The 57671-nt window shown below is 67.5% G+C and carries 43 protein-coding genes, 2 pseudogenes and 1 CRISPR repeat array (2 of these 46 cut by a window edge); of the genes and pseudogenes, 29 read left to right on the top strand and 16 right to left on the bottom strand.

Annotated elements, in window-relative coordinates:
* The 8 genes and pseudogenes from O7628_RS32440 to O7628_RS32405 form a co-directional block, all read left to right on the top strand.
* Window positions 1–1300, top strand: the final stretch of a protein-coding gene (locus O7628_RS32440) for a lantibiotic dehydratase (protein ID WP_278136141.1). It extends 1817 nt beyond the left edge of the window; 1300 of the gene's 3117 nt are visible here — the last part of the coding sequence; its start codon lies off the left edge, out of view; its stop codon occupies window positions 1298–1300.
* Entirely contained in the window at window positions 1297–2466 is a 1170-nt protein-coding gene (locus O7628_RS32435; protein ID WP_278136140.1) for a lanthionine synthetase C family protein, read from the top strand. The genes O7628_RS32440 and O7628_RS32435 overlap by 4 nt, the downstream gene beginning before the upstream one ends.
* Window positions 2448–3410 carry a thiopeptide-type bacteriocin biosynthesis protein gene (locus O7628_RS32430; RefSeq protein ID WP_278136139.1) on the top strand — a complete coding sequence of 321 codons (963 nt, stop codon included), beginning with the start codon at window positions 2448–2450 and terminating at the stop codon, window positions 3408–3410. The genes O7628_RS32435 and O7628_RS32430 overlap by 19 nt, the downstream gene beginning before the upstream one ends.
* A 2-nt stretch (window positions 3411–3412) precedes the next feature.
* Window positions 3413–4555: a hypothetical protein gene (locus O7628_RS32425; protein WP_278136138.1), complete on the top strand. Its 1143-nt coding sequence runs from the start codon at window positions 3413–3415 to the stop codon at window positions 4553–4555.
* A gap of 86 nt (window positions 4556–4641) precedes the next feature.
* Window positions 4642–5631 carry a transcriptional regulator gene (locus O7628_RS32420; RefSeq protein ID WP_278136137.1) on the top strand — a complete coding sequence of 330 codons (990 nt, stop codon included), beginning with the start codon at window positions 4642–4644 and terminating at the stop codon, window positions 5629–5631.
* A 2-nt stretch (window positions 5632–5633) separates the two neighbouring features.
* Window positions 5634–5924, top strand: a pseudogene (locus O7628_RS32415) (SDR family NAD(P)-dependent oxidoreductase); the annotation flags it as partial.
* A 1-nt stretch (window position 5925) separates the two neighbouring features.
* Window positions 5926–6993 carry a hypothetical protein gene (locus O7628_RS32410; protein ID WP_278136136.1) on the top strand — a complete coding sequence of 356 codons (1068 nt, stop codon included), beginning with the start codon at window positions 5926–5928 and terminating at the stop codon, window positions 6991–6993.
* Between the two features lie 575 nt (window positions 6994–7568).
* Window positions 7569–9608: a TOPRIM nucleotidyl transferase/hydrolase domain-containing protein gene (locus O7628_RS32405; RefSeq protein ID WP_278136135.1), complete on the top strand. Its 2040-nt coding sequence runs from the start codon at window positions 7569–7571 to the stop codon at window positions 9606–9608.
* Between the two features lie 94 nt (window positions 9609–9702).
* On the opposite strand, the gene O7628_RS32400 is transcribed toward O7628_RS32405, so the two are convergent.
* Window positions 9703–9831, bottom strand: coding sequence for a hypothetical protein (locus O7628_RS32400; RefSeq protein WP_278136134.1), 129 nt, complete (start codon window positions 9829–9831; stop codon window positions 9703–9705).
* 433 nt (window positions 9832–10264) lie between these two features.
* On the opposite strand from O7628_RS32400, the gene O7628_RS32395 reads away from it, so the two are divergent.
* Window positions 10265–10906 (top strand): hypothetical protein, encoded by a 642-nt coding sequence (locus O7628_RS32395; RefSeq protein WP_278136133.1) that lies wholly within the window; start codon window positions 10265–10267, stop codon window positions 10904–10906.
* A gap of 30 nt (window positions 10907–10936) precedes the next feature.
* Here O7628_RS32395 and O7628_RS32390 read toward each other — a convergent pair whose 3' ends face one another.
* Both O7628_RS32390 and O7628_RS32385 read right to left on the bottom strand, forming a co-directional pair.
* Window positions 10937–12142: a DUF4238 domain-containing protein gene (locus tag O7628_RS32390; protein WP_278136132.1), complete on the bottom strand. Its 1206-nt coding sequence runs from the start codon at window positions 12140–12142 to the stop codon at window positions 10937–10939.
* 31 nt (window positions 12143–12173) lie between these two features.
* Complete coding sequence (locus O7628_RS32385; RefSeq protein ID WP_278136131.1) at window positions 12174–13547, bottom strand: serine/threonine-protein kinase; 1374 nt, start codon at window positions 13545–13547, stop codon at window positions 12174–12176.
* Between the two features lie 104 nt (window positions 13548–13651).
* On the opposite strand from O7628_RS32385, the gene O7628_RS32380 reads away from it, so the two are divergent.
* The 5 genes from O7628_RS32380 to O7628_RS32360 all read left to right on the top strand — a co-directional run bounded on the left by O7628_RS32380 (window position 13652) and on the right by O7628_RS32360 (window position 17778).
* The gene (locus tag O7628_RS32380) at window positions 13652–13963 is read left to right on the top strand and encodes a transposase (RefSeq protein WP_278124533.1); all 312 of its coding nucleotides are present in this window, start codon (window positions 13652–13654) and stop codon (window positions 13961–13963) included.
* Window positions 13960–14886, top strand: a complete 927-nt coding sequence (locus O7628_RS32375) for an IS3 family transposase (protein WP_278127518.1) — start codon at window positions 13960–13962, stop codon at window positions 14884–14886. The genes O7628_RS32380 and O7628_RS32375 overlap by 4 nt, the downstream gene beginning before the upstream one ends.
* 373 nt (window positions 14887–15259) lie before the next feature.
* The gene (locus O7628_RS32370) at window positions 15260–15676 is read left to right on the top strand and encodes a transposase (RefSeq protein ID WP_278136130.1); all 417 of its coding nucleotides are present in this window, start codon (window positions 15260–15262) and stop codon (window positions 15674–15676) included.
* Window positions 15673–16599 (top strand): IS3 family transposase, encoded by a 927-nt coding sequence (locus O7628_RS32365; RefSeq protein ID WP_278136129.1) that lies wholly within the window; start codon window positions 15673–15675, stop codon window positions 16597–16599. Before O7628_RS32370 ends, O7628_RS32365 begins: the two co-directional genes overlap by 4 nt.
* A 66-nt stretch (window positions 16600–16665) precedes the next feature.
* Window positions 16666–17778, top strand: a complete 1113-nt coding sequence (locus tag O7628_RS32360) for a DUF4238 domain-containing protein (RefSeq protein WP_347405226.1) — start codon at window positions 16666–16668, stop codon at window positions 17776–17778.
* A 486-nt stretch (window positions 17779–18264) separates the two neighbouring features.
* Here the strand turns inward: O7628_RS32360 and O7628_RS32355 are convergent, their stop codons facing one another.
* From O7628_RS32355 to cas6, 4 genes are all read right to left on the bottom strand, one after another.
* Window positions 18265–19953 carry a hypothetical protein gene (locus tag O7628_RS32355; RefSeq protein ID WP_278136128.1) on the bottom strand — a complete coding sequence of 563 codons (1689 nt, stop codon included), beginning with the start codon at window positions 19951–19953 and terminating at the stop codon, window positions 18265–18267.
* Between the two features lie 1053 nt (window positions 19954–21006).
* A CRISPR array of direct repeats spans window positions 21007–21483; the repeat unit is 37 nt; unit sequence GTTTCCATACGCCCTTCGGCGTGACGTGGTTCAGGAC.
* Window positions 21484–21684: 201 nt separating this feature from the next.
* Complete coding sequence (cas2, locus tag O7628_RS32350) at window positions 21685–21966, bottom strand: CRISPR-associated endonuclease Cas2 (RefSeq protein ID WP_278136127.1); 282 nt, start codon at window positions 21964–21966, stop codon at window positions 21685–21687.
* A 6-nt stretch (window positions 21967–21972) separates the two neighbouring features.
* Window positions 21973–23847 carry a CRISPR-associated endonuclease Cas1 gene (gene cas1, locus O7628_RS32345; protein WP_278136126.1) on the bottom strand — a complete coding sequence of 625 codons (1875 nt, stop codon included), beginning with the start codon at window positions 23845–23847 and terminating at the stop codon, window positions 21973–21975.
* Complete coding sequence (cas6, locus tag O7628_RS32340) at window positions 23844–24569, bottom strand: CRISPR system precrRNA processing endoribonuclease RAMP protein Cas6 (protein ID WP_278136125.1); 726 nt, start codon at window positions 24567–24569, stop codon at window positions 23844–23846. The genes cas1 and cas6 overlap by 4 nt, the downstream gene beginning before the upstream one ends.
* A 312-nt stretch (window positions 24570–24881) precedes the next feature.
* Between cas6 and O7628_RS32335 the strand changes: the two genes are divergently transcribed.
* The 7 genes from O7628_RS32335 to O7628_RS32305 all read left to right on the top strand — a co-directional run bounded on the left by O7628_RS32335 (window position 24882) and on the right by O7628_RS32305 (window position 33488).
* Window positions 24882–27323, top strand: a complete 2442-nt coding sequence (locus O7628_RS32335; RefSeq protein WP_278136124.1) for a TIGR03986 family CRISPR-associated RAMP protein — start codon at window positions 24882–24884, stop codon at window positions 27321–27323.
* Between the two features lie 8 nt (window positions 27324–27331).
* The gene (locus O7628_RS32330; RefSeq protein WP_278136123.1) at window positions 27332–28750 is read left to right on the top strand and encodes a hypothetical protein; all 1419 of its coding nucleotides are present in this window, start codon (window positions 27332–27334) and stop codon (window positions 28748–28750) included.
* Complete coding sequence (locus tag O7628_RS32325) at window positions 28747–29319, top strand: RAMP superfamily CRISPR-associated protein (RefSeq protein WP_278136122.1); 573 nt, start codon at window positions 28747–28749, stop codon at window positions 29317–29319. Before O7628_RS32330 ends, O7628_RS32325 begins: the two co-directional genes overlap by 4 nt.
* Entirely contained in the window at window positions 29316–30641 is a 1326-nt protein-coding gene (locus O7628_RS32320; protein WP_278136121.1) for an RAMP superfamily CRISPR-associated protein, read from the top strand. The genes O7628_RS32325 and O7628_RS32320 overlap by 4 nt, the downstream gene beginning before the upstream one ends.
* Complete coding sequence (locus O7628_RS32315; RefSeq protein ID WP_278136120.1) at window positions 30638–31897, top strand: RAMP superfamily CRISPR-associated protein; 1260 nt, start codon at window positions 30638–30640, stop codon at window positions 31895–31897. The genes O7628_RS32320 and O7628_RS32315 overlap by 4 nt, the downstream gene beginning before the upstream one ends.
* On the top strand, window positions 31894–32340 hold the full coding sequence (locus O7628_RS32310) for a hypothetical protein (protein ID WP_278136119.1): 447 nt from the start codon (window positions 31894–31896) through the stop codon (window positions 32338–32340). Before O7628_RS32315 ends, O7628_RS32310 begins: the two co-directional genes overlap by 4 nt.
* Before the next feature lie 83 nt (window positions 32341–32423).
* Window positions 32424–33488 (top strand): hypothetical protein, encoded by a 1065-nt coding sequence (locus O7628_RS32305; RefSeq protein ID WP_278136118.1) that lies wholly within the window; start codon window positions 32424–32426, stop codon window positions 33486–33488.
* 758 nt (window positions 33489–34246) lie between these two features.
* Here O7628_RS32305 and O7628_RS32300 read toward each other — a convergent pair.
* The gene (locus O7628_RS32300) at window positions 34247–36049 is read right to left on the bottom strand and encodes a recombinase family protein (RefSeq protein ID WP_278136117.1); all 1803 of its coding nucleotides are present in this window, start codon (window positions 36047–36049) and stop codon (window positions 34247–34249) included.
* 754 nt (window positions 36050–36803) lie between these two features.
* On the opposite strand from O7628_RS32300, the gene O7628_RS32295 reads away from it, so the two are divergent.
* Together O7628_RS32295 and O7628_RS32290 are read left to right on the top strand one after the other, a co-directional pair.
* On the top strand, window positions 36804–37148 hold the full coding sequence (locus tag O7628_RS32295; RefSeq protein ID WP_278136116.1) for a hypothetical protein: 345 nt from the start codon (window positions 36804–36806) through the stop codon (window positions 37146–37148).
* Window positions 37149–37197: 49 nt separating this feature from the next.
* Window positions 37198–38154, top strand: a complete 957-nt coding sequence (locus tag O7628_RS32290) for a DDE-type integrase/transposase/recombinase (RefSeq protein WP_278136115.1) — start codon at window positions 37198–37200, stop codon at window positions 38152–38154.
* Here the strand turns inward: O7628_RS32290 and O7628_RS32285 are convergent.
* Window positions 38146–39138 (bottom strand): DUF6880 family protein, encoded by a 993-nt coding sequence (locus tag O7628_RS32285; RefSeq protein ID WP_278136114.1) that lies wholly within the window; start codon window positions 39136–39138, stop codon window positions 38146–38148. The genes O7628_RS32290 and O7628_RS32285 overlap by 9 nt on opposite strands.
* A gap of 420 nt (window positions 39139–39558) precedes the next feature.
* Here O7628_RS32285 and O7628_RS32280 point away from each other — a divergent pair, with 420 nt between their 5' ends.
* On the top strand, window positions 39559–40845 hold the full coding sequence (locus tag O7628_RS32280; RefSeq protein ID WP_278136113.1) for a hypothetical protein: 1287 nt from the start codon (window positions 39559–39561) through the stop codon (window positions 40843–40845).
* Window positions 40846–40938: 93 nt separating this feature from the next.
* Here the strand turns inward: O7628_RS32280 and O7628_RS32275 are convergent, their stop codons facing one another.
* A complete protein-coding gene (locus O7628_RS32275; protein ID WP_278136454.1) occupies window positions 40939–41649 on the bottom strand; it encodes an aminotransferase class V-fold PLP-dependent enzyme in 711 nt (236 codons plus the stop codon).
* A 306-nt stretch (window positions 41650–41955) separates the two neighbouring features.
* Between O7628_RS32275 and O7628_RS32270 the strand changes: the two genes are divergently transcribed.
* Window positions 41956–43101, top strand: a complete 1146-nt coding sequence (locus O7628_RS32270) for an exonuclease SbcCD subunit D (protein WP_278136112.1) — start codon at window positions 41956–41958, stop codon at window positions 43099–43101.
* A gap of 5 nt (window positions 43102–43106) precedes the next feature.
* Window positions 43107–46148 (top strand): SMC family ATPase, encoded by a 3042-nt coding sequence (locus O7628_RS32265; RefSeq protein ID WP_278136111.1) that lies wholly within the window; start codon window positions 43107–43109, stop codon window positions 46146–46148.
* Window positions 46149–46353: 205 nt separating this feature from the next.
* Here the strand turns inward: O7628_RS32265 and O7628_RS32260 are convergent, their stop codons facing one another.
* The 3 genes from O7628_RS32260 to O7628_RS32250 all read right to left on the bottom strand — a co-directional run bounded on the left by O7628_RS32260 (window position 46354) and on the right by O7628_RS32250 (window position 47883).
* Window positions 46354–46656 (bottom strand): hypothetical protein, encoded by a 303-nt coding sequence (locus O7628_RS32260; protein WP_278136110.1) that lies wholly within the window; start codon window positions 46654–46656, stop codon window positions 46354–46356.
* Between the two features lie 209 nt (window positions 46657–46865).
* The gene (locus O7628_RS32255) at window positions 46866–47420 is read right to left on the bottom strand and encodes an AAA family ATPase (protein WP_278136109.1); all 555 of its coding nucleotides are present in this window, start codon (window positions 47418–47420) and stop codon (window positions 46866–46868) included.
* Window positions 47421–47481: 61 nt separating this feature from the next.
* Window positions 47482–47883 carry a hypothetical protein gene (locus O7628_RS32250; RefSeq protein ID WP_278136108.1) on the bottom strand — a complete coding sequence of 134 codons (402 nt, stop codon included), beginning with the start codon at window positions 47881–47883 and terminating at the stop codon, window positions 47482–47484.
* Window positions 47884–48016: 133 nt separating this feature from the next.
* On the opposite strand from O7628_RS32250, the gene O7628_RS32245 reads away from it, so the two are divergent.
* A complete protein-coding gene (locus O7628_RS32245) occupies window positions 48017–48850 on the top strand; it encodes an IS5 family transposase (RefSeq protein WP_278127551.1) in 834 nt (277 codons plus the stop codon).
* Window positions 48847–49266, top strand: a complete 420-nt coding sequence (locus O7628_RS32240) for a hypothetical protein (protein ID WP_278127552.1) — start codon at window positions 48847–48849, stop codon at window positions 49264–49266. Before O7628_RS32245 ends, O7628_RS32240 begins: the two co-directional genes overlap by 4 nt.
* A gap of 39 nt (window positions 49267–49305) precedes the next feature.
* On the opposite strand, the pseudogene O7628_RS32235 reads toward O7628_RS32240, so the two are convergent.
* Window positions 49306–49688 (bottom strand): annotated as a pseudogene (locus O7628_RS32235) (IS21 family transposase); the annotation flags it as partial.
* Between the two features lie 160 nt (window positions 49689–49848).
* Here O7628_RS32235 and O7628_RS32230 point away from each other — a divergent pair.
* Complete coding sequence (locus tag O7628_RS32230) at window positions 49849–50877, top strand: restriction endonuclease (protein ID WP_278136107.1); 1029 nt, start codon at window positions 49849–49851, stop codon at window positions 50875–50877.
* A 1417-nt stretch (window positions 50878–52294) separates the two neighbouring features.
* On the opposite strand, the gene O7628_RS32225 is transcribed toward O7628_RS32230, so the two are convergent.
* Both O7628_RS32225 and O7628_RS32220 read right to left on the bottom strand, forming a co-directional pair.
* Window positions 52295–52555, bottom strand: coding sequence for a hypothetical protein (locus O7628_RS32225; protein WP_278136106.1), 261 nt, complete (start codon window positions 52553–52555; stop codon window positions 52295–52297).
* Window positions 52552–57671: the 3' portion of an RHS repeat-associated core domain-containing protein gene (locus tag O7628_RS32220; protein WP_278136105.1), read on the bottom strand. The gene runs 1849 nt beyond the window's last position; 5120 of the gene's 6969 nt are visible here — the last part of the coding sequence; the start codon falls outside the window, past its right edge — the gene reads right to left on this strand; its stop codon occupies window positions 52552–52554. Before O7628_RS32220 ends, O7628_RS32225 begins: the two co-directional genes overlap by 4 nt.

Below are 57671 nucleotides of genomic sequence, written 5' to 3'. Positions count from 1 at the left end.
CGCCGAGGTCGCCGACGCCCGCAGCGTCGTCTTCGGTCCGCTCGACCACGGCGCAGCCGCGCGCAACCTGCCCTACCTTCCCCGTATCCGGTACGGCCGCATCATCCTGAGCCCGGCGCGCTGGCTGCTCGCCGGAGCCGATCTCGCCTCCGTCGACCCGCGAGGCGACGAGCCGGCTGCGGGCCGGTGGGAAACGTCCCTCGCCGCCTGGCGGCAGCAGTGGCGCGTACCGGACCGGGTGGTGGCCTGCCACGGCGAGCTTCGCCTGCCCCTCGACCTCAGCCGACCGCTCGACCGTGCCCTCCTGCGAGCCCGGCTGACCCGTGCCGGTCGGCTCGAGCTACGAGAAGACGCCCCGCCCGACGGTTACGGATGGACCGCAGGCAGACCTGCGGAGTTCCTCACCTCGATGACCCTGACCACGGCCCCGAAGCGCACGCCGCCGGTCACCGCCCCACCCGGCGACACCTTCCGGCCCGGAGCGTCCACCATCGTCCACGCCCGGCTGGTCGGCAACCCGGCCCGCACCGACCAGCTGCTCACCACGCACCTACCGAAGCTGGTCGACAACCTCATCCGCCTCGGTCTGCGACGCTGGTGGTTCAGGCGGCACCGCGACACCATCCGTGTCGAGGCCGACCAGCACCTGTCCCTGTTCCTCCGGTTCAGCGAACCAGGCGCGTACGGACCCGCCGCCGCGATCCTGGCGGAGTTCGCCGACGGGTTGGCGGCTCAGAGTCTGCCCGCCGAACTCGTCCTCGCCGCCTATCACCAGCATCCCGCCCGCTACGGCCACGGCCCCGCCCTCCTCGCCGCCGAGAAGGTCTTCGCCGCCGACACCGCCGCCGCCATCGCGCAACTACGCACCGCCGACCTGGCCGGCATCCCGGCGCAGGCGCTCGCCGCCGCGTCGATGGCGCGACTCGCCGCAGCCTTCGCCTCGCGCCCCCACCCGGGCTATCGGGCGCTGCTGGCTTGCCTCCGCGAAGCCACCGAACCAGCCGAGCGCACGCTCACCGACCTGGCCCGTCGCCTGGCCGACCCCGCCGGCGACCATCAGAGCCTGCGAGCTCTGCCCGGTGGGGACGCCGTCGCGGACACCTGGCAGATCCGCGATCTCGCGGTGCGCGCATACCACGACTGCCTGCTGCCACAGCGTGACCCCGGGAGCGTGCTGCGGACCCTGCTGCACGAGCACCACATGCGTGCGGTCGGCGTCGATCCCGACTTCGAGCGCAGGACCAATCACGCCGCGCGAGCAGCGGCGATGCGCTGCCTGGCACAGGCAGGTCCGCGATGACGGCCACCGCCGGGCCCACCGGCACCCCCGTTTCCGGAGCGGGCCGACAGTCCCTCGCGACCGGCGCCGTCGGCCCCGCGCTCCTGGCCATCGAACGTGCCCTGAACGGTGCGGGGGACTGGACCACCGCACACCACCTCGTCACCCGAGCCACGAGCAGCCCCATCGACGCCGGAAGGCACACCGGCCTCTACCACGGCGCACCCGCCGTCCTCTTCCTGCTCAACGCGGCGACCGCCGACGGCCGCGACCGTTACGCCGCCGCGCGTCAGAGCCTCACCCGCCACGTGCGGCGGCTCGTCCGCCAGCGGCTGACCGCAGCGGACGACCGCCTCCGACGTGGCCAGCCCAGCACGTTCGCCGAGTACGACATCTTCTACGGCCTCGTCGGCACCGGAGCCCTGCTGCTCCGCCACCTGCCCGACGCCGACGAACTCGGCGACCTCCTGACGTACATCACGCGACTGACCCGATCCTGCACCCACGACGGACAGCGACTACCCGGCTGGTGGGTCGGCCACGACCCCGACCCGACCCTGCCCACCCCCGGAGGCCACGCCAACTTCGGGATGGCCCACGGCGCAGCCGGCCTGCTCTCCCTGCTCGCCCTCGCCGACAGGGCGGGCCACCGGGTTCGCGGCCAGACGGAGGCGATCGAGCGCCTGTGCGCCTGGTTCGACCGCTGGCGGCAGGACGACGTCGCCCAGGGATCGTGGTGGCCCCAGTGGCTCACCCGCGACCAACTCCGCACCGGCCGTCCCACCCAGGCGGGGCCGGGCAGGCCCTCGTGGTGCTACGGCACTCCCGGGATCGCCCGTGCCCTCCAACTCGCCGCCATCGCCACGAACCATGCCGCCCGGCAGGCCGACGCCGAGGCCGTACTCGCGGCCTGCCTGAACGACCAGCAACTCGACCGGCTCACCGAACCCGGGGTCTGCCACGGTCTGGCCGGCCTCCACCACACCGTGCTCCGGGCCGCCGCCGACGCGAAGACCCCGGACATCGCCGCGCGGCTGCCCGCCCTCACCGAACGCCTCACCCGCCACGAACCCGACCCGGACGACGGCTTCCTGACCGGTCGCACCGGCCACCTCCTCGCGATGGAGACCGCCCGCGCCGCCGCGCCACCCAGGACCAGGTGGGACGCATGTCTGCTGATCGTCTGACCACCGGAGCGCCCGCCGCGGTCGTCGCCCTCGTCGAAGCCGTCCTCGGCGGGGCCGCGCTGGAGACGACAGCCGCAGCCGCCGGTATCGCCCCGGACGAGCTCGACACCGCCGTCCAGACGTACCGGGCCGGGGGTATCGCCGCCCTGGAGATCCGCCACGACAACGCCTGGTTCCAGGCGCGCGTCCGGCCGATCGACTGGGCCACCGCCGAGGCCGTTTTCCGCACACGGATCGGCCCACAGCTCGACCGGCTCGGTGATAACCGAGCATCCTGGTGGTTCCTACGCAAACACCCGAGCTGGCGGATCAGGATCCGTACGACCGACCATGGCGCAGTCGGTGCGCTCCTCGACGACCTCGCCGCCGTAGGAGTGATCGCGGGCTGGGACCCGGGCATCTACGAGCCCGAGACGGCCGCGTTCGGCGGGCTGTCCGCCACCGGGATCGTGCACGAACTGTTCTGCGCTGACAGTCGCGGCGTCCTCGCCTACGCCGGGCACGACCAACCACCGATCGGCCGTCGCGAACTGTCGCTACTGCTGCTGCGGACGCTCCAGCACCACGCCGGCCTGGACTGGTTCGAAGCCGCAGACGTCTTCGACCGGGTAGCCCAGATGCGTCCCGCACCTGCGGCCACCGAGTCGTCACGCGTCGCGGACCTCGCCGCGCGGATGCGACCCCTGCTCGCGCTTCCGGACGAGGCCCGCACGGCACTGTTCGCCCCCGACGGACCGCTCACCGACGCCTGCGACTGGGAAACAGCATTCGCGGACGCTGGCCGCAAGCTCGGCCTGGCTGCCGCCAGCGGACGCCTCGGCCGGGGCATCCGGGCGATCCTCGCCCAGATTGTGATCTTCCACTGGAACCGGCTCGCCCTGCCCGCCCACGCGCAGGGCATCCTCGCCCATGCGGCGACCACCGCCATCCTGCCCGGGAGCTGATCGTGCACCACGACACCGTCGCCGCCGCAGCGCGCCGCTTCCCGCTCCTCGGCCGCCCCCGCCCCGACTGCCCAGCCCTGCCCCTACGCATGAAGGAGATCACGGACGCGGCGAACGCCGCACTACGGAAACCCGGTCACGGCATGGCCGACGCGGCGCACGTACTCAACAAGGCCGCCCTCATCGCCAGCGACGCCGGACTGCCGGACCTCGCCCGACGAATCTGCTGGCAGCACATCGACGCCTACCTTCGACTAGCGCGTCCTCTCACCGTCCTGGAAGCCCGTTACATGCTCGAACCCGTCTTCAACCTGGCCCGCCTGCAGATCCGCGCAGAACAAGGCGCGCCGGCGCTGCGACTCATGGAGGCCATGCATGAAGCGGTCACCCGACACATCGACCTGGTTGTCGGCGACCGCACCCTGCCCACCGCCAACCTCGTCGGTGATCGCGCCGAACGACGCATGCTCCGCCAGTGGGTCTGGCTTCAACTCATCGGCGAAGGCACGCGCGTGCTGGCCTTGGACGGACGATGGGACGAGGCAGCCGAGCACGCGCGAAGTCACAACGGCATCGGTGCTCACCTGATGGAGGGCCGGCAGGCCGTCATCATCGCAGCGTGCCTTCAGGGCGACCCCGAGTACGGCCGTAGGGTCCTTACGGAAAGCGCGCTCACCCAACCGTGGGAGCAACAGGTCGCCGCCTGCCTCAGCCTCATGTGTGCAACGCCGGCCCGCCCCGCCAAGCCCCAGCACCTCACCGTGCTGACGGAGCGGCTCGCCCTTCCCATCACGGCACCGAACTACGCGTCCTACCGTGCGCGGCTCGGACTCGCGGGCGCCATCCTGGCCAACGCGACCCAGCCCGAACTGGCGACCCGACTTCTGCACCACACCGCGCGACAGGCCATCGACACCGCCGACGGTTACGCCGCCCACGACATCCTCGGCTTCCGCGAACCCCTGCAAGGCATCACCGCCGACCAGCACGCGGCCCTGCGCCGCATCGCCACCACGGCGGGCCTCGGGCTCGGTGAACTACCGGAGGAAGCGGTACGCCACCTCACCACCGCAGCAGATATGGCAGTGCAGGCGCTCGCGGCACCAGCAGCGGCTGCGCCGGCAGCGGGGCTGGGTAGAGCTTGAGGCAGATGCCGCGCTACGCCCCTCCGCGCTGGCCGATTTGGACGCGCCGGTGTGGGACGAGACCGACGCGAACCTGCGTCGGTAAGATGAAGATTGCGGGTGTGCCCCTGGCTGGCATCGCCGAAGGGTGGCTGACCATCGAACCCCAGGAGCTCGTCGCCGTCCTACGAGGCGGCCAGGTCACCGCCGACCTGGTCGAACGGATGGAAGAGGGCGTTCCGCGACTACGCTTCCTGGAGGCGACCCGAGGCGGTGACCAAGCCCGGACCCTCATCCACGCCGAACTCGGCATGGTGGTGGACGTCCTCGACCGATCCGCCTACACGGCTGTGATAGGTCAGCGACTGTACGCCTTGGCGGCAGAACTCGGCCGGATGGCCGGCTGGGCATCGTTCGACGCTGGCCTGCACGCAGCGGCGCAGCACTACTGGCTCGCCGCACTACACGCCGCACACGCCGCCGCCGACCAACTGCTGGGAGCCAACATCCTCAAATCGATGAGCCTGCAGTGCTACGACTTCGGCCGCCCCCGAGAGGCGCTGGAGCTGGCGCGAAGCGCCCACGAGGGCGCTAAAGGGGTGACCCCACGCGCCGCCGCGATGCTGGCGCTACGGGAGGCCAGGGCTCACGCAGCGATCGGCGACAGCACGGCATGCGAACGCCTTCTCAAACAAGCCGACGCCGAGTTTGATCGCGTAACGTCGACCGATACAGAGCCCGCCTTCCTCGGATACTTCGACGAATCCGAGTTCAACGCCCAGGTCGGAACCTGCTACCTGGATCTGGGGCGAACGAAAGAAGCCGACGCGTACCTCAGTCATGCGCTGCGGGTGGTCCCAGCCACCAAGGTCCGCGACCGGGCCACGTACGTGATACGCCGCGCGTCGACGCAGACACAACTCGGAGAGGCCGACCACGCCGCGTCGCTCGTCGCGGAGGCGATACCGCTGATCCGTGAGGCGCCATCGGAACGGAACCTGCGTCGCGTCGTTCGAGCACGACAACGGCTCCCGTTCACCAAGACCGACCCGCGCGCTCGCGCACTCGACGACCAGCTCGTCACCCTGGGGGCCTGATCATGGTTGATGGCACCAAGGTAGCTGTGGTGACCGGCGCCAACCGTGGGCTCGGCGCAGCCATCGCCCGCAAGCTGGCCGAGCAAGGCTTGCACGTGGTGCTCGCTGGCCGAAACGAGTATTCCGTCGACCGTGTGGTGTCCGACCTGGCGAAGGCGGGGTTATCCGTCAGCGGCCACCAACTCGACGTCAACGACCCGGCCAGCGTGGCGCGTGCCTTCGCCGACACCGCAAAGCGACACGGCCGGCTGGATGTGCTAGTGAACAACGCTGGCATTGCAATCGATCGCGGCCATGTTGGTTGCCAACAAGTTCCAGACGGGGTTCGACCAGCCGTTGCTCTCGGCGATGTACGTCGACAAGAAGCTCTCCGGGGTCACCGCCGTGCAGACGCTGTCCCGGCTCAACCGCACCCACCGCACTGCCGGCGGGGAGCAGAAGCGCAAGACGTTCGTCATCGACTTCGTGAACAAGCCCGAGGACATCCGGGCGGCGTTCGAGCCGTACTTCACCAACGCCACGCTGGAGACCGAGACCGACCCGTACATCGTCGTCCACCTGGCCAACAAGCTTGCCCAGGCCGGGATCTACACGCCAGAGCAGGTCCGCGAGGTCGCCGAACTATGGGTCACCCGCAAGGGCAACAACGCCCTCTCGGCAGCGATGAGCCCGGCCAAGAACGACTTCGCCCGCCGCTACGCGGCGGCGATCGAGGCCGACGACAAGGTCACCCTCAACACCCTCGAGCTGTTCCGCAAGGACGTCTCCACCTACGTCCGGCTCTACGACTTCATGAGCCAGATCGTCGACTACGGCGACCCGTACATGGAGATGCTGTCGATCTTCCTGCGGCTCCTGGAGAAGCTCATCGCAGAGGCATCCTGGGCTGCGGAGGTTGATCTTTCCGACGTGGTCCTAGTCGGGGTCAAGCACACCAAGGCGACCGCGGTCGACATCTCGCTGACCGGTGACGGGCAGCTCAAGGGCATCGGCGCTGCCGGCACCGGCACCCGGAAGGAGCCCAAGTACGTCGCTCTACAGGTGGTCATCGACAAGATGAATGACCTCTTCGGGGCCGAGTCGTTCTCCGCGTCCCAGGTCCGCGAGTTCGTGCAGGGACTGGTGCAGCGGCTGCTCGCCTACCCGGGCCTGGTCAATCAGGCCCGGGTGAACTCGAAGCGGCAGTTTATGGAGTCGCAGGACTTCCAAGCGGCGGTTACCGAGGCGGTCGTCGACAACCAGGAGGCCCACAACACCATGGCCGACTACTTCTTCAGCGATGGCCCAAACATCAACGCTGTCATCATGGCGCTCGCGGACGCCTTCTACGAAGCAGCGATCGATCAGCGCACCGACATGTGAGCAGGCCGGTCCCGGCGGATTTCACCGACGCCCAATACGTCGACAGGCGGCGGCTGATCGGCCAGCACGACAGCGGCATGCGCGAGAATCGTGGCGGCGACGACCGGGCACGACAGATCGTGGTCCCGGGCCGCCTGCACGACAACGCGGCCCCCGCCGGCGACCGCAGCCGGCCCGCTACCACGCGGTCAACCTCTTACCTGCTGGAACCTGCGCGACCGCGATTACGACATAAAGCGGCTGTTCGAACACATGCGCGTTCGCGGTATGAGGACCGGCCTGTCGCGGCGACCGTCTCGACGTCGCTGCCCTCGCACCGCTGGCCGTGTTTGCTTGCGACCTACAGCTGTGACCTTGATGCCGTCTGCAGCGGCCTGATCCTGCCCCACGGCCCAGGCCGACTGCTCCACAGTGGTCTAGGCCCTCACCTGGCCTTCTCAATCAGAAGATAAGCCGCTATTTGTGCATAATCGACCAAGTCAGCCTTTCGATATCTGCAGCCCCGGCGAGGCGTTGCGGATAGTGAGCGAGCTAATGGTTTGCTGGATGTCATGCGTTTGTCTCACATTGCGGCTGTGGACCTCCTCTCGTTCGCTGAGCTAAGTCTCGAGGTGGCGGACGGGTTGTCGGTGGTCGTCGGTCCGAACGGCAGCGGCAAGACGAATCTGGGGCGTGTGGTGCGGCTTGCTGGGGCGGCCGTACGAGCGGCTGCTTCCGGCGACTTCGCCACATTGGAGCGGGAGTGGTCTCTTGCTGGCCGGTACGGAAGCTCTCGGTTCGAGGCGCGGGTGAAACTCACTTTCGATCGGGAAGAAGAAGTTTCGGTTATTGAGGACTGGGCTCGAGGAGCCTTCCTCACATCCTTCCAAATTCAGAATGCGCAGACCCTGGCTCGGCTTGACGGCCTATTCCCTGATAGCCTTCGGGCGGGCGAGTTGCTCGCACAGGGTCAACTGATCATTCGCCGTGACGACCGGCGAAGTCAACCTTGGATCGTGTGCTGGCAGACCGAAGATCCGGTTGCCCACGTCGATCTAGGGCAGGGACATGTCCTTACATCCGGCTCGGTCGCCGATGAGATCGGATGGGTGTCTTCGCGGAAAAGGCCCTACGAAATCCTGCTTTCTGCGGACGGCAGTCCTGTTCCCGACCTCACCACCCAGGCGACACTACCGAATTGGGAGGAGCCGTACACGCAAGCCTTGGCCTCGTTCGCTTTCGCCGATCTCGGCAATTCCGATGGTTCGGTCGAACTGGTCGCACGCCGCAGCACCAACGATCCTGAACTTCCTTCGCTGCGCCGGCTGATGGATCGGTTCCCGGCCTTCCGCGAGACATCTCAGGGCTGCATTCATTTCGCACAGGTCCTCGACTACCTGATCTCGTCGGCGCTCGTCGTCACCGACAATCGACGCGTTCCCGTGAAAACGATCATCGAGCCTGCGAAGATCAACACCATGCAGAGCATGGAGGACGGCAGTGGCCTGGCCATTGAGTTGCTTCGCCTCAAGACCGGCGACGCTGCGGAGCGAACGCGTTTTCGCGCCGTGCAGGACGTGTTCCAAGAGATTACTGACCAGCGGCTTGACGTACGTCAGCAGGCGTCTGGCCCTGAGACACACGAGTTACTCGTCACCCCCGTTGTGGTCGACATCGACCCCGGTACCAACTGGGACGTGGACCTGCCGCTCCACCTGGCCGGCGCTGGCGTGGAAGAAAGTGCATGGTTGGCGGTCCTCCTGACTGGTGATCAGCACACGCTTGTGCTCGACGAGCCGGCCAGCAACGTAAGCGCCGTCGCGCAACGCCGCCTGTTGCAAGTCCTGCTGGAGCGCCGACGTGACAATCAGACGATCATGATCACGCATAGCGCCGATCTTGTGCCGGTCAATAGCGCGTCCGACCTCGCCATCATCACGCGACTGACCCGCCAGCATAGAGTCACCAAGGTTCACCAACCGCGGCTCGATCAGCGTCAGTTCGACGATCTGAAAGAGCTTTTGCGGCACTCCCAACTACGGGCACTTTTGTTCGCCACAGGTGTGGTGCTCGTCGAGGGCCCTACCGAGGTCGACGCCTTCGAGACCTGGCTGGCCCGCGTCGACAAGCTGGGACTGCCCACGCCGGAGTCGTCGCACGTCGTGTTTCTGAGCGTGGGTGGCGACGAACGGTTCGTCAAATACTCACAGCTCATGGAGGTCCTGGGGGTCCCGTACGCCATCGTTGCCGACGGCCCAGCGTTTACCCCGGGTAAAGCCCTAGCCAGGCTGCCCGTCCCCGCACCTGCCCCTGTCGACCCGACTAACGAATCCTTCGTAGAGGCCGCGAATCGGTGGGCACCGTATCGCGTACGGACGCTCGCCACAGAATTCGGCACAGGCGACCGCAAGGGGTACGGCGAAATCGAAGTTTTCTTTCAGGCAGTGGACGCACCCGTCTGGGCGGAGTTGAGTTCGGGCGCGGGGCGGAAAGACAAACCTCTTCTAGGATATCGATTCGCCAACCGCACGGCGGTCCCCGCCCGAGTCGTTGAGTTATGGAAGCTTCTGCAACATGACCTCGGCCTGGTCTCCGGCGAATCCGATGGGCGGAATTCCGGAATGGTCACGCCGTGATCTGGGCTAGCACTGTGGCGTCGATCGTTGCGCGGCTTATGCTTTCAACCCGTCGGCCACGCCGACCAGGTTGTGCGGACCTCGGTGCAGTAAGTCAGGGCCACCGGCGCGGTTCGACGACCTGACGCACGTCATCGCGCACCATGCCGGCGTCCCACTTCGCCCGGTAGAACAACCCTTTGTGTTGCGTCCGGCCCGAGGCGTGTCCGGCCTGCTCGGTCACCTGCCAGCATGTCCTGATCTGAAGCTCCGCGAGTGGGCCTGCGCCATCGCTGAGAGGGCATCACCCAAGCATAAGACTCGCAGACGCTAGTTGGGTGGCGACTGACATGACCGTTCGGGGCCAGCCTTCGGCCCGTTCGGGCAGCATGGCGTCGGTAGAAAAGGCAGTCGCCGGCGCCAAGGCTGAGACGACCGCGACACGATCGAAGAACTATGGGGCGACTGAACCCACCGACGCCGCTCCGCGTGTTGCCCCCGAGGTGCTCGGGGCGGTGCGATCGGACCCGCGCGGAGCGGGAAGGGGCAACCTATCCGAGATGATCAACATCCGGAGCGGGCGTAGTTGCTATGGGTCCCGTCCTCAGCTGGCCTGCGCCCCGGCACGCTACTGCAACTGCGTTGTGTCAGCTCAGAACGTCGGCCACGATGCGACTGTGACCGAACTTTTCTCGTCCACTCCTCCCGCCGAGTGGGGCGGTACGGCGGCAATCGGCGGCCCAGATGAGCATGACGCGGATCTTGCGACTGCCTTCCGGGAAGCCGGCGAAATCCTCACTGCCTATTGGCGAAAGAACCAGGCCGACGACACGCTCGCTATCGCCGTGCTGTACAACTATCGGCACGCCTTGGAGCTCATGTTGAAGACCGCCATCCGCCTGATGGTCGAGAGTTGGAGGTTCGAACTCGATCCTGCCGAGCCGGAACCGGTTTGGCTGGTGGAGGCCGAGCGCCGCGCCGGAAGCAGCCATTGCCTCGGGGAACTGGCCGGCCACGTGGGGCGGCTCGCTGCGGACTTCCGGATGCCGTTGCGGCCTGCTGACCGCGACGTTCTCCGTGCCCTGCATGACCTGGACCCAGATGGACAGGGCCTGCGCTATACCGCCACCCGTGACCGAACACGGCAGCGTGCGTTTCGGCCGGACGTCGTCTACGTCAACGTGGTGGAGTTCGCGGCTCGGGCTGGCGGGGCCTTCGAGGGGGTCGAGGACATCGTCGCGCGGCTCGTGGAGATCCAGGACGTGCAGCAATGGATCGGTCCCGAACGCCTTCTCCCCCCGCAGGGCAGCCGCCCTTGAGTATCTGCCTTGGTTGTCAATCTGCTCTGGTTATGGGGCGACTTGTGGATGCAACGATGGCCTGCTCGTAGGCACTCTTCGGCCGGGAATCGGCCAGGGTAGATCATTGATCGAAAAGCTGCGTGCGTGATCACGGGGTCCTGTCGCCCGCGCCAGCGAAGCCAGCGTGGCTTCATCGACACCGTGAAAGAAGCCCTGCTCGTGGACGAAGTCGTCGCCGACCGTCGGGTCAGGCCCATCCGTGCGTGGTTCTGGCAGATGCATGCCATTGAGCAGGTCGTCATCGGGGTGCTGGTACAGGTAGCGCCTGGCGCCGAGAGCCGTCTCCTGGTTCACGGTGTTGGCGAGCTGCGTGGTGCCGGGGACCGTCGCGTCGGGCATGTCTCGCAATGGCGCCGGAATGCTGGCACGTGGTCGTGCAAGCATGGCCATGTGGCGGTTGAGGGGCAGGAGGAAGGCGTCCGCCGTGGCGATGCCGACGCCTCGCCATGCTGGGTAATCCGACCGTACAAGCAGGGATACCGGCTCGTCCGAGGTCAGTAGGGCTCGGCGCTTGAATCGAATGACGCTCCACTGGGCGTCGTTCAAATAGGCCGTCATGGGATCGACCAGCGATATCAACAGCTGCAAGTGCTCGTGGGCAGACGGGATGAGCTCAGGGCCTCCCGGTTTCGTCAGGTCACGCCATTCCCAGTCGAGCTCGTCGTCGGTGACGACTCGACGCTCTGCCTTCTGGATCACCTGGCGCAGCGCTTCCTTGCCCGACACGCCCACGAGCAGCCTGATCATCGTCGCGTTGTGCGCATTCTGGTTGTAGCGGATGCCCTCAGTTCGGAGGTGTTGGAGCGCTATCCAGGCCGCCACGGCATGTCGCAATTGTCCCGTAAGGGGCCACGTGCCGGTGCTGGCGGCTTGAAACGCTGCCGCCGCCGAGGTTTCTAGCTCGGCGAACGCGCGTTCGAATGCGTCGGATTTCGTACCGTCTGGCAGGATGATGGTGTAGAAGTCCTTGTTGACGGTGGCATCGGCAGTGGCGAGTGTTGCTTCGTGGGTGCCGGGCAGGGTGGTTCGCCGGATCTGCCGGGCGTCGGTCGCGAAGCCCTTCAGGTAGAACTGCGACACAACGTGCTGCCTGCGGACGCGTTTGGCCACGCCACCCCCGTTCATGTGATTGCATTGCATTACGGCGAAGGTCTTGATGTGCTGTGGTTGCACCTGTCCGATCTTCCCCAGCATCTGGGATGGGATACGCGAGAGCCGGCAGCCGTTAGTGCTGGCGCCAGCTTCCTTGGGGACTACGCTCCGGCACTATCGTGGGGTGATCTAGTTGGCCTTGTGCCGCTGCGGCGAACCATCCGGCCCATCGATCGATGAACTCGTGAAGATCGTCAACTGTGATCGCAGTGAACGGCCAGGCGACCTGATACTCCGCCATTCCGTTCCAGACTGCCTTGGCTGCTGCTTCACCGGGAAACTCCGCAAAAGGGACAAGGCTCGTGCTCTTGGGCGTCATCGGGCTGATCATGAACGCCGTCTCGTACCATCCGAAGCGGCCTCTTTCCTGCGCGTCGCAGTACCACAACGCATGGCCACGGCCGCCGTACCCTCGCGAATTGGTCGGAATCGTCACCCCGAGAGCGCCGTGAGCGATAACATCAAACGCCGGAGGTTGCCATCCACCCCACGGATCGATGGAGGTCTGAGCGGGCGGCGCAAACTTGAGCTCCGCATTGTTTAGGACCAGTGTCCATCGTCCATCGTGGGATTCCTTCAGCCGGGCGCTCGGTGCAGCTTCCATCACAGCTTCTCGGAGTGATGCGCCGATTCGTGTGACCAAGCGGATGGCGACTTCCGCCAATGCTGCTCGCTCCTCGGCAGCGGATCGAGCGGCTGACGCCGCGCTGTGAGATGCTCCCTGTCGTGCGACCTCATGGCGGTTTGCCTCGTGGAGGGCGGCGAGTCCGCTTCCTTTGACATTCGCGCTGACTTTTTGCAGCCGTGCAAGGACGTTGGCTGGCGTCGGCCGGGCCCCCTGTGGCTTGAACAAACACTCCTCGACAAGGGACGCAAGCGGCACTGCATGGCCTGAAAGCTGCGGAGGAACCGCATGCAGGTGCTGCTCCCGAAGTTCGTGCTCGTAACGCCCACCGAAAGGAACCTGTCCGGTGAGCAACTCGAAGGCCAGCACGCCGAGCGCGTACACGTCTGTTGCAGAGGTGGCGCGCTCGCCGCGCCATTGCTCTGGAGCGGCGTAGAGGGGAGTCTTTGCGAACTTCCGGGTGTCCGGCGCGGTCGTCGCATCCGCATACCGGGAGATACCGAAGTCGGCGATGCACCAGCGGCCGTCGAGCAGGAGGACGTTCGCCGGCTTCAGGTCTCGGTGCACCACGCGGCCGTCCAGCTTCGCCAGGGCAGAAGCGATGTCTGTGAGCACGGAGACGGCCTCATGCGCCGGGAGCCCGCCGTCGTGGTCCTCGAGATGCGCAAGCAGCGACTTCTCGGCACGCGGCATGACCAGAACCAGATCGTCTACCGTTTCGCCACTTTCGATGACCGGCACTACGTTCGGTACACCGTCAAGGTCTGTGGCGAGGAGGAGTTCTCGGTCGGCCCCAGGGTCTCGTGGAACGAGCTTCACCACCGCGTCTGGGTAGTCGGTCGAACTTGCCTCGAAGACTCGTGAGCTACCCCCGTTTTCATGGAGCTTCGTAATCATGGTCTGATGGCCGTGGGGAGGAAGTTTCTGTGGCGGCACCGAAGAAGTACCCCGATGAGCTGCGTCAGCGCGCTGTGCGTTTGTACCGCGAGTCGGACCCGAAGCCGGTGATCCGGCGCCTGGCTGAGCAGCTTGGTGTGCATCACGAGGCGTTGCGGAACTGGATCCGGCAGGCCGAGGCCGACGCGGGCGAGCGCGACGATCGGCCCAGCAGCGACATGCTGGCCGAGAACCGCCGGCTGCTGAAGGAGAACGCGGAGCTACGCCGGGCGAATGAGATCTTGAAGGCCGCGAGCGCGTATTTCGCGGCGGAGCTCGACCCGACCCGGCGACGGTCATGAGGTTCGTCCATGAACATCGTGACCAGTTCGCGGTCGCGCTCCTACTACGGGTCCTCAACATCGGCGCCTCGACGTACTACGCGTGGGTGAAGCAGGCCGAGCAGCCCTGCGACCGCGACGTGGTCGACCTGGGCCTGCTGTCGAACATCTACGAGATCTGGGAGACATCGGGGCGCACCTACGGCGCGGACCGGGTCCACCGGCAGCTACGCCGTGACGGTATCCGCGTGGGCCGCAAGCGCGTCGAGCGGTTGATGGCCGGCCAGGGTTGGCAGGGGGCGTTCCTGCGTCGAGGCTGGCGTGGCGGCTCGACGCGGCAGGATCCCCGGCACACGCCGGCGCCGGATCTGGTCAACCGGCAGTTCACCGCCGACGGGCCGAACCGGCTGTGGGTCGCCGACGCTACGCGCATCCCCTGCGGTCAGGGCGTGTTCTGGCTGGCCGCGGTCCGCGACGTGTTCTCCCGCCGGATCGTCGGGTGGAAGACCTCCGACCGCTGCGACACCGACCTGATCCTCGCCGCCCTCGAATACGGCATCTGGTCCCGCGACGTCCGCGACAGCCAGTTGATCCACCACAGCGACCGCGGGTCGAACTACACGTCGTTCCGCTTCGCGGAACGCCTAAAGGACAACGGGATCCTGCCCTCCATGGGCTCCGTCGGCGACTCGTACGACAACGCGCTGATGGAGAACTTCTGGTCCACGCTGAAGATCGAGCTCGTCTACCGCACAAGCTGGCGGACCCGCGATGAGGCCGAGAATGCGATCTTCGCCTACATCGACGGGTGGTACAACACCCGCCGCATCCAGAAGGAACTGGGCGACCTCAGCCCCGACGAGTACGAGACCGCCTGGCACCACCAACAGACCAGCCTGACCGAGCCAGATATCGTCACCCCTGCACCGACCGGCAGCAGGTAACCACCGCTCCATCAAAGCGGGGGAAGCTCATCGCCCAAAGCCGCCAGCATCCCCGATCGGGTTGCCGATGATCCATTCTCGCTTCAAGCTGAGGCGCTTCATCATGTCTGCCATGCACCCTTCACGGCGGCTAACGATACTGGTCGGCTCGTGGCGTGACGCGCCAGGAGCCGACGTGTCCGGGGTCCTGCTAGACAAATAGTGGCCCCAGAGCGAGCCTGAGGCCACTACGACAGAGCATTCGGGGCCTCCGGGCCGCTGACGATACGCGACCAACTCGCAAGGGGTCTATCTTGCGATTCCCGTGCGGTCACCGTCTGTCACGTGCCAGGGTCAGTGGGTGATCTGGCTTCCATAGCCAACGTACCCGCTGGTGCTGCGCGGTTCTGGGAATTGCCCCCGGCAGGGTACCAACCTGCGCCACCATTCCGCTCCCGGACCCACCAGGGATCTGAGCCACCCTGACCCGCCAGCCCTAACTTCGTGGTCTTGGAAGTACCCCGACGAACTGTGTCAGCGCGCTGTGCGCTTGTACCGCGAGTCGGATCCGAAGCCCGTGATCCGGCGCTTGGCCGAGCAGCTCGGCGTTCATCACGAGGTACTACGGAACTGGATCCGTCAGGCCGAGGCTGACGCCGACGAGCGTCACGACCGGCCGACCAGCGAGATGGCGGAAGAGAACCGCCGGCTGCGTAGGGAAGTCACCGAGCTGCGGCGGGCGAACGAGATCCTGAAGGCCGGGAGCGCGTATTTCGCGGCGGAGCTTGACCCGACCCGGCGACGGTCATGAGGTTCATCCATGAACATCGTGACCAGTTCGCGGTCGCGCTCCTGCTACGGGTCCTGAACATCGGCGCGTCGACCTACTACGCGTGGGTGAAGCAGGCCGAGCGGCCCTGCGACCGGGACGTGGTCGACCTGGGGCTGATCTCCAACATCCATGAGATCTGGGAGACCTCCGGGCGCACCTACGGCGCGGACCGGGTCCACCGGCAGCTGCGCCGCGACGGCATCTACGTGGGCCGCAAACGCGTCGAGCGGCTGATGACCGGCCAGGGTTGGCAGGGGGCGTTCCTGCGTCGAGGCTGGCGCGGCGGCTCCACGAAGCAGGATCCTCGGCACACGCCGGCGCCGGATCTGGTCGGGCGGCAGTTCACCGCCGACGGGCCGAACCGGCTGTGGGTCGCCGACGCCACCCGCATCCCCTGCGGCGAGGGCGTGTTCTGGCTCGCCGCGGTCCGCGACGTGTTCTCCCGCCGGATCGTCGGGTGGAAGACCTCCGACCGCTGCGACACCGACCTGATCCTCGCCGCCCTCGAATACGGCATCTGGTCCCGCGACGTCCGCGACGGCCAGTTGATCCACCACTCGGACAGGGGGTCGAACTACACGTCCTTCCGCTTCGCGGAACGCTTGCAGGACAACGGGATCCTGCCGTCGATGGGCTCCGTCGGCGACTCGTACGACAACGCGCTGATGGAGAACTTCTGGTCAACGTTGAAGATCGAACTCGTCTACCGCACCTCATGGCGGACCCGCGACGAGGCCGAGAACGCGATCTTCACCTACATCGACGGCTGGTACAACACCCGCCGCATCCAACGCGAACTGGGCTACCTCAGCCCGAACGAGTACGAGGCCGCCTGGCATAGCCGCCAGACCGCACCAGCCGAACCACCTATCGCCACCCCTGCACCAGCCGGCAGCAGGTAACCACCGCTCCATCAAAGCGGGGGGAACTCAATCGCTGCCACGCCCGCGCGGCCGTATTGTTGTCGGGTGCCTCATGGTCACCCGAGTCCAGCGGCTCTCCCGTTCGGGTTGCAGACGCTGATCGCCCAAGCCGCTGCGTCGGAGGCCGGGCCATCCCGGCAGCGTAAGCACCACCTAGTGCCGCGCTCCTACCTGGAACGGTGGGCTGACGGTCGCACCGTCCGGGTGACCCAGGTCGACGACAGGTACAGCTACCACGCGACGCCCGCGAACGCGGCGCGGGAGACCGACTACTACCGCATCGAGGCCGACGACGTCGACCCGGCGGAGATCCCGCCGCTGATCTTGGAGACGATGCTCGGTAGCGCCGAAGGATACGGCAAGCGCGCGATCGACGAGCTGCTGGTGAAGCACCCGAGCCAGATCGACCCCAAGCTGATGATGGGCTTCGTCTGGTTCTTGGCGTTCCAGCTCACCCGAGGCGAGGCGTTTCGCCGTCAGCAGCGGCAGGCTGCCGCCGACTTCTTCCGCATGGACACGAAGGACCTGACCGACCAACAGCTCGCGACACGGCTTGGACGTGACCTCACCGAAACGGACCTCGCCGAGATCAGGGAGTTTATCGGCCAGGTCCAGGCCGGGAGGATCATCGCGCAGCCGCAGACCGCCATGATCCTCGGCAACGCGGCGGCTACGGCTAGCGAACTATGCCGCCACATCATGTTCCGCGATTGGTACGTCGTGCGGACCCCGAGCGTGCTGGTGACATGCGATGAACCCGTGGTCGTGCTGGGCGGCCCGGATCACGATCGCGCCGAACGTGCGGGCGTAGAGTCCGCCGCCGTCATCCTGTATCCGCTGGCCCCCCACGCGCTGCTGGCCCTGTTCCGCCAAGGCACGCGGGTCGAGTCGCCGCCCGTCGAGCTCGACCATGCCGAGACCGCCGAGGTGAACCGGGAGATCATCGCCAACGCCAGCCGGTGGGCGTTCGAGCGCGGCTCGCGCCGTGCCACGCTCGCGCTGACCGTGCCGCCGCTGCCCGCAGCCGCCACCGTCACGGAGGGCCCACTCCCCGGCATCGGATCACCCGGTCAGACTGCTTATCGCGTATGCCGTCCATCCCGATGGGCCAACGCGGAGCACGTTCCGCCGCTGCCCGTCGCGCGTTGGTGGCAGTAGAGGGCGGGATGGTCACACCGACGGTGGGCTTTCGGTGCGCGGGCCGGCACCGGGCGACTTCCAAGGGTGGAGGGTCGCCCGGTAGCCCGGAGCGTCAGCCGTCGCGGCCCGAGAGGTATCGAATCGCGGTGAGGGCGAGGCCGAAGCAGCCGCTGAAAGCGACTCCGCCCGACAGGAGAGCTTTGCCGATGCTCGGCTCGCTGGCCCACGAGATCCGACTGGTCACCGTAGCGGCAACCCGCCCGACAGGATGGCGATGGTCAAGCACAGCAGCCGGACCAGAGCGCTACTCGCCAGCTTCAACCCTTCGATAGGCAGCCCCATGCGGTACCTGAGTCGAGTCCCGACGGGTCTGCGAAGGCGTCGGTTGACAACCGTGCGCCGACGCGCCGGATCAACGCCAGCCCGCCACGGATTGAGATCAGACGCTGACATCGAGCTACGTGTGAGTCGAATCCGGCGGATCGCCGGAGTCGCTCCGCTGTGTCAGCTGGCCGTAGATGGAGAGCCGGGGACATTCTCCAGGTACCTGGTTTGCTGCTCCACGAGTTCATCCACAACCTGTGAGAAGGTGTCGGTCACCCACTGCGGCCTGTGCAGCTCCTCGCCCTGCCCGTACATGAAATGCTGGAGCGCCACCTCGGGCTGCTGGGACCTCCAGGTGGCCAGCAGGTTTCCGGCGTCCCGACCGTTGTCGGCTGCGTACTCGACCAGGCCGAGATCCTGCAGGGAGATGACTCCCAACGCCGTCGCCCTGCTGGTCTGCAACGTTCCGTTCGCGGCCAACACCTCCTGGACCCGGCGATGGACCGCCGGGTTCCACGGGAGCCCATCGTCCGGTGTGACGATCAAGGGCACGAATCGGGTGCCGGGAACCAGATTCCGGCCGGTGAGCTGCGGGAGGAGTTCGGTGAGATGCCGGATGGTGGACGCCATCTGCCGGGCCTTGTTGCCGGCAAGAACGGCCGCCAGCTCCTTGTCCAGCTCGGGTACATCCGCCTGGCCACCGACGACGGGTTGAGAAAGCCGTCGGTTGTTCGCGTCCAGGCAGATCCACACGTCGCCGCAGTCCACGACCCAGTCGCAAACGCTGGGCTTCCTTCCTTTCGCCTTCGTCCAGGCATGCCACATGTCGTTTTCGGAGTACAACCGCTTGAAGTGGCCGCTCGCGGGGAAGATGCGCCGCAGAAGCTCCCCGATGCTGTACTCGAACTGGGAGTTGAGGCAGGACCTGAACGCCTCCTCACGGCCGCCCTTGACCCTCTGATCGGTGCCGCCGTCGATCCTTCGGAGGTGGTCAGCGACGTCGAATTCGGGCACCTGACCGAACGCCCGCTCCAGCACGAAACCGACCCGGATGACCTGTACCGAGCCGTCGGGGAGCCGGACGATCGGCCGACGCCGGAGAGCGTTGAACTCCCACGGCTGCTCCGTGGCAGGCGTCTGTTGCGCTACCTGCTGCTGCAGGTCGGCCAGGGAAACCGAGGTGGCGTCGAGGAACAGGTCGATGGCCACTGGGTCAATGCCGAGCCGGCCGAAGAACTCCGGCGGGAAATGCAGGTACTTGTGCATGTATGCCTGCACCCACAGGTGGGTGGCCACACCGAGAAACGCGTCCAGCGCGCACCCCGTCGCCTCGGCGAACAGCTCCGCTGGCTGTCCACCGGCCCGTATCCGCTCCTTTTCACCGACAGCCGAGGACCACCCCTCACGCCAGGTCACCTGGCTCCGCGCCATCAGCGGCGCCGGATGCGCGGTCGCGTTGAAGTACTGGTTTGCCAACAGCTCCGCAGCCAGAGTCGCCTTGAGACCGCCCCACCGAGGCTCGCCGCCGTCGCGAACTTGGCCCAGCTCGTCGGCGATGCTGAACACTGCCTGGAGCACCACATCAAGATTGCTCAGGTCATCGCGGGCTGGCCCAGGTGGACAAGCGACCAGGGCTTCCTTGAACGCAACCAGCAAGAGCTGAGGTGGGAGCAATCGCCGGCCCCCCGCAATCGCGGCACGCGCCCGCGATGCGGCCTCGCCGGGAAGCTGCGCCGCCCATCGGGCCTCGATCTCCGCCTCCGGTGCGTCCTCAAGGTCAAGATCACGCAGCACGCAGCTGAGCAACAACAGGGCCTGCCCTACCGGCACCTGCCCCCACAACAGCTCGCGCGAGGCGCGGTCCGTCACCGCGCCGAAGATCTCGGTACCGGTACAGTAAGGACGGCCCAGCAAGGACCACGAACTCCGGGCCATCGATGGGCGCCCGGGCACCCAAAGGCCACCCATGGCCGGAAACTATATTGCGTGGCCGACGATGCGGACAAGCAAGTTATCCGCAGTCTGATGGTGCTCACAAGCCCGGCCCGAACCCTCGAAGCGGGTGGGAGAAGTCGAGTCGGGGAGCGAAGAACCCGACAGGGGTAGGTTGAGTCGGGCTTGTGGACGCTTTCGTAGCGATGCTCAGGGCAGCGCGAAGGTGGCTTCGATGTGCAGCACATGATCACCTGCGCCGCATGTTGCAGTTTTGCGACGGGCCACGGCGGGTGTCTGGTGGGGCCTGCGGACGTCGCGGCAACGGTCGACGGTGCCCCCGTTTACCCCCCGAAAACCCCTGCCAAGACTCGACTATCAATGACAGGAGTTGGTAAGTTGATGATGGCGTCTATGCAGGTCGACGACGCATATTGACGATCAATGACAAGTTCAGGGCCGTGGGGTCGGTAACCGCGGGTTCGGGGTTCGAGTCCGTGGCCGTACTAGCGAGTGAAGCCATGCTCGTGAGGCCACCTCTTGGGTTGGCGGGGTGGTTAGCCGGAAGGCCGCGGCACCTGTTGTCAGCGTAGCTACGAACGACAGTCGATCATCACGTCATCATCTGCGCCAGGCGATGGTGGGGCCACGGTATCGATCACCCCCCGAAAGCCTCCCGTACGGGGGTGGGGCAGGGCTGCTGGGCTCGATGCTGAGTTCGCGCGGGGCGCGGTGATCTCGAAGGTCATCTCGTCCGGGTTCGGCTTGCTCTCGCCGCACGCACCGGGGGTCGGTGCCGGCATGGCCGCAACACTGCCTGTCGTCGCCGACGGCAATCTTGGCTGGCGTCGCCGGCGTCCCTCGTTGCTCTGCGTGGCAGCGGCCCAGGGCTGGGGGATGTTGGGGCCAGCGGGACACCGCCGGCTCGGCCGTGGCGGACATCATCGGGCACGTGCATCTGGCCGCCGCCGACTGGTCGTAGGTGGTCCTGGATGCATACGCCCTTTGGCATGACGTGGTTCAGGACGAGGTGGCGAGATCACCTTCCCTGCGGAGATGCGTCCGCTGTTTCCATACGCCCTTCGGCGTGACGTGGTTCAGGACAACAAGCCTGGGAGAAATACCAGGCCCGCATCGCCAAGTTTCCATACGCCCTTCGGCGTGACGTGGTTCAGGACTCTGGGCAGGATCGCCGGTGACGCCTCGAAGTGGGACGTTTCCATACGCCCTTCGGCGTGACGTGGTTCAGGACCTGCTGAATCCGCAGCAGACGGTCGACCACGTTGTTTCCATACGCCCTTCGGCGTGACGTGGTTCAGGACATCAAGGTTGTGGCCATTGCAGGGCTGGTGGCAACGTTTCCATACGCCCTTCGGCGTGACGTGGTTCAGGACTCGCGGAGACGGGTCCGAGCCAACGCCCAAGCCGGAGTTTCCATACGCCCTTCGGCGTGACGTGGTTCAGGACCCTGGCCCTTGTGCGAGGGGTGTGACCAGGTTGTTTGCCGCGCCGCTGCATACCACCTGGCGTGCGGCGGCAGTTGGACCGACGAAGGTCAATGCATCTCGTGCGTTTGTGCTGGTAGGGATGGCTGCATAGGGGGCGATGTGGAGACTTGATCGGCTACCCAGGTCCGGATCGCCTGTTGCCTAGTGCTTATGGCGGTTTCTATGGGACTGCCCAGTAGAGGGTATCGGGTTGGACGGTGGCTTGGCCGATCGTGGTGATGCCGTTCCAGCAGGTTCCGCAGAGGGGGACGATGTGGATGGAGTCGGTGCGGGGGTTGACGAGTTGGCGGAGTTGTTCGGTGAGGTCGTGGAGGTCGTTGGCGTCGAGGGTACAGACGAAGACGCTGCGTTGGATGCGGTCGCCCCAGGTTTGGATGGTGGCGGCGGCGCGGGCGCGGGTGGTGTCGGTGGAGATGTCATAGGTGATGAGGACGGTGGGCATGGTGGATCACCGCCATGATAGGCCGGTCCACGGGGTGCCGTGGTCGATGTGGGCGGCGAGGCGTTGGGCTTGGCGGTGGAGGTGGCGGCGGAGGCTGCCGGTGAAGCCGGGGAGCGCTCCTCGGGTGGTGTGGAGCATGCGGCGTTCGTAGGCGTCGATGAGGGCGGCGCGGCCGGCTTCGGTGAGCAGGATGCCGGCGCGGCCTTCTTCGGTGCGGGCGTGTTCGGGGCGGAGTTGGTTGGCGCGGGCCAGGGTGGTGACGGCTTGGTCGACGACGAGGGGGCGGAATTCCTCGATGAGGTCGAGGGCGAGGCTGGGGCGGCGGTCGGTGTCGGTGTGGAGGAGTCCGATGGCGGGGTCGAGGCCGGCGGCGGTTAGGGCGGCGACGGCTTCGCCGGTCAGCAGGGTGTAGCCGTAGGAGAGGGCGGCGTTGACGAGGTCCAGGGGTGGGCGTCGGCTTCGGCCGGTGAACCGGAGGGGTTCAGGGACGGCGAGACTCAGCGCGGTGAAGTAGGCGCGGGCGGCGGCGCCTTCTACGCCCATGATTTCGTCTCGGGTGGCGGCGTCGGGTAGTAGGGCCAGCATGCGGCGCATCGCGTCGACGTTGGCGGCGAGGTCTTCGTGGTTGTCGCGGCGGGTGATCCGCTGGATGAGGACGATCTGTTTGCGGATCTTCGCGTCGATGGCGGCGCGGCCGAACGGGATGGCCCGGTCCGGGTCGTCGGCGCAGGCGAGTTGGGCGCGGAGTCGGGTGACCCGTCGGGTGGAGCCTGAGCTGAGTTGCCCGAGGTAGTGGCCACGGCGGGACGCGATGATGACCTCGACGTCGCTGGCCAGGGCCCAGGAGCGGGCGCCGGCGCTGAGCCCGACCGGGCCGAACAGGACGAGTCGTTCGACGTGTCCGGTGGGTACGTTGAGCAGTTCGACGTCGTCGGTGGTTTCGACGATGAGTCGGCCGGCTTCGGTGCGTACGAAGGCGCCGGGTTTGGCGACGTAGACGGTGCGGGTGGCGGGTTCGACGATGCGGTGGTCGTCGAGGACGGGTGGGTAGCGGGGGCCGAAGTCCTCGCCGAGGAAGCAGAACCCGTCGGTGAAGGACATCACGCTGCTGTCAGTGCCCAGGCGCATGCCGATCTCGGCGGCGGCGTGTTCCACGAGGTGGAGTCCTTCCTGTGCGTCGGTGCGGGTGGCGGCCAGGACGCAGAAGTCGTCGCCGTAGCGGACCATGGGGAATCCGGCGGCGGTGACCCGGTCGTCGATGTGTCGTAGGGCGAGGTTGGCCAGCAGGGGGGACAGCGGTGCGCCTTGCGGCAGGCCTTGGGTGGGGCGTGGTCCGGTGTCGCCGCCGATGGGGCGGCGGAGTAGGAGATCGATCAGGGCGAGGACGTCGGCGTCGGTGAGCGTGGTGGACAGCAGGCGTCGTAGGCGGGGCACGTCGATTGAGGGGAAGCAGTCGTCGATGTCGGCGTGTGCGACCCAGCCGAGGCCTTCGGCGCGGAGCCGGGCGACCTGCTGGACGGCGTCGGTGACGCCGAGGCCGGGGCGGTAGGCGTAGGCGGCGGGGCCGAGTAGCGGGTCGATGATCGGGGAGAGGGCTGCGGCGAGGGCTTTCTCCACGATGCGGTCGGTGACTGGCGGGATCGCCAGGTGCCGGGTGTCGCCGTCGTCCTTCGGGATGGTCACCGGGGCCAGTGGTTGTGGCTGGTAGGTGCCGGTGGCGAGTTGGTCGGCGAGGTCGGTGAGGCGGGCGTGCGGGTTGGTGGCGAACCGGCGGGTGCCGGCGGAGAGCGTGCCGTCGTCGTGGTCGTCGGCGAGCAGGTCCTCCCACGCGCGGGTGAGGGCGGCCAGGCTGGTCGCGGTCGTGTACAGCGGGCTGGTCATGGGCGGCCGGGTTGTCGCCAGGTCGGTTCGGGGCGGACCTGGCCGAGTCCTCGGGTGGTGTGGGCGCCGATTCCGGCGTAGGGGGCCAGGCGGATGAGCCGGTCCACGGCGGCGCGGATGTCGGGGTTGTCGCAGGTGTAGCGGATGCGGCCGACGAACCCGGAGACGGTGAGGTTGTTGATTCGAAGGATCTCGTTGGTGCCGTCGACGTCGGTCACCCAGATCGGGTCGGTGGTGAGGTCGAGGGTGATCTCGGGTAGGTCGGGTGGGGCGAAGCGGCGCCAGGTGGCGCGCAGGCTGCCGAGGACCGGGTTGGGTGCCGGCCAGGGGGTGAAGGCGTTGCCGCGGCGGAACGTGGTGGGGGTGACGAAGCGTAGGCACCAGGCGTTCGCGCCGCTGTCGCTGTCGGCCAGGTGGGTCCATGCGGTGGTGGCGAGTTGTTCGGCGCCGAGGGTGAGGTGTGTGTGCTGGGCGCCGAGCCGGAGCCGGACCCCGGGCGCGGCCCGGGTCAGCAGCCGGTTGGTGAGGGTGTCGTCGAGCAGGGTCACCTCGAACCCGGGGGCGTCGGTCTGCCGGGTGGGCGGACTGACTGTGTACGGCTTGGCCTGCGTGTGGTGTGTGGTGTCGGTGTCGAACCAGCCGGAGACGACGGCGTGCAGGTGTTCCACGCGTACTCGGGTGGGGTCGATGCCGGGGGTGGTGATCCGCCAGCGGCTGGGCATGTCGGCGGCGGCCTCCATCCGGATCGGAGTGGTTGTCGCGGCGCTGGACGGCTCACGGTAGGTGACGGTCGCGGGGGCGGCAAGTGGTGCAAGTGTCGTGGTGTGGACAGCGGGCGGATCGCCCTGGACGGTCTGCGGTGGCTGGTGTGGTGACCAGGGCTGATGCCTCGATCTGGTGACGGTGGGTGCCGTCGCGGTCGCTGTTGTTGTCCGGGCGTGGTCTTGTGGCCGTGTTGGCGGAACGGTACGTATGGGAGTCATGACTTTCGGCGGTGGCCGGCGGGACGCGTTCCCGGGTTGCGGTGACGTGTGATGGTGTCGGTGGTGGTCACCGGGTGGGACGCGGATGCGCGGCTGCTGCGGTACGTGCCGGTCAACGGCGGCGAAGGCGGCGGCGAGAGCACGGTGGAGGTGCCGGCCGAGGATGCGGGGGAGGTGTCCGCCGAGTGCGGGCGGGGCCCGCTGCCGAGGGCCGGTGAGTTGTTCATCGAGGGCGGCCGTTGCCAGCTGGACCTGTGTGGCCCGCCGGCCCGTTGGTGTACGGCGAAGCGGGACGGCGCGGCGGTGCGGCTGACCGAGCGGGACACCAACGACCGGGGCGTCACGTTTCCTGCGACGTCGCTCGGGCTGCCCGGAGACGAGGCGACCCTGGCGCGGGTCCGGGAGATCGGCGCTTTCCTCCTGTTCGATTCGCCGGGGCCGGTGCCTGGCTGCTGGGTTCGTCCGGGTGGGCTGTCCGGGTGGCTGTCCGAGGGAGCGCTCCGCCGGGAGCGGGCGGTGGCCGAGGCTGCCAAGGCTCGGAGGCGGCGTCGGGACCGGTTCGTCAATCCGTACACGTTCGTGCCGTTCCCCGCTCGGGTGATGCGGCGGGAGCCGGCGGGGCACGAGTGGCTGGCGCCGGGCCGGCTGTCCGGGCGGCTGGTGGTGCGGTGGGAGTTCACCGGGCCGGCCCAGGCGCCCGACGGGTCGGCCGACGGTGCCGTGTTGCGGTTTCCGGGGTCGTCGGTGAAGGGCGTGGTGCGGTCGGTGCACGAGACGATGGCCGGCGGTTGCCTGCGGATCGTCGACGAGGAGTTCGTCCCGTCCTACCGGGACACCGCCTCGGCGTTGTCGGACGACTGGACCCTCGCCGTCGTCTCGACGGACTTCAACGGGCAGCCGCTGACGGTGCGACCGGCAGAACAAGTCGTGTGGGTCCGCTCCGGGCAACTCGTCGCGGCCTGCGGCGCTGGCCTGCGGACCGGCAGCCGGGTCGGCCTCAACCCGCCGGAGAGAAGGAACAGTCTGGGGCGGTATGAGCTGGACGAGCGGGCTCGGGTGACGGCCGGTGGTGGCTGGGTGGTGCTGCTGACCGACGCCGGGGCACGGCCGCCGCAACGCCGGGACGGCAGTGCGGCCCTGTACTTCGCCGCCTGCGGCCACATCCCCGGCTCGACGCCGGAGGCGGAGGTGGACGAGGCGGCATGGCGACGGTTCCGGCAGGCGGTGGCGGGTGCCCGCGAGGCGGTCCAGAACCGTAGGCCGGCACGACGGGAACTCGGCCATGAAAAACCCGCTCAGGCCGAGCAGAACAGCTGGGTGCCGGTGACGTTCCGGGGGCAGGTCATCGGCGAGCGGAAGTCGGTGACCGGCTGGTTCGAGGAGGGCGACGTGCTGTGGGTACGCCGCGACCGGAGCGGCCGGGTGGTCGAGGTGCGGCTGTCGGCGATCTGGCGGCACCCGGGCACGGGACCGCTGGGTGAGCGGGTGCCGCCTGACCTGTTGCCGTGCACCGATCCGGTGTCGTTGTGCCCGTCGTGCCGGTTGTTCGGGTCGGCGGACACGCAGGCGCGGGACGAGGACGGCCGGGCCGACCAGCGGGCGTACGCCGGTCACGTGCGGTTCGGGGACGCCGTGTCGGCCGGGCCGGTCGCGTTGACCGCATTCCGGCGGGCGCCGATGGGCACGCCACATGCCGGGGCCGGTCAGTTCTACCTGTCCTACGCCGACCGACGCCCGGCGGGAAGGGGGCGGCCGCCGACGCGGGAGTGGGGTGCCGATCCGGACCGGTCGCAGCCACGACCGGTGCGGGGACGCAAGTTCTACTGGCACTCCGCGCCCGGCACGCATCCACCCCGACACGAGGCGCAGGAGCATCACCGGCCGCAGATGGTCGCGGACAAGCTGCTCGCCCCGCCCGGCACGACGCTGACGCAGACGGTCACGTTCGACAACCTTGACCCCGCCGAGCTAGGAGGTCTGCTGGCGGCCCTGCAACCGGACCTGGCCCTGCGCCACGGCGGTGAAACCGAGGAGAGAGGGCCGACGCGGCTGCATCTGGGCGGTGGCAAGCCGCTGGGTCTCGGCTCCTGCACCGCGACCGTCGTGCAGGCGCAGGTGTGGGACGCGGGCAGCCGCTACGGCGACAGCCCACCGCCCGCGTACACGCCGGAGGTGTTCGTCGACGCGTTCGTCGCCTCCTGCCCGGACGAGGTGACCGCGACCTGGGCGGCGTTGTCGGCGGTGCTGGGTGCCGGCACGGTCAACGGCGCCCGGGTGTCGTATCCGCCTGGCGCGGACTGGACGGACCGGCAGCAGGACCCGAAACGGTTCGACGAGCCGTTCGCCTTCTTCACCGTCACCAGCGGCATGTACCTCGCGAAGGGCGAGGAACGGCCGCTGCTGCCGTTGCCCGACCCGACCGCCCCGGACCAGACCCTGCCGATCATCCATGAGGAGCACCAGGAGCATCGGCCGAAGGGCCGACGCTCATGACGGGTGGGATGTTCATCGATGTCGCCGCCGTCCGGATCGGGGACTACCTGAGCCGCACCCCGGACCTGAAGGGTCGCCGTGGCGCGTCGGCGTGGCTCAGCCACACCTCGCACCGCACCGGGCTACCCGACTGGCTGGCCACCGCCACCGCGCAGCTGGGCGTCAGGCCCGAGGTCAACCCGGAGGCGGGCGAGGCCGACGGGCTGATCCCCCTGCGGATACCCGCCGGCCCGGCCGACGGTCCCGGCGGCGGGGCCGCCGAGGAGGTGGCCCGGACGGTCGTCGACGCGCTGCGGCGACGGCTGCCCGGGGTGTGGCTGCGGGCGAACTGGGCCGCCGCCGACTCCTACCTGGCGGCGTACCGGGCCATGCACGACCCCGAGACAGGTACCGGCCTGGAGGCGTTCCCACCGCTGCCGGACCTGTCTGTGCTGGCTACCTGCGCCCGCTGCCGGGTCGACCCGACGGTCGCCACCATCGACATCCACGAGGAGCAGAACGTGCCGGTCTGCGCGGACTGCGAGGCCCGGTACACCGACCGGTACCGACAGCCCGGACTGTGGCACGAGCACGTGCCCGTCGGCGCGGAAACCGACCTGCTGGAGGCGTTGTCGCTGACCCCACGTCAGGTCGTGCAGCACTTCACCGAACTGGCCGCGCTGGGTGAGGAGGACGGTAACCGTAACCACCTGGCGACGGTGTACATCGACGGGAACGGGCTCGGCGCGCTCTTCGACCACGTCGCCCGTCACGGCGACGGGGACCTGAAGGCCCGGGTGTCGGCGCGGGTGTCGGCGGCCACCCGCGCCGCGCTGGTCGAGGCGACCCGGGTCGTCCTCGGCTCCTCCCGTACGGTGCCGGTCATCCCGCATCTGGTCGGCGGGGACGACGTACTCGTCTCCGTGGTCGCCGACCGGGCGTGGCGATTCGTCACCACCTATCTGGAGGCGTTCGCCGACCAGATGCGCGGCATCGACGGCCCGGCCGGACTGCTGCCCGACGGGCAACAGGTGACCGCGTCCGCCGGCCTGGTCTTCGCCCACGCGAAGTTCCCCTTCCGCCGCAGCGTGGAACTGGCCGAAGACGTGCTCAAGAAGGCGAAGAAGGACCACAAGGGGCGGTACGCGGCGGTGGGCTGGCTCGACGTCACCCGCGACGGTGAACAACCACCCCGGCACCGGGCCAGGTGGACCACCCAAGAGCTGGCCGCTCTAGGGCCGGCGCTGGCGGCGCTGGCCACCGTACCGCCGTCCGGGCGGGCCGTCTGCGAGCGGCTCATCGATCCCACCCGGCCTGCCCTGTCCACCGCCCGGCTACGCGAACAGGCCCGCCGCCTCGACCGCAGCGACGTCCTCGACCCGTTCCTAACCCACGGCGGACCGGCCACGGTCGCCGACGCGCTCTGTCTGGTCCGGTGGTGGCGGTGACCCTCACCTTCGAGATCACCTTCCACGGGCCGTTCCGGGTCGCGACCGGGCGCGCCGGCGACGGCACCGACAGCCTCATCGACCGGAAGGTGCCGCTGCCCGCCTCCAGCATCAAGGGCGTCATGCGCTCCGCCGCCCGGGACCTGCTCACCCTCCCACCACACCTGGTGGAGGCGGTATTCGGGACCGCCTGGCAGCCCTCGCCGTGGAGCTGGTCCGACGCCACCCTCACCAGCGACGGGGACGCGCCGCTACGGGTCCGTGCCCGCGCCCGGATCCAGATCTCCGACATCACGCACACCGCCGTCGACGGCGCGCTCGCCGTCGGCGAAGAGATCCTCGCCCACCAGGCCACCTTCACCGTACGACGCAGCGGCCCGGTGCCCGCCGCCGACCTGCCCCGGCACGAGGCGGTGCTGACCGCCGCCGCCCGCGCGGTCACCGCGCTCGGCGGCGACCGGCGACGCGGACTCGGCTGGGTGAGCATCACCCCGCTGGACCCGGCATGGACCGCAGCCAGCGCCGACCACCTCACCGACCTGCTCCACAGCTCGGAGGAGTCATCATGACCGCGCCCGGCCCGGCCGTGCTGGCGGTGACCGTGACCGCCCGGCAACGACTCGCCCTCGGCGTCGGCTCCGAGATCGGCTACCACACCGCCGGCCACCGCTACGTGCCGGGCAGCGCGCTCCGCGGCGCACTCGCCGCCGTCTGGATCACCGAACACGGCCCACCCGGGCGCGGCAACCCGAAGACCGACGAGTTCCGAACCCTCTTCGACGGGACGATCCGCTACGGGAACCTGCTGCCCGCCGGCAGCCACCGCATCCCACTGTCGGTGTTCCAGTGCAAATACTCGCCCGAACCGACGTGCGCGGAGACGGTCGTCGACCGGGCGTTCGAGACCGGCGACCACTGTCCCGGCTGCGGCCAGCGGCTCGAACAGAGCCGAGGCAACCTCGACCCGCCCGGCGAGCCGACCCGCATCACCCGCACCTCGATCGACCCGGCCACCGGCCGGGCCAAGGACGGCGAACTGTACGCCAACGACGCCCTGCCCGCCGGCACCACCCTGACCGGCCTGATCCACGGCCACCACCCGTGGCTCACACAACCCCACACACTGTGGCTCGGCGGGCGGCGTACCGTCGGCGGACAGGCCGACCTCACCACCACCGCACACCAGCCCGCCGCGCCGACACCGCCCGCACCCGGAAAACCGCTGGTCATACGACTGGCCAGCCCCGCCGTCTTCGTCGACCTCGCCGGACGCCCCCGGCTGACACCCGAACCCACCCTCGACCTCATCCCCGGAGCCACCCTCCTGCCCGAGACGTGGACCCGGGCGATCACCTGGTCCGGCTGGCACGCCGCCTCCCGCCTGCCCAAACCCGCCGAACTCTGCGCCACCGCCGGCTCCACCTACCGGATCACCGGCACCCCTGATGTCCTCGCCACGCTCGCCACCCGCCTCGTGCGCTACGGCATCGGCCTACGCCGGTCCGAAGGATTCGGCGACGTCACCATCGCCACTCAACCCTGGCGACCCACCGCTGCCGGTAACAGGAAGGAGAGCATCGCCACCGACACGCCGTCCACACTGCACAAGCGGCTACTCGACATAGGCCTTGACGACGCTGCCTGGCGGTGGCTCATCGGTGCCCTCCGCGCCCTCCAGGTCGAACACCACCGCACCGGCACCGTCCCCGCCAACCTGCTTGTAGACCTGCTCAAACAGCCCACCGCAGCCGACCTCTCCGGCCGGCAACGCGACCAACTCCGCAAGACCCTAGACGGGCTCGCCCCGGCCACCCTGCGGGACCTCACCACCCTCGTGCTCACCACACCCGCCGCCGACCGCCAACGAGCAGCACGACAGGCGGCACGATGATCATCACCTTCCTGATCGCCGAGATCACCGTCGAACCCGGCTGGGCCGTCGGCACCGTACCCATCGAAGACCCCACCCTCGACCGCGACCTGCTCCACGACACCGACGGCCGACCCTGGGTGCCCGGGTCCGCACTCGCCGGATCACTCCGCGCACACCTGCGCAGGCACGACACCCGCCACGGCACCACCCTCGACACCACCCTCATGGGCAGCCGCCCCCCAGCACACCAAGGCGACACCACCGACCCGTCCCCGCTGTGGATTCTGGGCACCCACTTCGCCCCCGACCCCGGCAGCGAAACCATCACCGAAATCGTCGGGCAGACCGCGATCGACCGGCACCGGGGCGCCGCCCGGTCCAACTCCCTGCGCTACAGCCGCACCGTCGCCACCGGCGGAACCCTCACCGCCTACCTACGCCACGACGGACCGCTCACCGACGACCACCTTCACGCCCTCGCCGCCTGGCAACCCGCCATCGGCCGCGACCGCACCACCGGCGGCGGCCAGGCCCGGCTACGCCTACTGCGCCACGGCAGCATTAACCCCACCACCCCGGACGGCATGCGCACCTGGCTCACCCACACCGGCCCCGCGCTCGTCGAAGCCGTCGCCACCCACCCCATCACCCCGACACCACCGCCGACCCGACCCTGGCTGGACGTCGACCTGAACCTGGTCGACGCGCTCCTCGTCGGCGACCCGCGACCCACCGGCGCGGCCACCGCCCGCGCCCGGGACAACCAACCGTTCGTCCCGGGCTCCGCGTGGAAGGGCCTGTTCCGCTCCCGAGCCGAATACATCCTGCGCTCCCGCTACGGCCCCGACACCGCCTGCCGACAACAGACCGGCTGCGGCACCTGCCCCACCTGCGACCTCTTCGGCCACCAGGGCAGGCGAGGACGCCTCGTCTTCCACGACAGCCCGATCCTCGACGCCCAGCGCCCACCGGCCCGCACCCACGTCGCCATCGACCGCGTCACCGGCGGCGCCCACGACGGCCTGCTCTACCAGACCACCCCGGTCACCACCGGCCGACTACACCTACGCATCGACGCACTCACCGACATCCCCGACTGGGCGCACACCGTCATCCAGCACGTCCTGCGCGACCTGCACGACGGACTCATCGGACTCGGCTCCCGCACCACCCGGGGCATGGGCACCCTGCGCCTCGACACCCCACCCACACCCGACCCCGTCACCACTCCCGACCTGGAACCCACAGTTCGTACCGAAGGACCGGCGCGATGACCAGCTCCATGGACACCACCAGCGCGACGACCACCGGTGTCCTGCACTCCCACGGCCGCATCCCCTGGCACCACCTCGCCGCCACCCTCACCGGAGCCGACGGCACCGCCTGGGCCGACTACGACGGCTTCCACATCGGCGCACCCCCCACCAGCCCACCCCCCTACACCCACCTGTGGGCCTGGACCACCAACTGGCTCCTCCGCGCCCGCCTCGACAACGACACCGCCATCGTCGGCGTCCTGCACCTCGACAACGCCACGCCCCCACTGGAGCCGCAGCCCGTCGCCGTCGAAACCATCGCCTACACCATCCGCCACGCCCACACCTGGCCCGCATTGGAAAAGCGCATCGGTCCCCTCGACCACACTGTCACCGACAGGCACGCCGACCTCTACCAGACCGCCGGCACCCACCCGACCACCTTCGTCAGGATCAGATGAACAACCCCGCACCGATGCCCACCGCCAGGACCCGAGCCGGCATCAGACGGTGGCGACCGGCCTCCGGCCCACTGCTCACCACCGTGGCGAACTTCGCCATCGCCGCCTTGACCGCCCTCACCACCGCAGCCCTCGGCCTCATCGTCGAAGACCTGCTACCCCTGAAACCACCCCGCCAGGTGTCCCCGGAACGAGCCACCCTGCTCGCCGCCGCCCTTGTCCTGCTCTTCGCCGCCGTCCTCTGGCGCAGCCTGATCCACCGCCGCACCGGCACCCTCTTCTACGTCCGGCTCCTCGCCGACGACATGCCCGACCTGCACGACACCGCCATCCAGATCGCCGCCCGACGCCGCATGTCACTCAAATCCGTCACCCGCTGGGCCGACCTGCCCACCCACACCCACCAGAGCGTCATCGACCTCAGCGCCACCTGCGCCGACATCGCCGCCGCCCTCGAAACGGTGATCAACACCGACCGCGACGACACCGCCTACACCATCGCACCCAACATCCTCTGGCCCGCCGCCCTCGCCATCGGCGCCGAACTTCCCATCGTCGACGACCTGCAACTCCTCGAACTACCAGACCCCCGCACACCCCAACCCATCACCTTCACCCTGACCAAGGCGGTCACCCCCGCCACCCTCGTCACCGAAGAACTTCCCCTCGACACCACGACACCGGACGCTCCCGTCGGCCTGATCCTCGCCTTCGCGCCCGCCGCAGCGAGAATGACCCCACAGGTGACATACGCGGAATACCCCATCAGCCGATGCCAACGCATCCGACCAGCCGCGACAGAAGACATCACACAACTGAGCCGCACCACCTTCACCGGCCCCGAAATCGCCACATTCGCCAAGCCCCTCACCGAAGCGATAATCGCCGTGCAGAACCAATCCGGAGCACGCGAGGTCATCATCGCCGCCGCAATGCCCAAAGTGCTCGCCATGGCCATCGGATGGCACCTCGCCCAAGCGACCACCCGATTCTTCACCAACACCCGCCTACTCCACTACGACCAGGAGACCAACACCTACATCCCCATCCGTGCCCATCCCGCGCAAGCCACCCGACCACCCGCCAAGCTTCCCTCCGCACACCGTCCAAACGGCGCAGAAACCGCCGAAGCGGACCTGGGTAGCTGATCATGCCCCACCTTGTCCCCTGTGCAATGGCCTTCACCAGCGCGAACGCGGCATAATCATCGACTGGCGGCTATTGTTGGACCGTCCGGACCGAGGGGGTATGTAACCTGCCAACAAACACCCTGGTCAAGCCCAGGGCGACAGCAGTAGGGTCCACAACCACGTCACGCCCAAGGGCGTATGGAGACCCGGTGCAGCCGCTCATCAGGCTCGCGATCGTGTCCACAACCACGTCACGCCCCAGGGCGTATGGAAACGCCACTGCCCACGCGTCTCTTGGACGCTGGGAGGTCCACAACCACGTCACGCCCAAGGGTGTCTGGAAACTCTCGGCCCGCTTCGAGTCGAAGTAAGCCGTGTCGTCCACAACCACGTCACGCCCAAGGGCGTATGGAAACAAGTACCAACCCTCGTCCACCCGCACCGTCTCACCCGTCCCCAACCACGTCACGCCCAAGGGCGTATGGAAACAACATGAACGACTTCCACAGCACGTAGTGCAGGGCCGGACCGTCCACAACCACGTCATGCCCAAGGGCGTATGGAAACATCTTCGGGGTGAACTGGGCGCTCTTGGCGTCGTCGCCCGTCCCCAACCGCGTCACGCCCAAGGGCGTATGGAAACAGTCCCGCGAGGAACTGCTGCAGCTTCTTCTCCGCCTCGTCCCCAACCACGTCATGCCCAAGGGCGTATGGAAACTTGCTTCAGGCTGGGCTACCCTTTGAGGGGCGGTCGGGAAGGTCCGTATCACCCGCAGCTACGGTCGAAATTCGATAGCTGCGTCGTCGTCGATGCACTGTGAGGGTGGGGTTTTGGTATCGATCTCCCCTCGGACACGAACCGAATCCCAACGGTGCGCGGCAAGGTCAACACTTGCCCGCACCGTTTGTGTTTCCGGGTCGTACGCGAGGTGCAGCCCGAGGCTGCGGTAGACCTCCAGTTTGCGTTCCGGCTCGGCGTCCCGCAGTGCGTGCACGAGGTCTCCGAGTTCGTCGACGACGGCCGTGATCTGTTCCTCGGTGAACCGCTGCGGGCTGTCCGTTTCCTGTACGGCTGGGGCGGCGTGCTGGAGTCGTTCGGCGCGTTGGCGTTCGGCCTGGGTCTCGGCGATCCAGGTGGCGACCACGGTCGGGTCGGCGCCGGCTTCGAGTGCGGCCCGGTGGCGGGCCAGTTTCGCGTCGCACTCGGCGATGGTGGGTGCCTGCGGTGCGGTCGGGGTGGGGGTCGGTATGCCGGTGTGGGCCTGGTCGAGGAGCGTGGCGATGGTGTGACGCCGCTGGAGGGGGCCGAAGCCCTGGACGAGCCAGGTGTCCAGCGGGGTGATCAGGATGTCCTCCCGCATGATCACGTTGCGGGGGTGGTCGACCCTGTTGGCCAGGGCGTACTCCTGGGGGAACCGGCAGCGGTAGTAGGCGACGCCGTGGGAGTGCTGGCCCTGCATCTTCCGGTGGCAGATGCCGCAGTGGACGAGGCTCTTGAAGACGTAGGGGTGGCGGGAGCGGTGGGCCCGTTTCGGTGCGGTGGCGGTGCGGGCCCGCAGGCTGAGCATCTCCTGGACGCGGTCGAAGTCGTGCTGCTCGATCAGGGGTTCGTGGACCAGTTCGTTGGAGGTCACCCATCGGTCGCGCCGGTTCCAGCGCATGATCGGGGTGTGGCCGAGGGCGACGTCGTTGACGTCGAGCAGGACCTCGTCGGTGCGTTGCTTGTTCCAGACCTGACGGCCGGTGTAGCGGGGGTTGATCAGGATCGTCCGTACCGCGGTCTTGGACCAGGCCAGGCCGTCTCGGTGGCGGTTGCGGGCGCGGTCGTAGGCGGAGGGGCAGAGGATGTCGTCGCGGGTGAGGGCCTCGGCGATGGCGAAGATCCCGTAGCCGGCGAGATACATGGCGAAGATGCGTTGGACGACGGGTGCGGTCTGCGGGTCGGGGGTCAGGCCGCGTAGGCGTTTGCCGTCGGCGGCTTTCGCCGGGTTCGGGTGCGGTCCGAGGTCCTTGAGCGTGTATCCGTAGGGTGGGCGTCCGCCGAGGTAGCGGCCCTCCAGTTGGGTCTGGGACGCCATGGCGGTGCGGACCCGGACCTTGACGCGGTTCCGCTCGCCCTTGCTCATTCCGCCGAAGACGGACATGACCAGGTCGTGTGCCTCGTTGTCGGGGTCGATCGGCCCGCCGACCTCCGGTACCCAGAGTTGGACGCCGTAGTGGGTGAACAGGGGCATGGTCAGGCCGAACTGGTTGCCGTAGAAGGCGCGGTGCGGCTCGCCGATGACGACCGCGGTGAAGCCGCGGCGTGGGTTGCGCAGCGCGGCGAGCAGCCGGGTGGCGTCCGGACGGCGCTGCCACGGCAACGCTCGGCTGTGGCCCACGTCGAAGAACTCCTCGACGATTGTTCCACCTCGGGGTGTGATCAGGGTCCGGGCGAGCGAGAGTTGCCAGTGGCGCGACGACTCCGGGTCCTGGTTGTCCTCGGTGGAGACGCGGCCGTAGAACGCGAAGGGGAGCGGCGGGGCTTCGAAGCTTCTCTGCGCGAGGTCGTGTCTCAGGTGTTCACGGTCAACGGTCATGTTTCCTCCATAGGGTCTTCAGCAGCATCCGAGCGCTCGCGGTGCACCTCGACGAGGAGGCGTAGGAGGGCGCGCGCAGCGGCCGGTCCGAATGCCGGAGGGGCTGGCGGCACGATTACCTGAATTTCGCCCGATGCTGCCGCGTCCGTGGTTCCCGTACTGCCATGTGAATGGTAATCCTGATCGGTCTGATTGGGCAATTCTGGTTGCAAATACGGCATGTTGTGTTCCCCATTGGGTAGACGGGTTTCGCCCGTGTCGTTCAGGGTTCGCGGCCATCGCTTGGAACTCCTTTCCTGTTGGCGGTGCATCGCGTGACTCGTTCCGCCGCGCATGATCTCTTGCGATTTTCGCTGGTCTGTGGCTTGAGACGGGATCTTCGAATCCGTCGAGGGCGTCGTTCTCCGAGCGCTCGGCGGGGAATAGGGACCCACTCCTCGGACCTTCGTCGAAATTGGAGAAGGCAGTTTCCGCTGAGTGTGCGACTCGGCGGGAACTGCCATCTTCGGTCCTGTGGTGCTATTGATATGGGGTCGTGCTCCAGGGAGCGTCTCGCTTGGTGGCCTTGGCTCAGCCCTCTTGGTCAGGATGGTGTGAGACACCCCGTGTGAGTGGGGTGGTGACCTGCTGAGGGCGGGGATCGGAGATCCTTGTGTACGTGTCCACTTCATCTGGCAGGCAGCCGGTGTCCGGCGGCGGGGACCCGGCGCCGAGGCCGTCGCGGCGGGTGTTCAGCCCGGAGTACAAGCTCGCGATGGTCGCCGAGTACGAGAACGCCGCGAACGGAGAGAAAGGTGCGATCCTGCGCCGGGAAGGCTTGTACTCGTCGCACATCATCGAATGGACACGGGCTCGCGATGCCGGGCAACTCGGCCAGGTAGGAGCTCCGGTTACGGATTCCGGTACTGCCGCGGCCGGGTCGCGGGTGAGGAAGTCCGCGGAACAGAGCGAACTGGAGAAGCTGCGCCGGCACAACGAGAAGCTGCAGGCGGATCTGAAGAAGACCCGCATGGCGTTGGACATCATGGGAAAAGCACACGCGCTCTTGGAAGAACTCTCCGAGAGCGCGGACAACGACAACCCGCCGAGGAGGTCCTGACCGCCGTGTTCGGCGAGTTACGCGACGCGGACATCTCGGTGCAGCGGGCGTGCGCGCTGACCGGGACCTCGCGGGCGACCTACTACCGGCGGGCGACACCGGTGGTGGGACCGCGGCACGGGCCTGGCTGCCCCGGACCCCGCCGCCGCAGGCGCTCAGCACGGCCGAACGCGACCGGGTCCTCGCCATGCTGAACTCGCCGGCCTACGCCGACCTGGCGATCCCGCAGGTCTGGGCCAGGGAACTCGACGCGGGCCGCTACCACTGCTCGATGTCCACGATGTATCGCATCGCCCGTGCGGCCGGGCAGAGCCGGGAACGACGCCGGCTGGCGACCCATCCGCCCCGGGTGCGTCCGGAGCTGGTCGCGACCGGGCCGGGTCAGGTGTGGTCCTGGGACATCACCGCGTTGAAAGGACCTGTCAAAGGCGTCTGGTACCGGTGTTACGTCGTGATCGACATCTACTCGCGGTACGTCACCGGCTGGCTCGTCGCCGCCGGGGAGGACGCGGTCGTAGCCCGCGACTTCCTCGCCGACGCGATCCGCCGTAACGGGATCGAGCCACACACCATCCACGCCGACCGTGGCGGCGCCATGGTGTCGAAGCCGGTATCGGAGATGCTCGTCGACCTCGGTGTCCTCCGCTCGCATTCCCGACCTCGGACCTCGAATGACAACCCGTACTCCGAAGCCCAGTTCAAGACCATGAAGTACGTGCCGGACTTCCCGGCCAGGTTCGGGTCCCTCGCTGACGCAAGGATCTTCTGCGACGGCTTCTTCACCGCCTACAACCACGAGCACCGGCACTCCGGGATCGGCTGGCACACCCCAGCGTCGGTCCACTACGGCACCGCCGAGCAGATCCGCGAGCAACGCCAACACGCCCTCGACGCCGCCCACGCCGCCCACCCGGACCGGTTCAACCGCCCGCCGCGCGCACCGAAACTGCCCGACCAGGCCTGGATCAACCAGCCAACCCAGCAGGAACAGACCGTCTCAGTTTGACTTGACAACTACCGTCTCGTTCCAGCGCGCGAGCCCGGTGTGCCAGGCCTCGTCGTCACGACCGGCGAGAATCAGCACGTCGATCAAATGGGGCAGATATCCCGCCTGCCCTGTGGCGCGTTCGCGTACCACCGTCAACGCCGCCTCGGTGTGCGCGGCGTCCCGGTCGGTGTCGGCCACCGTGGCCAGCAGTGACCGGAAGTTGTCGATCGTCGGTTGAATGTCGAACGCCGTCCGGCGCTCGGCCACCGCCGCCTCCGGTTCACCGGTCTCGATCAACAGCCGGACGAGCAGGTCCCGTAGCGCCACAGCCTGATGCCCCGACGGGTGAGCGGCGAGTCCGCGTCGGGCCCAGCCGATCGCCTCGGCCGGGCGCTGCGCCTGCCCCAGTACCGTGACGATCCGCCCGTACTGGGCGGCGCTGACCAGATGCTCCGCCAGGACCTGTACGTAGCGGTCGGTGTCGCCGGAGACTTCGGCGATCTGCTCCCGCAGGTACCGCACCGCCCACTGCCCGTGCCAGCCATCGGGCTCGGTCCCAGCGGCGGCACGCTCGTCGACCAACCGCGTGACCTCGGCGAGGCCCTTCGGCCCCAGCGCCGGCGCCCACTCGCGCAGCACCACATCCGGCCAGCCTGGGCCGTCACACACCAGCTTCACCAGCCACGCCGCCAACCCTGCCGGCCGCGGCGGCGCGGCCCGACACGCCCGGCCGTAGACCTCCATCAGGTACGCGAGGTCGTTGCCGAGCACGCCCGAGGAGCTGTCCATGTACATCAGGGCACCCGTCATCCGATCGACCGCCTTGCGCAGCACCGGCACCACGACCGACGCCTCACCCGCCTCGATCAACTCCTCGCAGCGGTCGGCGACCTCACGCGCCGTACGCGAGTAGGCGTCCCGGCCCGAGTACGGATCACGGCGACGATCCCGCCGCAACCGATCCACCAGCACCGTCAACTCGCTGTCGCCCTGCACCCTCACCGGTACATCACACCAGACACGCAGGCCACCCCGATGGGCCAAGCGACCCGACACGGCCACGAGGCCAACCGACCTGCCAACGATCACCGTCGAGAAGACCTTCCTGGGTTCGAGACGGGGCTCGGGCCGACGGCTCGAACCCCGCTCCAGTCCAGCAAGCTGAGCTCAGCTGAGCGGGATGACGCCAACCAGGCCCAATCCAAGTTGGGCATCGGTTCGTGTCAATCCCGACAGAAGCCCAAGCCCAACACTCCAGGTCAAGGCCAATTTCGAGGCGTTCGGCCTTTGAGGCGACTCGAACCCCAACGCTGCACCCATCTTCGCAATCACGAGATGTCGAGGCGGCGGTAGGGCCCGCGCGGAGCCGTCGGGAAGGGCGGGGGACACCGGCGGTTGCCGGGGGTGGGCAGAATGCCAAGGGTGGATCTACGGCGAGCGCTCGACATCGTTGCCCAGCCTTGGACGTACTTCGGCGTGAGCGATGCCCAGCTCTGCGCTGACGTGCAGGCGTGCATTACTGATGAACTGGGCGTGCGGGACGTGCCCGCGCTCGATGGTGAGGCGACGGTGCGGCCGTTGGATGTGCTGCTCCGGCTGGCGGTGGCGACGAAGCCGCAGTACCAGACGGATCTGTACGAGGCGCACCGACACTGGTCACTGCTGCGGTACCTGGGTCTGTTCGATGCGGACCCGGATGGACAGCTGTGCCTGTCGTCCGCGGGCCGGCGGATCGTCGGGAGCCAGCGAAGGGTCACCTCGGAGGAACTGGGCATCGGCTTCGCCGTGCACCGGGCGCAGGAATGGGTGGCGGCGCGTTGGCCCGGTGCCACGGTTACCGGTGTCATCGATATCGACGTTGCGTTGTCCAGCGGCGTCATCAGGACCGATGGTGTCACCTCATCCGTCGTGCAGCGCGGGGGCCGACGCCCGGACTATCTGCTGATCGCGGAGAGCCCGGGCAGCGAAGACGGGTTCCACTACGCGGTGGTCGAATGTAAAGGCACCAAGGCTTGGAGGTATGGCCTGGATCAAATGGCATCGGCTTGTGTGCAGTTGCGCGGTGTGGCTGTCGCGAGTCGCCAACCTCCAGGGCTCGCCGTCGGTACCGTCCTCGCGGACGACAGGGTGCGTTGTCGGGCGCTCGAGCTGTACCCCGGACACCGCGGGCGCCACGAGCCGGGAACAAGCGCGGTGGAACTGCCGGAACCGTTCGAGGACTTTGCGGAGGTGCACGTCGAGCGTGAGACGTTCGAGCGGACCGTTCATGTCGACATCGACGCGCAAGTGCCGCTGTCGGCGGAGAACTTGGTGCGGGCGGGGACGCAGGCATCTTGGGCCAGCCTCGCCGATTTCGCCGGCAACGACTATGCGTTCCAGAGGTGGGCACCTCCAGTGTTTCGGGCCAACCTGGATCGAGATGCGCAGGCGCGGCCGCAGAGGGTCGAGCGCCGGACCCGCGGCGGGCTGGATGTCGTGGGCGTCCGCAATCTGATCACCCTGCCGGGCGGAGAGCTTGAGGTGGTGTTCGGCTTGGCCGCGGAGGTGGACGAAGCGCTTGCCGACCGCGACGCGGACAGGGTAATCGAGGCTCAGAGGCGGGTAGCCGGGCGGCGAGCCCAGGAGGGTGATGCCGCGAGGCGCGAGCCCGGCGACGACGTCACCGCTGTCTCCGACGACGGAGCCGTGTTGATGCTCATCCCGCGCTAATGAGGAAGTTATGTGCGGCTGCGAGCAGGTCAGCCCCTATGCGTGAGCGTGAGTTCACGTCCTAGGAGCTCAAGAGAGCATGGTAGCCAACGCTTACCCCGGCGGTGGTGTCGTGGCGACTGAGCTGCCGATCCGGTGGGCGGCGTGTTCGATGTCGCTCTCCCGGGTTTCACGGCCGAGGCTGAGGCGGATGGTAGCTCGCGCGTCGGAATCGGGCAGGCCGATGGCGGTGAGGACGTGGGACGGTTTGGCGTGCCCGCTGGCGCAAGCTGATCCATTGGAGATGGCGAGGTCGGGTAGGGCGTCGATGAGATCGGCGGCGTCGATGCCGGGGATGGTGAGGCTGAGGTTGCCGGGTAGTCGGTGCTCGGGGCTGCCGTTGATGTGAGCGTGTGGAAGGGCGGCGAGTAGTCGGTCGGCGAGGCTGTCACGTAGCTGCGCGATGCGTGGGGTTTCGTGTTCGCGTTCGGTGGCGAGGATGCGGAGGGCTTCGGCGAGGGCGATGGTGCCGGGGAGATTGATGGTGCCGGCCCTGAAGCCGTGCTCCTGGCTGCCGGCGTATTGGGGCCGTAAGGGCGTTCCGCGGCGGATGTAGAGGGCGCCGATGCCTTTGGGGCCGTAGATCTTGTGTGCGGAGATGGTGAGCAGGTCGACGCCGAGCCGGTTGACGTCGATGTCCAGTGCGCCGATGGCTTGGGCGGCGTCGGTGTGTAGTAGCACGTTGTGGCGGCGGGTGATGGCGGCTATGTCGGCGATTGGTTGGATGGTGCCGATTTCATTGTTGGCGTACATCACTGACACCAGAACGGTGGGGTCCTCTCTCCACCGAAGTGGGGTAGCTCACCGCATGGTCCACAGCGGACGACTCTTTACCCGAGGTGTCCTCGCCGAAGTGTGAGACAGTGCGACCGGTCGGCTGTGGCGGTATGGCACGAGGCCCTCCAAGGCCAGCGGCGCCGACGGTGCCAAGAGGACCACCCTCCGCTCCTCCAGCCATCCCATAGCAAAGGTTTCCCGTACGGACTGCCGGGACACACCCGATCTTCGTCCGGAAGTGTGGTCGGCTGGGGTGATGTGCAGCGGTCAATGGATGTTCTAGCGTCTCGGCTCGTGCGTTTTCTTCACACCTCGGACTGGCATCTGGGCCGTCATCTGCACGGCATCAGCCTGCACGACGCGCATCAGGCGTTCATCGACCATCTCGTCGAGGTTGCTCGGAGCGAGCGGGTTCATGCGGTGCTCATCGCGGGTGATCTCTACGACCGGGCGGTGCCGCCGCCGGACGCGGTCGGTCTGTGGGATCAGGCGCAGACCCGGCTCGTGCTGGAGGTGGGGACCCAGGTGGTCGTCATCGCCGGGAACCATGATTCGCCGGCGCGGTTGGGTGTCAGTTCCCGGTTGCTGGAGCGGGCCGGTGTGCACGTGCGGGTGGGCACGGGTGCGGTGGGTACGCCGGTGCTGCTGGAGGACGAGGACGCGAGGGTCGCTTGCTACCCGGTGCCGTTCCTCGAACCGGCGTCGGCGGTTGCCTCCTGGGGGGTCGAGGATCGGAGTCACGCGGCGGCGCTGCGTGCCGCGATGAGTAGGGTTCGGTCGGATCTGGCCCTTCGTCCCGGCTATCGGTCCGTCGTCATGGCGCACGCCTTCGTGTCCGGCGGTCAGGGTTGTGACACTGAGCGGGACATCAGCGTGGGTGGAGTGCAGCATGTGCCCGGTGCGGTGTTCGAGGGCGTCGACTATGTGGCGTTGGGTCACTTGCACGGGCGTCAGCGTCTGGCCGACGGGTTGCGGTACAGCGGTTCACCGCTGGCGTTCAGCTTCTCCGAGGCTGCGCACGTCAAGTCGTCCTATCTGGTGGATTTTGGTGTCGACGGGCTGCGTGGTGCGGAGGAGGTTCCTGCTCCGGTGCCGAGGCGGATGGCCCGGCTCACCGGCACCGTGGAGGAATTGTTGAACAGCCCTGCCTACAGCGCGTATGAGCAGTGTTGGGTCGAGGCGACGTTGACCGATGTGGTGCGTCCGTTGTCGCCGCACGAGCGGCTCAAGCGTCGGTTCCCACATCTGCTGAAGCTCGTGGTGCCGAGCCTGGCCGTCGAGGTGGGCGGCCGGGATCTCGCCGATCTGGATCGGCTGTCACCGGTGGAGGTGGCGCTGGACTTCGTGACCGAGGTGCGTGGTCGGCCGGCGGACAACGACGAGGTCGCGCTGCTGCAGCGGACCTTCGACGAGCTGCGCCGGGTGGAGGTGACCCGCTGATGCGATTGCACCGGCTGACCATGACCGCCTTTGGGCCGTTTCCCCACACGGTGAGCGTGGACTTCGAGGCGCTCACGGCCGACGGCCTGTTCCTGATCCACGGGGACACCGGCGCGGGGAAGACCACGATCCTCGACGGGATCTGCTTCGCCCTGTACGGGTCCGTGCCCGGTTTCCGGGACGATGCCAAGTCGCTGCACTCGCAGCATGCCGCCGTTGGCGTCGGCCCCCGGGTCGAACTGGACGTCACCCTGACCAACCGACGGCTGTTGATCAGCCGCAGCCCCGAGTGGATACGTCCCCGTAGACGCGGCAGCGGGACCACCCGGCAACAGGCCCTTGTCGAGATCGTCGAACAGCTCCCGGACCGGACCGAGTTCGTCACCAAGGACCACCGGGAAGCCGCCGACCTGATCAGGGCGGAGACCGGCCTTGACGTCCAGCAGTTCTGCCAGGTGGTCCTGCTGCCCCAGGGCGGGTTCGCCAGGTTCCTGCAGGCGTCTGCCGACGACCGGCAGGGGCTCCTGCGGCGCCTCTTCGACATCGAGATCTTCACCCGCGCCGAGGGATGGCTGGCGGAGCACCGGACGCAACTCGGCCAGCAGGAACGCGCGGCCCTCGGCACGATCCGCGACCTGACGCAGCGCTTCGCCGAGGTGGTCAAGGTCGAGGTGCCCGCCGATCTCGACAAGCCTGACACCTTGAGTGAGCTGGACGCCTGGGCCGCCGCGCACCGAAACCGGGCCGCTGACCTGGTGGAGACCCTGGCCCAGAACATGGCCGTGGCTACGGCGGAGGAGCAGCGCCTCGACCAGGTTCGGCAGGCCGCCGCGACCCTCGCCAGGCAGCAACGGGAGTACCAGGCGGCGGTGCAGCAGCGCGATGAGCTGACGACACGCAAGCCGGAGCGTGACCGCTGGAAGCGCCAGCTCGACTCCGCCCGCGCGGCGGCGACGCTGAAGCCGTACCTCGACCAGGTCGACCGGCGGCACACCGACCTCGACCTGCTCCGCCGCACGACGATCGAACACCTCGCCTCGCTGCCCGCTGACGTGGCGGTGCTGCCGGACCGTATCGCGCTGACTGTCCCGGACAGCGGGGAGGCCGTCGACGTGGCCGACCTCGACGTCAACGCGCTGACCCGGGCGGAACAGACCCGCACCACGCAGCTGCGTGCCGCCGAAGCCGCGATCGACAGCGAGGCGCGACGGACCACGCTGCGAGGGCAGCGGACAGCGGTCGGCAAGAAGCTCGAAGATCTGGCCAGCCGAAGCGAGAAGGTCAACGCCCGCCTGGCCGAGCTGCCTGTCGAGCATGCCGAGATCACTGGCCGGCGCGAGCAGGCCCTGGCGGTGGCCGCCGACCGGGAGGCCGCCGAGCTGCGGCTGGACGAGGCGCAGAAGCAGGCCAAGGCGTGCAAGCGCCGCGACGACCTCACCGCGCGGCTTGCGACCGCCGAGGAGGAACGGCGTACTGCCGTCGACCGCCACCAAGCCGCCGAGGCCCGGCACCTCGACGTACGGCAGCGTCGGCTGGCCGGCATGGCCGCGGAGCTCGCTGGTGAACTGCGGCCCGGTCAGCCCTGCGGGGTCTGTGGCTCCCCGGAACACCCCGAACCCGCGCAGGCAGCCGCCGACGCCGTCTCCGCCGCCGACGAGGACCACGCCAAGACGGAGGCGGGCGAACTGCTCGACGAACGTCGCAGCGCCGAGATCACCGTCGAGCGCATCAACGCCCAGCTCAACGAAGTCACCGAGACGGTCGGTGACCTGACCGCAGCACATGCGAGGTCGACGGTCACCGAGGCACGCAAGGCGGTGCGGGCGGCGACCGAGGCGACGAAACTGGCCGACGATCTCGGCGCCCACCTGGAAACCCTCGACGTGATGCTGGCCGATCAGCACCGCGAGGCCGCCGACATCGGCCGCGACGAAGCGGTAGCGAACGCCCAGCAGGCCGCCCTGACCGCGCAGATCACCGAACTCGACGAGAGCATCGACGCCGTCCGCGGCCAGGACAAGACCCTGCGGGTGCGGGTGACCCGCCTGACCGGGGAACTCGCCGAGGTCAGGACCGCAGCGACCAACCTGGGGCAGTGGCTACAGGCAGGAAGGGAACTCGCCGACGCCCACCGGGAGGCGCAGCACCACCTGCACCTGTCGGAGTTCGCCGACACCGTGGCAGCGCGGGCCGCAGCCCTGACCGACCCCGAGATCGTCGACCTGCAGGAGCGTATCGACGCTTTCGACGGCGGGCACCACCAGGCCGCAGGGCGAGCACAGGACCCCACCCTGCTCGCCGCCGCACACCAACCATCACCGGACGTTGAGGGCAGCGAACAGACCTACCAAGCCGCCCGACTGCGGGCCACGGAGCTGCACGCCCAGCATGGCCTCGCCGTCGAGCAACACGACCGGCTGAAGCAGCTGGGCCCGGATCTGGTCAACGCCCTCGCTCAGTGGAGACCCATCCGCGCCGAGTACGAGATCGCCAACCGCCTCGCCCAACTCGTCGAGGGCAAGAGCAGCGACAGCGGTACCCGGATGACCCTCTCCACCTATGTGCTGACCCACCGGTTCCGGCACGTCGTCACAGCGGCGAACACCCGACTCGGGCAGGTCACCCACAACCGCTACCTACTGCGCCATGTCACCGAGTCGGACACCGGCCGCCGCGCCGGCCGCAATGGGCTCGGCTTGTCCGTCGTCGACGCCTGGACCGGCCAGGAACGCCGCCCGGCCACCCTCTCCGGCGGGGAAACCTTTCTGGTCTCGCTGTGCCTGGCGCTCGGCCTCAGCGACGTCGTCCTGGCTGAGGCCGGCGGCACCCAACTCGGCAGCCTCTTCGTCGACGAAGGCTTCGGGACTCTCGACCAAGAAGCACTCGACCAGGTACTCGACGCCCTCGACGGCCTGCGCTCAGGTGGCCGCACCGTCGGACTGGTCAGCCACGTCGCGGAACTACGTCGGCGGATTCAATCCCGCCTCTACGTCCGTAAGACAGCCACCGGCTCCACCGTGGCCGTCGAAACCCAAGCAACCGACTGAGGACACTTCGGCTACGCCTGTTCCTCCCGGTCAAGCCCAGCTAACAGGGCTTCAACGACTCCGGTTGGTCAAGCCACTACCACCAAACAACGATCGACCTGTAGGGGCCGGCAGTAGCCCCGCCGCCGGTGCTTGCCGGGCGGCGTTGTCCTGTCCTGCGGCGGGCGGCACAAGCATCGCGCGGCGTTACCTCCGCGCGCGATGATCAGCAACCGGCCGTACCAGCCATTCCTACGGCATGCTCAGCGAGGAGATCGGCGTAGATGTCGACATCCACGGTGTCGTAGTGGCAGCGCGCAAGGAGCCGGTTGAGTCGCTGGGCGATCTCGTCCGAGGCGAGGTCGAGGCGCCCACACAGGTAACGGTGCGCGCCCACGAGCGGCTCGGCGATCTCCTGCGGCTCGGTGCGGGCGATGTGGTAGGCGTCGCGGAGATGACCGGACAGGTCGTCCCAGACGAGGATGGCTTCCTCGACCAGGTCGAGCGCGTCAGGGGTCGCGGGCTCCAAGCGGTTAAAGCGAAGTCTGCTATGACCGCGTAGCGAAGATCGGCTCCGGGCAGGGTGCTGCGGCCGGCGCCGGATCCCATCCTCGGCCGGCGACGCCACCCCCCTGATCGCTTCGCCGAGGAACCGGCCACCGGTCGTGCCTGTCGGCGGCCAGCTGAATTTCCCGTGGACGGCCAGCACCAAAGCTACGCAAGGTAACGACAGGTACCTCATCGCCCTGCGTTCGCAAAGGCAACGATCTCGTCGAGTCCGGGGCGATAGCCGTCGCTGGTGTCCACCTCGATCGCGGGCACGTCGAGCCGGATGGGCTGGAAGCCGTCGTGGCCGACGGCATGGGTTTGATGGTCGCCGAGGTAGGCGTCGGCATGGGCACGCCGAGTCGCGTTCTCGTCCTGCCGTCGCTGGACACGGTCAAAGGCCGTCTGCGCGTCGACCTGGCAATGCACAATCCGGATGTCGGCGATCCCGATCAATGGCTGCAGGCCGGGGCGCCACAGGCGGTCTTGGAAGGCCGCCTCGGCGACCGTGGTGACGCCTGCGCTCAACAGCAGTTGAAGCACCTTGAAGAACGTGGGCAGGGTCCTCAGGGACAGCTCGTCGGCCGGTGCGGCGATGAAGTCGCCGGCCGCGTGGACCATGCCCTCCTTGATCTCGTCCCGGCAGATCGCCGGGCAACCGATTCGTCGGGCGAGCAGGTGGGCGAGTGTCGTCTTGCCAGCCCCCGACGGTCCGCTGATGACGACAAGGGTCGGCGTTGTTCCCATCACGTCGTTATAGCTCGGCCGGGTGCGTGGCGCAGCACCGGGAGGGATCAGCGCTGAGTAGTCATCTACGGCCAGATACCTCCCCGCTAAGTGGCCGCCAGCGGGGAATCTGAACTGGCCACCAACACGTGCCCGTATTCGTCATCGCGACGATGACCAGTTCCTCACCGACGGTGCGGCACCACACTCTCGTGCCGACGTGCCCCGGCGGGGTCGAGTAGCGCGCCGACCCGACTCGGACCGTCTGATCATCGTTGACCAGGCGTTCCTCACCCAGCGCGGCGGTGTGCGGCTCGCCGGGTAGCACGTGCAGATGGGCACGTTCGACCGCGAGCCGGTCGACCGACGCCGCGCCGGTCTCCCGATGCACGCGGGCGTTGATGTGCTCACACCACTTCTCACACGCGGCGACCAGCTCGCCGAACGTGCCGTAGGCGCCGCGCAGGTTGGCCTCGGTGGGCACCAGATCGACCTTGGCGACCCGGACCGTCGCCTCAGAGGGTGGTTCGGTAGCTTTCGTCCAATATGGGTTTGGGCTGGCATGTGAATGTGAGCCGTGGTCGTAACCGGTAGGTCCGGCCGGCGTTGGGCTGATCATGGGTGAGCGTGCGGCGTATCCGAGTGACCTGACCGATGAGCAGTGGGCGGTGGTGGGTCCGTTCCTGCAGGCGTGGAAGGACCGGCATCCGTCGGTGTCGGGGCATCAGGGTCGCTACGAGCTGCGGGAGATCGTGAATTCGATCTTCTACCAGAACCGGACGGGTTGTCAGTGGGCGTACCTGCCGCACGATCTGCCGCCGAAGTCCGCGACGTATTACTACTTCGCCCAGTGGCGTGACGACGGCACTGACCAGGTGATTCATGATCTGCTGCGGTGTCAGGCGCGGGAGAAGGCCGGCCGTCGGGAGGATCCGACCGCGGTGGTGCTGGACACTCAGTCGATTCGGGCGGCCAACCACGTCCCGGCGGCGACGACCGGCAAGGACGCGGCGAAGAAGGTGCCGGGCCGTAAGCGGGGCCTGGCGGTGGACGCGCTGGGGTTGATCATCGCGGTGGTGGTCACCGCGGCGTCGGTCACCGACAATGCGATCGGTGTGAGGCTGCTGGACAACGTCCTCGCGCACACGCCGACGGTGACCAAGGCGTGGGTCGATGCCGGGTTCAAAGACGACGTGCAGATCCACGGCGCGGTCCGAGGTATCGATGTCGAGCAGGTCCTGCGGTCCGACACGACGGCCGGGTTCGTGCCGGTGAAGCGCCGGTGGGTGGTGGAGCAGACCAACGGCACGTTGATGCTGCACCGCCGTCTGGTCCGCGAGTACGAGAGCCGACCCGCCTCCGCGGTGTCACGCACCTGGTGGGCCTCGACGGCGAACCTCATCCGCCGGTTGACCGGCACCGCCACCACGTCCTGGCGCGACCAACGGTGACGCAGCCGACGCTGCTGGCCCTGCTCACCGAACGCGAGAACGCCGCCGGCCTGGCCGTCGAGCGGCTCCGCGCCCAGATCGCTTCCCTCGACGAGCAGCTCACCGCGGCCGAGACCGAGGTCGCCGAACTCGCCATCACCCGCAAGACGCTCCTGAGCCTGGGCGGCCCACTCGATCCGGCGGCACCTGCTGACCCGACCGTCGCCAGCCCCGCCTACCAACAGATCCTCGCCGTGTTCCACGGCGCCAACGCACCGATGCGCGCCAAGGACATCTGCCAGGCCCTCGCCGCCGGCACCACCGCGAAGGACACCGAGAATCTCCGCGCGAAGCTCAAACGCCTCGTCGCCCGCCAGATCCTCACCGAACCCGAGGCCGGACTGTTCACCCTGGCCCCGCCGACGGCGTCCGCGTAACCCCCACCACCAGGGCCGCTAACGAACCGTCAAACCCGCATCGGACAAAGCCTCCCGAACCACCCTCTCAACCCCACCCTTGGACTCCGGGTCGAACGGCTCACACGAGTGCACGGTCGCCCCGTAATGCCTCCCGGCAGCCACCACGGTCGGATGCCGCACGGCGACGCCGGCGACGTGGTCGACGGTGACCGTCTTGGCGTTGTCACCCAGCAGATACGCCGGCACGCCCCGATCGGGCGCAAAGTGGCGTCCAGGCAGGCGATCAGCGTGCCCATCGTCTGATCGAAGACCGGGACCACCACCCGGAGCCGCGACCATGCCAGCCACGCGCAGAACAGATGCGTCTTGCGCCCGGCGACGCGGGGCCCGTCGCCCCAGTCGAACTGCAACCACAGGCCGGGCTCGGCCACCCACGGCCGACCACGAAGCGGCCCGCGCATACATCCAATCCATGATCGCCCACGAGCGACGAAAGGCCGCCGAAGACGCCGACACCGGCCGGTAGCCCACCCCGCCACTCGCCCGCCTACGTGACAATGCGCCCCACGGCCATCGACCTCCGCATGCGAGGATCAGGCCATGGCGCTGATCTCCGCCGATGCCCTGGCCGGATATCTCCTTGAGGAGGCGATCGCCTTCCTGCTCAGCTCGAACGGATACCGCCTCTTGCAGCACTCGGACGCTGACGAGCAAGCCTTGCGTCAGGCGGGACACGGCCTGCTGGTTCGCGGCCGGGGCGCCGATCACCAAGCTGACGTGTTGGGTGACCTGCTGATGCCGACACCGTTCTCACTGCCTGTTCGGCTGTTCGTCGAAGCGAAGAACCGCAGCTCGAAGGTCGGTCTGGCGGAGGTGCGCAACGCCCACGGCGTCATCGATGACGTGAACCAGCAGTACTCGACCGAACTATCGATGTCTTACCGGCATCCGCTACGCCGGTACCAGTACCGCTACGCGCTGTTCTCCGCGGCCGGTTTCAAGAAGGAAGCCCAAACCTATGCACTAGCTCAGCAGATCTCGCTCGTCGACCTGTCCGGGCCCGCGTTCGAACCCCTCATCACCACTGTGGAAAGAGCTGCGAACCTGATCCTCACGGCAGCCGTTGCTACGGGCCTCACCACCTTTCCGGTCCGACAAGTACGAACGGCACTCCGAACCGCTTTCGGCAATGCAGGAGCCGAGTCGACCGCGGCTGGGACGCCCACCGACGGCACGAACAGCGGACTACCAGCGGATCTGCTGGCGTCCTGGGCAGCCCGGACGACCGCCGAGCTGCAGGATTCGGCTACCGGCGAAGGACTCATCCTGGGCTTCCCTGCAGCGCCGTTCATTCTGGCCATGCACCCCGAGAGCATGGACGACTTCGAGACCTTCATCGCCGAACACGGCTCTGACATCCGAGTAAATATCCGTTTCGGCCGCGAAGGGCCTCGTGGGGACTGGACCATCACCCCGTACAAGATCCTGAGGCTTTCCGGCTATCGTTCGGTCTCCCCGGCGCGCTCGAGACCTGGCTGTTGTCCGTTCCCGAGCAGGAAAGCCGGCGAGCGGCAGACGCGAAACGGACCTTACTGCCAACGATCAGCCTCTTCCTGGAGGACCGGCTGATCCAGTTGCGATACCAACCCATGCAAGCACCTCCCCGGCCCGCCCCGGAAGACGACGAGCGTGCTCAGGGCGACGCGGGGACTGACGCAGCCGATACCTCCTTCCTGCGACGTAACCTCCCCGCACAACCTCGGCACCGCAGACGTCCCGAGCCGCCGATCGTGATCGAGAATCAAGCCGAGCGGGTGCCACGCGACGTTCGAGGTTGGTCGATAGGAGCAGCTGCGGAGCTGATGCGCGTGCTCGACAACTCCTACCCAATGCGGGCAATCTTGATCCGTACCGCGGCACGCCAACACGGTCGGCTCGAGCGAAACCAGGTATACGCGATCGCCGAATTCCCACCGGATCGAACACTGCGCGGTCTGACACGTCCCACAAACCGCATCACGGCCGCCCTCATCGAGCAAGGCCGCCTTCCCGATGAACTGGAGTATCCGTTACAGACAGGCTACGACCACGGGGTCCAAGCAACTCACTTCACCGTGCCGCCCGACCTCGTGAGGGCACTCCGAGCTCTTGGGCCACCACGAGGCATCTGACGAGGGTCCTGCTACCGGCTGAGCGGGCAGCTTGAGCGTGGTGGCTATGGGCAGCCCAGGTGGGCTATCCCTGTACGACTACACGTGTGCTATTGAAGTGCCATAGTGTTGGTAGACGGCAATATCGTATGTCGGATATTGGTTTGTGTAGATCTCGTACACGTTATTTTCCCACGAAGCGTGATGTCTATTCGCGTTTCATGGAATTCCCGTCCCGTTGGGCGGGGATTCTTGCTGTCGTGGCGAGGAAGCTCGCCGCCGGGGTGAGCGGGTAGATCGCAGTTTCGTCCTCGAGGGTCCAGGCGTGCTGCTCACACACGACGATCATGCTGTTTGTCCGCAGGTGGGTGGCGTCTCTCACCGGGTCAGGGTTGCGCAGCGCGGGGTGGTGGCGGTGAAGTCTGCGTTCGTGGCGGATGCGGTCGAGGAGGTGGTCTTCCCGGATGTAGAGAGTCTTCGGGCGGTGGGGTGCTTTGGTGTGACTGCTGGTGTGGCCGTGGCGGCAGCGGTAGCCGGGTTGGCCGTGGACCCAGTGGGAGCCCATGGTCCTGCCGCAGACACCGCAGCACACCAGTTCGGCCAAGAGGTAGTTGCGGGGAGCGCCGTCGATTGGCGTCGGCGCGGTGTGGATCGCCTGGGCCGCGACGAACTGCTCAAACCGCCGTGTTTCCAGTCACAGCTGCAGTCGCAGCGTGGCGCCTGAGTCTCACACGTGTGGGTGAGGTGCAGATTCTCAAAAGGCTGGGCTGAGTCGGCGTGTACCTGCTTGGCCAGACAAGTGAGCGGTGCCAACGCCTTGGGCGATGGCACCGCTCGACTCTATGGGCTTTAAGGAGCGGCCGGTCTTTCTGCTGCGCTACCGCTCCACCCGTTGCTTACTCGTATACCAATGCTGCTCGAAAAATTGCGGCTATCATGGCCCAGTCCGGAGTCTCCGGTGCCGGCTCCTTCATGACATTCTTGAAGAAGCTGTCCATGGACATGGTCCAGCGGCCTGCGGAGTCAACGAAGGTGTCAGTGGAGGGGTTCGCAACCGAAAGACGCCCGTCGCGAATCTTGGCCGCGAGTCCTGTTAAGTACAGGGCAAGATCATCGCGGTTCTCAATTGCGTTTATTTCTACATCTGGCCAGTTCATGGAATCCATTCTACCGGATCAAAGTGCGTGATAATGATAGACCGTCCTTCGTTTTTGGTCGTGAACTTCCATGCTTCGTTCGCGGCTTCCTCTGGTGTGGCCATGCGGAACGGCATTGGAATGCCCGCTTTTTGAAAGGCTACTAGCCTGCGATTGTCCAACGTGTAGATCTGTCCATCTCTTACGGTGAGGCGCACGGGAGGGAGATCTGTCGGCCTGGTGTAACCAGAGCGCAGTGCGGCTGCCGTTTGCTCGATCGTCTCCCCCGTGCTGAAGCGAGGGCTGACCGTGTCCTGCGAGAACCGTACCAGGCTCGGATTGATCGACCCACCGCAATTGTGCACAAGGATCGATGTGTTGTCGACGATCACATAATAGGTGTGAAAAGTAGCGACGGTCAGATCGTTCATCATTCTGTCGCCGGAGAAGCTTCTCGCTTCGACGACCGTCACTATGGTCCCCGTGGAGGTCTTTAGCCTCTCGGTGGGCATGAGATCCGCAGCGGCTACCCATCCGTTGCGGCTCTCGCTCCAAATCGGGTGGTGCCCCGTTGTTTTCAGCGTGGAGAACGAGCCGTCTGCAATCCGTACAGACAAATCAGTGAGATCTTTGTCCCGATTGACGTGCACCTCGACCACGGCCTGAGGGCTTGTAGTGCCGGTTTCTGGGTTGTGAGCTAGGACTGCGTCGCCTACGGTGACTTCCGCGATCGGGCGGCTGCTGCCGTCGGCCATGAGCACGGGGGTGGCAGGGTCGAAGCTGTGTTTGGCGCAACCGGACTTCGCTGTGGGTGCGCCGCCGCCACCATTATTGGAGGGCTTCCCCCTGGTTGTTGGACCTGGCTCCTTCGTCGGCGGCTTCGGCGGCTTCGGGGCAGGGGCTTGATTGGCTGCGGACCGGGCATCCGCCTTGATGGCCGCCATTTCGCGTGCGTCGGCTGCATGGTTAATCTTGGGTGCAGGTCCAGTCGGCGCCTTTCCGACAACAGACTTTACTCTGTCGGCCATCCAGCCGACGGTGGCCTTGCAAAAGGATTTGATTTTGCAGGCCCAGTCCAGGACGGGAACAGTGGAGACTCCTGCCACCACCGCTTCGGTGTAGTTACCCTCCTTGACGTAAATGGCCGCATTGACCCCGTCGCAGACCATTCCGACAGGCAGGAAAAGACCGCACGCTTCCAGGCTTTCATGCGTTTTCTGGCTGCCGGTCTTCCTTGCAGGCCCTGCCCCGTTGTTGCCGGAGCCGCCTCCTTCGACATCTTCTTGACATGCATACCCGTCCAACCCATGTTCACATAGACCCGTGGGCGTATCGACCCCACCGTACTCTGGGATGATCTCGCCGCTGGGGTCGCTATACGTGATGGGGTTGTTGGCGGCGTAGGTGTAGGCGGGGAGTTGGCGGGGGTTGCCGGGGTCGTTGATGGGGTCGACGGAGATGAACCGGCCGATGGTCGGGTCGTACTCGCGTGCGCCCAGGTGTGTCAGGCCCGTGGGGTCCTTGAAGCCGCCGAGGAATCCCTGTTGGTTAGGCCAGGTTGGCTGTGGTCCGCGGGGCGTGCCGTATGGGGTTTGTCTGCGTTGGGTGATGGTCTGGTTGGTGTCGGTGGCGACGCTGAGCTGGGCGGTTCCCTGGTAGTCGCTGGCGAGCCAGGTGAGGCCGGTGACGGTGCGTTGGGCGATGGTCTCGCCGTTGAAGGTGTAGTAGCGGGTGGCGTCGACCTGGCCGGTGCTGGTGTTTCGCCGGACCTCTTGGCCGTCGAGGAACAGGGTGCTGCCCGTGGGGTCGGTGGCGATGAGCCGGTTGCCGGAGGCGTCGTAGATGTAGGAGTTGGCGCCTGCGCTGTCGGTCAGTGTGGCCAGATGTCCTTCGGCATCCCAGGTCATCGTCTGTTGACCTGAGGGGCTGGGTCGGCTGGTCATGTTGCCGGCGTTGTCGTAGGAATAGGAGCCGGTGGTGGTGCCGGTGTTGTCCGTTCGGCTCCAGCCCAGCAGGGCGTGGGGCTGGGCGGCTTGCGGGTTCGGGTAGTTGTAGGTGGTGGTGATGGTTCCGGTCGGGGTGGCCCGCTCGGTCTGGGTCAGCCTGTTCCCGATGCGGCCCTTCGGGTCGGTGGGCGCGCCGAACGACCACTGCTGCCAGTAGGGTGCTGGCCCTCCGAGTTCCTGGTCGTTCTGGGGAGGCGTGGCGCAGTCATGGGACTCGGGTGTCCAGGCCTGGGTGAGTCGGCGTTGGTGGTCGTAGATGAAGCACTGGGTGTCGCGGGTGCCGCTGCCGGGGTTGTCGTCGATCTTTTTGAGGTTGCCGCTGGGGTCGTAGGCGTACTCGATGTTGGCGATCAGGCCCGGGGACGTTGAGCGTGAGACCGAGCTGCTCTTGGCCCGGCCGGTGGCTTCGTCGTAGTAGGTGGCGGACTGGAGGAACTTGGCGCCTGCCAGTGCGGTGGCCCGGGTGATGGTGTTGAGTTCGAACAGGCTGGTGTACCCGGATTGGATGGCGTAGTAGCTGGCATCGCCGTAGTCGGTGGCCAGCTGGTTGGGCATGCCGTAGGTCGTGTCGTACTTGTGGGTCAGGACCTCTTGGCTCAGTCCGCCAGCTGCGGGAAGCGTGAGGTTGTTGAGCGCGCCGCTGGCCTTGAACGTGGCTTTGTTGACGAAGCTGCAGGTCGTGGCACCGATGCCGCAGAAGCCTGCCTGTGAGGCTGGGAGGGTGAGTTTGGTTTGCGTCGGCCGGTAGAGCTTGTCGACGGTGACGGTCTCGTCGCGGTACTCGTCGGTGCCGATGAACCGGGAGGCCGACTTGACGACGCCCTTGACCGGCGAGTCGTAGGTGTATCCGATGCGCTTCTGGCCGGTGAGGCTGCCCTCGCGGACGGTCTCGAGTCGGCCGACCTGGTCGTAGGTGCGGTACAGGTCCGGCGTGTCGGGCCGGGAGTCGGTGGTCTTCTCCAGGTCACCGTACGTGTTGTACGCCATGGTGGAGGTGCCCTGGTCGGGGTCGTTGACCGAGACCGGGCGGCCCTGGATGTCGTAGGTGTAGGACCAGGTGTTCCCCGAGGCGTCCGCGACGGTGCTCAGCTGGCCGGTGGGGTGGTAGGTGTAACTGGTCTCGTCATAGGTGCCGGCCGCCGTGTGGCTGTGGTACTGCCAGAGCTTCTCGACGCGACCCTGGACGTCGGTCCAGGTGGTGATGGCCGCCTCGCCTTGGGCGGGTTCGGTGGTGGTGTGGTCTCCGTGGTAGGTGATGGAGGTGCGGGACTTCTCAACCTGGAGCCCGTTCTGGCCGGCGAGCAGGAGAGAGTGCAGCGGTCGCCCCGCGACGTCGAAGAGAGTCTGGGTCTGACTGGGGACGTCGTAGTCGTTGCCGAGGCGGATCTCGGTGAGGTCGACCGGACTGTTGTTCCAGTAGGCCGAGTTCGCCTTGTAGACCCGGCCGGCGGCGTCGTAGAAGGTGTCGGTGAGGATCCTGCCAGCGCCGTACGCCGGTTCCTGGGTCTGCCTGCCGCGTCCGAGGCCGTCGAGCAGGACGTGGGAAGTGTCGTATCCGCCGTTGGCGTTGAGGGACTCGGTCGTGATCGTGGATGGCTGGGTCTTACGAAGTTGGTAGCTGTAACGGGTCGATGGCGCGGAGGGGTTCGCGGCGCGGTCGCGGTCAGGCAGCCAGACGGCGGTGTTGCGACCCATCGCGTCGTAGGTGTACTCGGTGATCCGCAGGTTGGGATCGGTCGCCTTGATGGGGAGCCCGAGGACCGGGTCGAGGTCGACGATGTCGCTCCACAACAGGGGATTTTTCGTCTCCACCTTGGTGACCGGACCGTCGACGAGCGGGGTGTAGGTAGTGGTGGTGGTCTGCCCCGCGACGTCGGTGGACTCTGTCATGCGACCGCGGGCGTCGTAGACGGCCGTGGACTTCTGCTGGTAGGTGCGGGTGCCGCCGCTGAAGCCGGTGATGGCTTCGGTCTTGGTAGGCAGCCCCTTGGTCGGGGTGGTGCCGTAGGCGAGTGTGTCGAAGCTGAACTTCGTGTCGGCGGTGATCTGGCTTGCGGCGGTCGGCGTGGTGGCGCAGGTGCCGATCCAGCCGTGGGTGCGCTTGACCGGGGTCAGGAGCCAGTTCGTGCCCGTGGTGTTGCGGGCGTACTCGGTCTGTACGCAGGCCTCGTCGCCCGTCTTGTCGTCGTCGCCGTTGTCCTGGACGGTCGTCGGCATGCCGTAGTCGCCATAGGTGGTCGTCGTGCTGGCCCGGCGGACGCCGGTATCGGTGGTGGCCCGGCTGTGGACGGTGGTGACGCGGCTGTAGCGGGCCTCGGCGATCGGGGTTCCCGCGCGGGTCGCGGTGGCGGCCGATCGCCACATGTCGTTGATACTGGCGGCCAGCACGGTGCTACCGAGCCAGCTGATCTGTTCCCGTGGGGTGCCGGCGTAGTGGTCGTAGTCGTTGACGGCTCCGCCTTCGAGACCTTCGACGGTGCTGGTGCGGGTGCCGCCGCCGGCGAGTTTGTCGCCGTACATGCCCCGGTAGTAGAGCGTTTCGGTCTTGACGCGGTTGGTGCCCTCACCGACGTTGGTGGTGACCTTCGGGTAGCCGCGCCACTGTGACCAGCTCTTGCGGTTGTCCGGGGCGAGGCCGTTGTCCTCGTCGTAGTGCCACAGGGGCTGGTTGCCCGGGTTGCTGTACTCGTAGCTGGTGCGCAGCGGTCGGGCCCCGCCGATGGGGTCGATCTGCTGGACCTCACGGACGACGTACTTGTGGAAGTAGTCGGTGATGGGGTCGGTGAAAGCCGGTGGGGTCCACCGGACCGGGTAGCAGAGCAGGGTGTTGCTGTCCAGGGCGCTGGCTGACGGCATTGTTCCGCCCTTGGCGCACTGGCGATCACTGTAGGTGACGAAGATCTGTCCGCCGGTCTCGAGCGTGATCAGGTTGACCCGACGCCAGTTCATGGCCAGCGCCCAGTCCGAGCCGGTGGCGTCGACCCGGTTCTGCATCTGGATGCCCTCGAAGGTCACCTCGGGGGCGACGACCGCCTTGGTGTCGTCGTTCGGTGTGGTGATCAGCGCGGGGTCGTTCAGACCGCGGTGGGTGATCCCTTCCAGCCACAGGCCGGCGCGGGTGCCGTCACCGG

The organism is Micromonospora sp. WMMD956 (assembly GCF_029626125.1).
GTDB classification, from domain to species: domain Bacteria; phylum Actinomycetota; class Actinomycetes; order Mycobacteriales; family Micromonosporaceae; genus Micromonospora; species Micromonospora carbonacea.
Note: the sequence above shows the minus strand (reverse complement) of the source record. Positions and strands in the feature narration are given on the sequence as shown.

Excerpts from the sequence above, each read along its gene's own strand:
- O7628_RS32435 (WP_278136140.1), top strand. The coding sequence starts at position 1,297 with ATGACGGCCACCGCCGGGCCCACCGGCACCCCCGTTTCCGGAGCGGGC.
- O7628_RS32430 (WP_278136139.1), top strand. The coding sequence starts at position 2,448 with ATGTCTGCTGATCGTCTGACCACCGGAGCGCCCGCCGCGGTCGTCGCC.
- O7628_RS32420 (WP_278136137.1), top strand. The coding sequence starts at position 4,642 with ATGAAGATTGCGGGTGTGCCCCTGGCTGGCATCGCCGAAGGGTGGCTG.
- O7628_RS32410 (WP_278136136.1), top strand. The coding sequence starts at position 5,926 with ATGTTGGTTGCCAACAAGTTCCAGACGGGGTTCGACCAGCCGTTGCTC.
- O7628_RS32390 (WP_278136132.1), bottom strand. The coding sequence starts at position 12,142 with ATGCTGGGGAAGATCGGACAGGTGCAACCACAGCACATCAAGACCTTC.
- O7628_RS32375 (WP_278127518.1), top strand. The coding sequence starts at position 13,960 with ATGAGGTTCGTCCATGAACATCGTGACCAGTTCGCGGTCGCGCTCCTA.
- O7628_RS32365 (WP_278136129.1), top strand. The coding sequence starts at position 15,673 with ATGAGGTTCATCCATGAACATCGTGACCAGTTCGCGGTCGCGCTCCTG.
- cas2 (WP_278136127.1), bottom strand. The coding sequence starts at position 21,966 with ATGCCCACCGTCCTCATCACCTATGACATCTCCACCGACACCACCCGC.
- cas1 (WP_278136126.1), bottom strand. The coding sequence starts at position 23,847 with ATGACCAGCCCGCTGTACACGACCGCGACCAGCCTGGCCGCCCTCACC.
- cas6 (WP_278136125.1), bottom strand. The coding sequence starts at position 24,569 with ATGCCCAGCCGCTGGCGGATCACCACCCCCGGCATCGACCCCACCCGA.
- O7628_RS32335 (WP_278136124.1), top strand. The coding sequence starts at position 24,882 with ATGGTGTCGGTGGTGGTCACCGGGTGGGACGCGGATGCGCGGCTGCTG.
- O7628_RS32330 (WP_278136123.1), top strand. The coding sequence starts at position 27,332 with ATGTTCATCGATGTCGCCGCCGTCCGGATCGGGGACTACCTGAGCCGC.
- O7628_RS32320 (WP_278136121.1), top strand. The coding sequence starts at position 29,316 with ATGACCGCGCCCGGCCCGGCCGTGCTGGCGGTGACCGTGACCGCCCGG.
- O7628_RS32315 (WP_278136120.1), top strand. The coding sequence starts at position 30,638 with ATGATCATCACCTTCCTGATCGCCGAGATCACCGTCGAACCCGGCTGG.
- O7628_RS32310 (WP_278136119.1), top strand. The coding sequence starts at position 31,894 with ATGACCAGCTCCATGGACACCACCAGCGCGACGACCACCGGTGTCCTG.
- O7628_RS32300 (WP_278136117.1), bottom strand. The coding sequence starts at position 36,049 with ATGACCGTTGACCGTGAACACCTGAGACACGACCTCGCGCAGAGAAGC.
- O7628_RS32295 (WP_278136116.1), top strand. The coding sequence starts at position 36,804 with ATGGTCGCCGAGTACGAGAACGCCGCGAACGGAGAGAAAGGTGCGATC.
- O7628_RS32255 (WP_278136109.1), bottom strand. The coding sequence starts at position 47,420 with ATGGGAACAACGCCGACCCTTGTCGTCATCAGCGGACCGTCGGGGGCT.
- O7628_RS32245 (WP_278127551.1), top strand. The coding sequence starts at position 48,017 with ATGGGTGAGCGTGCGGCGTATCCGAGTGACCTGACCGATGAGCAGTGG.
- O7628_RS32230 (WP_278136107.1), top strand. The coding sequence starts at position 49,849 with ATGGCGCTGATCTCCGCCGATGCCCTGGCCGGATATCTCCTTGAGGAG.
- O7628_RS32225 (WP_278136106.1), bottom strand. The coding sequence starts at position 52,555 with ATGAACTGGCCAGATGTAGAAATAAACGCAATTGAGAACCGCGATGAT.